This is a genomic window from Balneolaceae bacterium (assembly GCA_034521495.1).
GTDB lineage: Bacteria > Bacteroidota > Rhodothermia > Balneolales > Balneolaceae > Rhodohalobacter.
In genome coordinates this window covers 57,672-115,342 of record JAXHMK010000007.1, presented here as the reverse complement: position 1 = coordinate 115,342, position 57,671 = coordinate 57,672, and the positions used below count along the sequence as shown (strand labels likewise).

Genomic DNA, 57,671 nt, shown 5'->3' with positions numbered 1-57,671 from the left:
AATCTCTAACACCGTTTATTAAAGCGTTGATTCCCGCTAAGTCTCCTACCCCGTTTGAAACACTACTGTTCGCTTCTTGTGCTAAGTCCGGCATCGCAAATAGTCCGAATATAATTCCTACAATTGTTGCAGATAGTCCAAGGTAAAGTGGTATAGGAATAGCCTGTATAATTTCACTCTCCTTCTCAATCTATTCTCTCTTTCTATAATATCTTTAATAATACTATAGTTAACAGTTGCACCTCTGTTGTGACTTAAATAGTTATTGATGGATTCTTTTATCCGTTGATTGACTTCATTCCTACTCTTTGATTCTAATAGTATAACTTTTTCTGATGGCGGTGTATTCTTATTAATATTTAGAAGCCTTAAAGGTATTTCAAAAATATTTTTGAGGATTTTTGCAGATTGATAAGTTTTATAAAAGAAGAATACCTGTAAAGCAATAAAAATAAGAATTAAAAATAACTCTGCTTGCAGTAATGGATTGTTCATTACTTCTTGAAAGAATCCCATTATAAAATCTCTACCTCAATCTTATTTACAATTACCCATTCTTCCCCATCGCGTTTAACCTTACCTGGGTTGATTTGACTTACTGTAGTAGGATTGTTTTCATTCTCTTCTGTAATACTACAAGCCGGTTTTATCATTGAGTCTTTGAGATTAATTGCTACACCATCATATTTACTAGATACGAATTCAATTATTCCTTCAGATTCTCCACTCTGATAAGTTAATTTATAAAGTCTTTTCTCTTCACAAGTACTTATCCCATTTAAGTGCTTAAATTTTCCTTCTTCGTTAGGTACAGTAAAGAATAGTTCCTGATCTTTGACTGTCTGAATATACATTTTGATCTACTTTATTATCGTTGACTGTTTCTGATTCAACCTTAGAAACTTCATGGATAGTAGGATCAGCCTTATTACCAAAGGAGTCTGCTTGAAGTTTTGATTGTAATCCTTTAATTCTCGCTTATCAGTTTTTAAATTTGTTATTGTACTTCGCAGATTTTGATTTTCTTGTTGAAGCCTTTTAATATTCGATTTGCTTCTTCATATTTTGAAAAATACTTGTAGGCCATTTCCTTCTCCTGCTTAATCTCTTCCTTATACTGTCTTCTTTTGAAATAAATGAGTAAAAATAGACCGATTATCATGGCAGAATTAAGCCCCAATAGACCAACTTGCTTATAAATCCTTCATCAGGTACAATATACCGATTGTCTACATTTTCCTCGTTCTGAGGTTCAGTATCACTTTCAATCTCGTTATTCTGCGGATTAGGAATCTGTTCAGTTTGCTCTTGATTTTTATTATCAACTACTGAATTATTTCTATTTGAACAACTGGTAATTAGTAACAAGAAAATAAATAGGAGAACTCGACACATGATGATCCTACTATTCTTTTGACAATTTATAAGCAAGTCTGCTTAGCTCTCCAATCAGAGGGAAAAAGAATAGTGTTTCTTCAACAGGATCATTATCTCCGCTGTGCTGCTCTTTAATTGTTTGTCTAATTCCTTTTTTCAATTCTTTATCAAGAGCTTTACCGCGAGTCTCTTTAAACACTTTGTAAGCCTCCCGGCCTATGCCATAGTACTCTTCTAAATTATGGTCAAGTTTATACTCATCCAGTAACTGGTAAAACTCCTCAATTTCAGATTGAAAATATTTTGTTTTACCATCTAATATTTCATTGAACCTGACACTACTTGACAAATCGTCAAGGTTGATATTTTGATCAAATGTTCCCTGTCCGCCCAACCAGAACACCTTTTCATATTCCTGATCTGAAATATCAACACTCAGTAATCCACCTTTACAAGTCAGTTCTTTGGGAATATTTGATATTTCACAAGTAATATCACTCTTCTTTGAGTTTTCATAAACTTTATCAAAGAAATAACGATAGAGGTTTGATACCTGCTTTAACTCATCACTACTATCAAGTAAGTGAATAGTTTTTGCAGCAGTCCCACTAAATAGTAAGTTCACTGGAATACTTTCCCCTCTGTTTTTCATCATTTTAGCAACTGTAATAGGTTAATGATGCATGAAAGAACAATAACCTACTAACTTGATCTTTCTGTTATTCTTGATCAAAGTTGAGTAATCAAATTGACCATCTCCTTTACTTAATGCAAACAGGTAACTGCTAAAATCTTTTGATGACTCTCTGGCTAATATTCCGTCAAGTATCTCTTTAGCTGTATCATTATTCCCTTCTATATATTCTAAGGCTTTATCTTTAAACAAATTGACAAAACCATTTCTGGATGGATCTTTACCATATCCGTCACCAAATATTGCATCACCAGCAAACCTGAAAGATGATATATGATTTCACTTTGCCTTCATCATAAACGGATACATCCGTGGAGCCGCCCCCGACATCTACTGATAATGTCAGACCTGATATAGCTCTCTTTGTAATAATAATAATACGGCCCAACACTCTCCGGCAAACTTCTTACGTTCTCGTTTCCGAAGTGAGAGCCAAACACTTTTTCCATTTTCTCAGACCATATTTCACTCAGCCTACCTTTATGATATTTACTCATGCTTACAGGATAAAACCAAGTAAGTTTTATATTAGTGAGGGCTATATTATTGAATAATGACTTATACTTTATCAGTAGAATTAGATATTCAATATAAGCTTGTAATTTTTTTAAATTCTCCTCTTCGTGCAAATCCTCCCATTTCAAATTAGTAATCAACTTTAAACTAGTCCCCTCATTAACATGTTCGTAAAGCAAATAATTATTTACTTGCAGAAACACTTCATATTTTGATTTTTTATTGTTTAGAATATCGTTTTCAACAAGTGCCGTTCTCAACGGAAAGCTTATTTGTCCATCACTTTTGGGACCAATAGAATAAGGAGTTAATTCACGCTTCAAAAATAGTCTGTATATTTAATTCAAATTGTTCTTGATTTGTTTTTCTATCTAAAAGTGAAGTCCAAATTGGTTGAGTTTTTTCAACCGTGTAAGATTTTTCCGCATTGTTTCCAAGAATATATTCTATGTGAGTATTTGTAGTACCAAAATCGATAGAATAGGCACATGATTCACCGCTCGGATTATACTTCCGGCATTTTTGGAACTACAAAGCCACTGACATTTCTATTTAATTCAATTTTTACTGCATCAAAGTAATTATTAGTCTTTTGGTACACAGACTTTGTAGCACCGTATGACCTGATAACACCATTGCTAACATTAATTCTTATTCCATTTTGGTAGCAAGTTATTCCATAGCTATTCTTTTTGTTATTATTAATATCTGAATCAATAATTCCTATTGTATACTCAAGTGGAATTTCGTTCGTATCAACTTTTATGAATGGTAGTATTGCAAGATGAAGATCCAACTTTTTCTTCTCAGCCCCTTTATATTGCTTTTCAAACTTAACTAATCCTCCTCTTGTCTTAATGTTAAGTTTTACTATGACGGTCCCCTGTGAAAAGCTCTTCGATTTGAAGCATTTCAGAAACATTTGACGCCTCGAAGTATTTAAAAAATGTTTTCGTAAGCGGTAATAAATACTTTTTTCCTTCCTTGCTCTTGCCAGTGATAAATCTATTAGAATTTATATAGTAAGGCAGTTCAATAATATATTTTGACAAAAAATTGTCGACACTCAACCAGGGGTATTGATCTCCTACAACAGGCAGTTTAGATTCATTTAAATCTGAATCATTTTTATTAGGGATCTTACCATTGTATTCATTTGGAGTCCATTTTACATCTTTGGTCGTATATGACCACTCTTCCGAAAATGTGCTATTAGGTAGTACAAGGGGCTTTTTCTCCTTTATTTCATAATCGGGTTTGATAACAAAGTCACTTTCTTTTTCTATATCATTTACCTTTCTTTGGCTACGTGAAGTGAATAATCTATCACTTTACAATAGTTTGTAGATTCACCGGTAACATGACATTTCTCATATTCCGTTATCCGGCCTGGAGATAACTCATTGATCATTCTTCTTTTATCACTGTTCATCACCTCCTTAGCTTTTTCCAGATACTCAATAAATCTGCAAAGTGGTCTGGAATCTGTTGCTGGTTAGCTAGGATGTACAAGTATTCAACAAAATCCCATTCTCTTTTGTGAAGTGGAACAGCGCTGTTTCCGAAATACTTTCCAGTAGCTCTTTGGATAGTTATCTCATCTCTCAATCCGGATTTAAAGGGTGCAGAAAAGAACAATGATTTTGGTGATGTTGCACCTATAATCTCTTTGTTATATAAAACAAAATGAACTCTATTAGTCTTATTAAAATTGTAGACGCCCGCATCTTGCTTCCAATAAACCTCAAACGTATTCGCTAACTCTCTGTGCTTATTAATTACATCCCCAAAGTTATCTGAAATTCTTTGTTTCGGGTTGTAATCAATTATCTCAATATTATCTTTAAATTTTTTGGAATAAAATATCAATTGCCCAATGTCTAACGCATCAGATACAAGCTTGTGTTGAGCTTTATTGCCTTCCAGCTCCCTTTGTGCAACCCATCGAAATGCTTCATTAACCAAATCTATTCTCGCAAACGGACTAGGAATAGAGTTCGCAACCTCTTTCCCATCAGTCAAGATAGTTTCTAATTCTTCATCATTAAAAATTTTACTCGTAAACCATCCTGTACCCTCTGCTCCTTCATGTAATCGGTATACTTTTCCCATAACTATTAGATAAGCTTTTTAGATTCCAAAACTTCTTTTGTTGATCTTTCAAATAATTTTATTAACTGGGTAAACTCTTTTTCTTTTGACTCCACCCACCTTATCAATATTAAAACCATTCTGTCTATCCAACTCTTTAAAACCATCTTTAGATAACGGCTCTTCTGAATTATTGATTAAATCAAGTGAATTACCCGGAGACACATAAGGCTTAAAGGGTGAATGACGGATCATTCTTTTTAAGTTCTTCAATCCATTCATCAAAGTAATTGCAAAATTCAACTATGAGTCCACTCCGAAAAGTACATTTTCGATTTTACCTGTCAAAGCGGCTTTGGTTTAAGAAATATTTTTGAAAAGCTAAATTTTTGATCATTACATAGTTTAGCCTACTTCGATCAGGCTATTTGAACAGTTTTCGGGGTATTGTACCCGGTTTGTTCGCCTGATTCATCCAATTGGCTTATGTATCGCTGAATACGCCTCATATTCACCCATATGGCCCGACACCATGCCCATAATTTATGTTTGATTAATCCCCGATAGCACGTTTTATCGGTGCGTAAGGTATGGGTCAGGTGCCAGATACTCGCCTCCACATTATTACGTTTGTTGCGTTCGCTCGCCGGGCGCTCGGCTATTGCCTGCCGCCGGGCTGAGGCCCGAATGGCCGACGACCCGAAATACCGGTACTGTTGCCCCTCGTCCAGCCGGATCCTCCATCGCTGTTCGGTGGTGTTTTTCTGGCGGCGAGCCGGCTCCGCCTGATGGGTGGTGCCGGTTTTCGTGTCATGGACGGTCACTCCCTGCTCGGTTTCGGTAAGCTCAAAGCGTGAGGGAGCGCCCTGAATACCACTCAATACCATCTCCACATGCTCTTGGCCAGCCTGCTGGTCTTTGGCCAGGCTTCGGTTGTAGGCCCCATCGGCGTAGCAGGTGTCCACGTGGCGGCCGGTGCGCTGCTCGGTGGCCTCGATGGCCGGGCCCACCATGTCCGCATCGCTGCAATCGGCCGGGGCAAGGTGCACATCGGTAATCAACTGTAACTCCTGTTCCTCGTCAATCGTCTCGGTCAGGTTCACGGTGTAGCCTTTGACCGCCTGGCCGCCTTTACGCCGGTAGCTACACTCCGGATCATCAGGCGACTGGATGCTGTCGGCGGTGATCTGCTGGGTATCCCGTGCGCTCACCTGCCCTGAATCATCATCATCCTCATCGATCGTATATTGTTCGGTAAAAACCTGCTTCAAAAGATCGTATTTAGAACTGTCCTCGCAGCTGTACGTATCCAGAAGACTGGCCACCAGGCCTCCAAGGTCTTCCAGCCGCTGTTGAATCTCCTGGTGGGTGGAGCGGTAAACGGTGCTCTGAGCGTCCTCGGCGGCCAGCTCCTGCATCGCCTGGTACACCGATTGGGGGGCAATTTCCTGAGCCTGTTCGGAAAGACTTCGCCAAAACACCTTCAGCGTCCGGCAGACCAGCTCAAAGCGGGAAAAACTGGCGATATTGCTGCCGATCAGTTTGCTGTCCATACGAATCTGCTGCCCGCCAACATCAAACTCAAGAATCTGATCACTGGTCATGGCCCCAAACACCCGGCCAAGCAGGTCCGTGCCGTGCTCGCGGTCATACTCATAGATACGCTTTCGAAACAGATAATAGGTAGATTCGGTGGGAGGTGGGTCGTTGAGATTGACAAGTCCCAGGGCTTGGCGGAACAGCAGGTGGAACCGGCAGGCTTCAAAGAGCTGCTCGTCGCTGAATCCAAATCCGTCTTTAAGGATCATCATCCCCACCAGCTGCCGGGCCGGGGCGTTGGGTGCGCCCATCTGCTGGTCAAACAGAACATGGAAGATCGATTCATCGATTTGGCTGAATACGTGTTCGTAAAAGGAGTTATGCCATCGATGGGGATCGCGAAGCTGACGCTGGCGGCGCTCATCGAGATGCTGGCCAGCCGAGGATAACAGGTCAATCTGAGGGTGTTTTGGAGACTTTTTAAACATAGTATCTAACTGTTATTTATGAAGTTAGAATATACAAAATAGGCCTTGAAATATCTAAAAATACACTGCTTTAATTCTTGAATACTCACCTAATTTAAACGACTTTTCGGAGTAAGTCTCAACTATGGTAATTTTTATAGTTAGCACTGTTAAAAAACTCTCTATCAAGCATGGTTCTTTCATTTGTTAATAAACCATTCTTTGTCCATGCGGATACCCCCAGAAGATCTACTCAGCCCTTTTGATAGAAATCTTGAGAAGAATTTAAACCGTGTAAGTTTGCTTTTAAAAGATCAGCTTGTGACGCATGTAAATCGTCAAATGTTATCGCTCCATCTTCACGAATCACACCAAACTCTTTTATTTCCTAAAATCCGCAAGGCAATACATAAAAAGAGCCAAAAAAGCGGCTGAATGTTGTTGATTCAGGCTTTTTTGGCTCGAATAATTTCACTTATTTAGGTGAGACCAAACACCCTAAAGAAGTGAGACATGCATATTACAAAATCATCGGAAAAGATAACACCATTTGGCGGATTAGATTTTTGCTTGGAAAGTTTTCACAGTAGCGGGCTGGCGGGACTGATTGACCGGCACCTTGGCTCCGAGAGGTCAAACGGCCGGGTTTTCCTACAGCGACATTGTTGCCAACCTCATGAGCTGTATTGTTTACCGGCGGGGATTGCGCCGAGGATCTGGCCGAGCACCTGCGCGAGCCCGCTCCAGCCGCACGCGGGGCCTCATCGCCGTGCAGCCCCGACACGCTGCTTCGCGGGGTCAAGCAGCTGGCCTGCGACTCCGCGCCAGCTTACTCATCCAACCAGCGGTGTCGAACCACACGTTCAACGTCGAATGAGCCGCTAAACGAATTGTTGGTGAAAGCCTTGCGCGACCACCGGACAACTCAGCAACCGGGGTTGCTATACTCTGGACTATGACAACCAGGTTATTGAAACCGAGAAATGGGATGCGGCGCGAACCTATAAAAAGTGTCACGGCTACCAGCCGGGGGTTGCCAGCATTGACGGCATGCCGGTATACCATCGAAGGGCGCAACGGCAACAGCCAGGCGAGCTTTGCCCAGCACGAAACCCTCGACCGACTGTTCGAACGGCTGAATGCCCACGATGTGAGCATTGACCGCTTTCGGGCCGATTCAGCCTCTTACCAGCAGAAGGTTGTTGAGCTTGCAGGAGCCCATACCGACCGGTTCTATATTCGGGCCAAACGCTCGGCGGAGATGCTCCGGCAAATTTCGGCGATCGACCAGGACGACTGGACATCGGTGAAGCTGAACTGGCAGCCGATGGATGTGGCCGAGCTGGCCGACTGGCGGCCCTTTGACGGGCAAACCTCCTATCGGCTGATCGTCAGCCGCATCAAACGAGACGACCAGCAGGGCGATCTGTTCAGCGAGTCTGCCTACACCTACCGGGCCATTCTAACCAACGATCGTGAGAGCTCCCCGGAGGAAATTGTTGCCTTCTACAACAAACGCGGAGCCAGTGAGCGGGTCTTTGATATCATGGGCAACGATTTTAGCTGGTCACGGCTGCCCTGCTCGTTCCTCTCGCAGAACACGGCCTTTATGATTCTCACGGCCATCATCGCCAACTTCTATCGTTACATCCTCAGCCTCTACTCGAAGCGCATCCCTGGCTGAAGGCCACCTACCGGCTTAAAAAGTTTATCTTTCGATTCATTAGCGTTCCCGCCAAGTGGATTCGCTCAGGCAGGCAGAATATCCTTAAACTCTACACCGGTAAGGGCTACGAGCTGCTTTTGGAGTAGCAAACCGCCCCGTCACCTCCACTGCTGCAATCCGTTGATCCAACTCCGTGGAAAAGGTGTATCAACAGGTGAAAAAATACAGCAAAATGGTGATCATATAGCGGTCAACAGTGGTAAAAAAACAGCAAAGAATCACGGGAAATCTACAAATACGATAGTATTGTCAATCAAATTTTAGAAAATGAGTACTGTTATTGTACTATCTTATGCAAATGAAATCCTTGCGGATTTGAGGTATTTGTGTATCATTTACTATCTGACCATTTACTACTTTATGTTTATCCAATTCTGTCGAAAAATCAAAGATTGATAACGCTCCGGCTAATTCCAGAAAATGTGCTTTATTCTTTTGTTCTCTTTTCCTTCATGGTTTTCATAAACATTTGTGGCACCATCCAATCCAAGAAAGTATAGCGCGTTGATTTTCTTCTCTTTAATGATTGTCCGATTATAATAGCTAAGGGCTGACTGAGCTTTTTCTTCAAATGTTTCCGAATCAATTTCACTATCCTCGTCGCTTTCCACTCTGAAGTATGGCAAATAAGTAAGCCCGCCAATTGGTGCATTCCTAAATTGTACTGCATTCGGCAAATTTAAACCTTCATGTCTTAATGTATTCAAGAGCAGAGGAAACCCTGCTGCACCCGTACCTCCAAATATTGAATTAATGATGAATATTGAATCACCAGGAGCAAACACCTGTGCAAATCTCGTAAAGTCATCTGACTCGGTAAACTGGTTTAATACCACTGATCCCATATGTGGATTGCCTTTAAATCCTACATCAAGATCTGAATTAAGATTCCGATTAGAGTAAAACAGATCCAAGAACTTTTTATCTTTTTCAGATAAAGAATTATATCCTATATAATCTTTAAAGTTACTGTCATGAGCTCCCTTGAGTTTAAATTGAAAATATTCAGGATTTATATCTGTTGCGTCAAGAGACAGTTCATTGATTGTTTTTAACTCTTGCCCAAAAAAATCATCTGGCTTATCAATCTTTGCCCTAATGCTTTGATAAAGCCTTAATATATCTTTTGTACGATTTAAATCCCCATTAGCAGTATCAGGATCAATCAATATTGGAACCACAGCTTTAATACCACTACCCAACCTACAACCACTCGCCATCAACATTGCCAGTGATTTAATTACCCTTGCGCCCGTTCCGCCTATACCAAATACAAATAATCTGTTTGCCATATTTCTCTTGTTTAAATAGGTAGATGTGAATGAAGTTTACTAAAGCGTTTAAATAAAATACTATACAATAGCGATACAATGAAAGCAAGCAATACATTGTATAAACCATAGTAATATCTTAGAACAGAAGCGTGTTCGTAGTAACCAGAATCAGGATTAGCAATTGCAGCCGCAAGTTGCTGATCTCCTGTCCCTAATATAGTTAGGTTGAAAACCCCCACTGTACTGGCAAATACAATTATTAATCCAACCACAACGGCTATTACCCAATGCCAACCTCTTAGATAGGGGAACCATCTTTCAAAATAAAAAATAGCCATAATAGCTAATGGTATTAGTATAAACATTAAACCTATTGCAACATATCCTTGGTCATTATACATAGCATCATATATAAGCTGATACTTACCATCATAGAGTATCTGTTCGTAAATACTAGCAAAGAAATCTTTCATATTAATTTCTGCTCAAAGTCACTGTTTTAGTTGTTAAATATTTTTGATTAGAGACTTCTGAATAAGCATCAACTATCCCTTGAATCAGATACTTAAACCCAAACGTTTTAGTAGAATCACCTTCAATATTACGATCATCATCGGTATGAGTCTCCTGCACCCATGCCGGAAGTTCATTTAACAGCTTTATATCGATTATTCCTTGAGGTAAGCCGGTAGCTTTTAGAGTTATCAAATGGGTAGGTGTAAAACTTGTAATATTTGTAACCATTTCTGGAGTATACTTTTCAACTTTGATAACCTCAAAATAGCCAGTTACTTCATAGTGATCATTATCAGTGAGATAATCATCGGATAATGGAAGGTCTGAATAGTCAACTCCAACAGAAAATTCGAATTCACCGGCTTGGTTTTGTTCTACTTCAATTAAACGGTTTGAGTCCTCTCTATCCTGCCTGAAGTTTCCTTTTCTATTGTATGCTGTAGATGGCTCATAATCAACTTGATAATCAGTAGGCAAAAAGAATCTAGTATGATTTACATAGCCAGATAGGTTCTCTAAATATTGGTCATCAAAATAATTATTAAGTATCCCTGAGTTACCAAGAATAAAAACATAAAAAGGTCGATTCTGGTTAATTACAATGCCATCCGTTGTAACTCCATAATAATAAGCACCCGAAAAAGTGGATTCCAACTTTACAAGTAGAGTCTGGATATTTTCGGATTCTAATCGATCGATGAACTTATTTCTTGTCTCAAACCCTTCTGATATAATTGATGTGATTGGTTGTGATTTGTCTTGAATGTCATAAATACCATCAGAAACAAAAACAGAGATGTTGTTTAGACTTGCATGGTCTAATGCAATTTGAAACATTGCGAAACATTGCGTTTAGATCGTTGCCACTAACGTCTCCCTGGTTAAAACAGGTTGGATTTAAACAGTTTATGAACTCTTGAGCACTGTTCCCTAATGGTGTGGTTACAATATCTCTTGGTCCATTGATTAAGTTGTAATCAAGTTCTACATCATCTCTCCTAAAATTGGGATTTTGGGCAAGATTAGATACAGCCAGTATAAAATTATTGACACCTTCTTGAGATTCATCCCGGTTTACATACCCAACCATCCCCCCTGAGTTGTCCACAAAAAAAGAAACTTTATTTGCATTGATGTCATCTGTTGTATTTGAAGTACCTGATTCACTATTAGATACTTCTCCACTAACCTCACTGCTTCTTTGGTTAGGTCTCTCACAGCTTGATACAACTAAAATAAGAATTAGAATAATTCCAGCTGTAAGAAAGTAGAATAAATAACTTGTTCCTTGTTTCATTACCAATCTATTGCGTCCCGTATCTTTCTTTAAAATCGTAGCATCAACTAACAAAACATAAAAGATTAGAAAATTACAATTATCGAAGGATCTTTTTCGAATACAAAATGTTAATAGACTAAAAACCATCCTTCATAAGCCATATACCCCGTTTTGACCAAATCCCGCCTCTAAGCGCCTATCTCTTTTTAGCAAGGGCTTGGTATTCCTAATTTCCCAAATTAGTGTACATTCTGTGAAAATATTTCATTTCTGCCCTAAACTTTTGTATCTCCTGCAACTTTAGTGGTGATTTTAAACTTTCAGCTTTGCATTCGCTTTCATTTCTTATTATTTTACCCCAATATCATTTAGAAGAGAACCAACAAACGTTTTAAAAAACTGCGAATGAAGTTCGAGGCAAAAACAGTACGCAACACAATCAACAAAGCTTTTCTGAAGGAGCCGGTTGAGCGGGGTGCTTTTGAAAATTTTAGAGGGTACCACAGCAATTTTTGTATACCTGATGGAAAAAACCGGGACTTTGGCTTGTGTCGCTATATGGGTCCTTACTCTCGGTATTTTTCAAATTGCAATTTCTAATTATTAAGAATAATTAATGCGTTAAAAAGCCTTTAAGAATGGAAAAACAATTCGAATATCTCATCAATTTGGCCAAAGAGTATGAAATATATGAAAATGATGATAAGGCATTATTTGAGGCATTACATAATTTAAGTCAGGATAAGCTTCAAAGCGTGTTTGAAGACTATGGAGATCCTAAGCTACCATATCAACCTATTAATATGCTACGTGCTGAGGTTGCGGGTATGCTATTGAATGGAGAACAGGTAACTCCGACAACTGTAGAAGAGATTAAAAATAAAATAAGAAAAAAGAAGCGAGAGCAATTAAATTACGTTCCTGACAATCAGCTGGATAAAATGGATGCTTCAACCAAAGAGACCAAGCCCTTTTGGTCTTGGACAAGATTTTGGCCACTCTTTTACCCTTTTTTCTATCGAGATACAGTGAAGGAAACAGTTCGGCAATATCTTTAAACAAATCAGCAAGCAGTTAAAAAAGGATTTAGACTTATCTGATTACCAAGTTCATTTTGTTGATTTTCGAGGAGCTCAGAGTTTTGGTAGTAGCATATCCTGGTTGGCTTTATATCCTCCACAAAAAGAATCCCATAAAGATGCTTATCAATTTTTTGTTCGTTTTGGCAGTAAACCAAAAGCTGGTTTAATGGCAGGAGGGACATTAAAAGAAATCATTTAGACAAAGATTACCCAAAAGAAGAACTAACCAAAATAAAAACATATTCAGATGTAGTAGAAGTTCTTAAAGGACTAAAAGTTGAGATAATTAAGCTAAATCAAGGTCCTCGTAACTACTATAAATTTAGCCCCGGCTCCCAAGCTATAGACTGGGACAGGTTCAAGGAAGAGGGAAGAATTGGAATTGGATATAAAGATCTTGGAATGGGAGATATTTCTAATGCAAAAAGTAGAGAGGAACTAAATGAGAGAGCTGGGTTGCCAACGGATAGCTCTTCTAATCAAACATGGAATACCTGGTTATTTAAAACCGCAAAACTGGGCGATATTGTTTTTTCCAATCAAGGAGTCAATAAAGTACTTGGAATAGGTATTATAACTGGCGAATATGAGTATCATGAGGACGATAAGTATCCCCATCAAAGAGAGGTAAACTGGCTTACTACTAAAGTTTATGAATATAAATCTCATACATTCAAAGATTACGCGACTCTGTTTTGGCCCGATACATTTAGTCCGACAAAAACATGGCAATTTATATTTAGTGAGTATGTAAGACTGTACCCTGAATTAACCGGAGTATTTGATGAACACAATTTGGATTATAGCAGTGTGAATGCTTCTATAAAGGGTCCAGATCCTGAACCAAGCGAGATCAATTATTGGTGGCTCAATGCTAATCCTTCTATTTGGAGTCTGAGTGATCAAAAGGTGGGAGACCGACAAACCTATACCTCACGTAATGAAAAAGGTAACAAACGGAGGATTTACAAATATTTCGAGACGGTTAAATCAGGCGATATTATGGTTGGTTATGAGAGTAGTCCATCCAAACAGATTCGGGCTATTATGCAAATTACTGAGGAGCTTCACCAATCCGAAGATGAGGGAGAAGTCATAGAGTTTGAAATTATCGAAAAACTCGAAGTACCCGTAAGCTGGAATGAATTAAAAAGTGACCCAAGCCTCAATAATTGTGAAGTTTTTATCAATAACCAAGGGAGTCTTTTTTCCTTGAGCGAGGAAGAATATGATATTATCAGGGCGACTATTGACCAAAAGAATATTTCCGAAGAGCGTAAATTAGAAAGTAGTACAAGAAAACCATATGATTTTGATAACGACCCTGACAAACCATTTATATCAAGGCGAAAGTTTGAGGAAATTATATCAATCCTAAAGCGCAAAAAGAATATCATCTTACAGGGTCCTCCCGGAGTAGGGAAGACTTTTATCGCTCGGAAGTTGGCCTATCAGATTATGGGTTATGAAAATGACTCTCAAATCGAATTTGTTCAATTCCACCAGTCTTACAGTTATGAGGATTTCATTCAAGGCCTTCGGATTACTGAAAATGGAGCGACAAATTTAAGAAATGGGATTTTTTATGATTTTTGCCAAAAAGCCCATACACATAAAGAACGAGATTTTTTTCTCATTATAGATGAGATTAATCGTGGAAATTTAAGTAAGATTTTTGGTGAACTGCTAATGCTCATTGAAGCTGATAAACGAAATAGCAGTTACGCAGCCAAGCTTACCTATGCCGAGGATGAAGAAGATACTTTCTTTGTTCCAGAGAATCTCCACATTATAGGTACCATGAACACCGCTGATCGCTCACTATCGATCATTGACTATGCTCTGCGCCGGCGCTTTGCTTTTATAAGCTTAGAACCAATATTTGATGATAATTTTTCTGCCTTTCTTGAAACACAAGGGGTTTCAAAATCTCTGAGAGATCATATTCATACATCAGTCAGAAAGGTTAATGAGGTTATTAAAAAAGATTTGAATGAAGGATTTCGGATTGGTCATAGTTATTTCTGCACATTCAAGAATAATCAAAATGATGGAGATTGGTACCAGGAAACTATTGAATATGAGATCAAACCACTGCTCGAAGAGATCTGGTTCGATAATTCTGATCAGGTAAGAAAGATGTATGAAATTCTAAGCCTTTAATCTGATGCAGATTCCCGTTGAGAACATCTATTTTCTGCTATGCTATGCCTGGGACAAACTTGAAGAAAAGGATCGGGTAAATGTGTCAACCGATGGTAGACATGATCTGCTTGAATTATTATCCCAAGTATTGATTAATGGTTCGAGGATTCTTCTAAAACGTGGTTTGGAACACGACTATGTTTCTCATACACAAGAAAGTGTTGGTGTTAAGGGGAAATTAGAAGTTAGTAAATCTGTTAAACAGAACTCTTTTCAACGGTTGCATGCAGTCTGTAACTATGACGAATATTCTGCGGATATTCTTCATAATCAGATCCTCATAACTACCTTATTTCAACTGTTATATGCGGTGAGATTAGATGATGATTTAAAGCATGATATTCGAAGGATTCTCCGAAGATTTCCTCGAATTCAGATCATCGATTTAAATCCGGTTGTTTTTGACAAGATAAAAATACACAGGAATAATCGGTTTTATGAGTTTTTACTAAACGTTTGTCAGCTAATTTACGAAAATCAACTACCGAATGAAGATGAGGGAACATGGGCTTTTTCTGATGTGACAAGAGATGAGGATAAAATGGCTATTCTATTCGAGAAGTTTGTCCTGAACTATTACAAGAGAGAATATTCAGAATGGGATGTCAGAGGAGAATATATCTATTGGAATTTTGACGTCGATGATGATAAAAACCTTGAGTATCTACCAAGAATGGAAACAGATATTACTCTGCGTAAACCGCATGAAAAGATCATTATTGATACGAAGTACTATAAGGATACCATGCAAAGGAACTATGATACAGATAAAATCAAATCTGGAAATCTCTATCAATTATTTAGCTACCTAATGCATCAACAGGATGGAACTGAACGTAATTTTAGAACGAAAGGAATCTTATTATATCCTACTATTTCAGAAGAGTATGACTTGGAATATCAGTACAATCAGCATCCAGTTGAAATAAGGACGATTAATTTAAATCAGCACTGGTCGAGAGATAAAAAAAGGTTAAGTAGTATTGTTTGATAGTCGGTTATGTATATGGAGTATAGTTGGTTCTGTGTCAGACGACATTTTTAAAATGGATTTGTGTAAGTATGCGTGAATTATACACTATACTGCTTTCCATTTCCATTCCTATCTCATTTTCTTTACTATCCACTGTTGAGAAAAAATTCACTGAGTAGTAATCGGGATCACAACACCATTCATCTATGACATCAGACACCCTCAAAGACCTTGAAAACCGCCTTTGGGAAGCGGCCGACAACCTTCGCGCCAACTCCGCCCTCAGTTCCTACGAATATTCCACACCGGTACTCGGGCTTATTTTTCTTCGCTACGCCTGGCACCGGTTTCAGCCGGTGCATGAGGAGCTGCAAGAGAAAAGCAGCAGCCGGGTAACTATCGGGCCGGACCAGTTATAAGGCCAAAGGTGCCATTTACCTGCCGGAAGCATGCCCGGTACGACTACCTGCTGGAGCTTCCGGAGAAGGAGGATATCGGCCAGAAGATCAATGAGGCGATGGAGGCGATTGAAAAGGAAAATCCCGAGCTAAAGGATGTGCTGCCCCAGGCAGTACAAGAAATTTGGGGATCAGATTCTGAAAGACCTCCTGAAAAGTTTCTCCAACATTGGTGATGGAGTAAGCGGGGATGTGTTCGGACAGATCTATGAATACTTTCTCGGCAAGTTTGCCATGAGTGAGGGGCAGAAAGGGCGGAGAGTTTTTTACGCCGACTACCCTGGTACAGTTGATTGTTGAGATCATCGAACCCTTTAGTGGTAAAATTTTGGATACAGCTTGCGGATCGGGCGGTATGTTTGTGCAGAGTGCCAAGTTTCCGGGAGCGCCACCGGCAGAATAGCGGCGATGTGCTCTCCATCTACGGACAGGAGAAGGTGGAAAACACGGTTCGCCTCTGCAAGATGAACCTGGCGGTGCATGGATTGGAAGGAGATATCCGGTCAGGGAACAGCTACTATGAGAACATTCACGATGTGGTGGCGCAAGTTCGATTATGTGATGGCCAATCCGCCGTTTAACGTGAGCGGAGTGGATAAGGAAGCGATTGAAGGCGATCCCCGCTACCCGCTGGGCATACCGAGTACGGACAACGCCAACTACCTCTGGATACAGGAATTTTACAGTGCGCTGAACCCTGAAAACGGCCGCGCCGGGTTTGTAATGGCCAACTCTGCTGCCGATGCCCGCCACAGCGAGATGGAGATCCGCCGGAAACTGATTGAGGAGGGCGTGGTGGATGTGATTATTTCCATCGGCTCCAACTTCTTCTATACGGTGACGCTGCCCTGTACGCTCTGGTTCTTTGATAAGGGCAAGAGAGGCACCGACCGCGAGAACAAGGTGCTGTTTGTCGATGCCCGGAACATCTACCGGCAGATTGACCGCGCCCACCGCGACTTTACCCGCCGAGCAGATCGACTTCCTGGCCGGCGATTCGTGCGCCGGTACCGGGGTGAGGCGATGGAGGACACCCTGCCAATGGCTGCTGAACCGGAATGTAGAGTACAACGCCGACGGCAATACGATTACCCAGCCGGAAAACATGAACGAGCTCTTTCCGAATGGAGAGTACAAAGACATTCCCGGCCTCTGCAAAGTGGCTACCATTGAAGAGATTGAAGAACAGGGCTGGAGCCTGAACCCCGGACGCTATGTGGGCGTGGCCGAGCGGGAAGAGGATGATGTGGATTTTAAAGTGCGACTGGAGGAGCTGTATGAGGAGCTGGAATTGTTGAATGTAGAGGCTTCGACACTGGAAAATGAGATTTCTGAAAATATTCAGAGCTATATTAAATAAAGACATAATGCTTTTCAAAGATTCGTACAGTTATAAAGTGGACCTAGGTTTTGCAGAAATAAGGTAAGAAGTTCATCACTATTTGGGCATGGCTGAATGGTAAATCCATCCACGGGTTTATGTTCAAATACTCTTGAAACTTGTAGATGTGACAGAGATAGCAGAGCACGATTTAAAGACGGGATACGCTTTTAGACCAGGACTGCGCGTAGAAGATGCGGAAACTGCACATCTAATCAGATGGAATTAAATCGTTTTGGCATTATTAATGTTTTTGTTTTTGAGCTAAAGAAGAAGTTTGGATATAAATTACATGTATTACTACCTGGATATAAGTCAACTTATACGAGATACGCAAAACAGTGTTGCCAGGGGCTTCCAAGGCAAACAGCGTGCAGAAATGAACGTGCTATCGAGACATTAAATACCTCCACTTGAACATCTCAGCAAAAAATCGCCTCCATCTCTCTGCCTTTGATGACCTGATTGAAACAACACCCGGCGCATTGCCATCCTGGAGGAGATGGCCCGGCTCATCTACCGCGAGTGGTTGTGCATTATCGTTATCCCGGTTATGATGAGGATGAGTTGGTGGATCGGGGATGGATTTTGGTGAGGTTCCTGAGGGTGGCAGGTAAAACAGATAAAAGATATCGTAAACAAAAGCAATGAAGGGTTAAAACCTATTGATTACCCTGATGAAGGGTTTTATTACTACAGTTTTTCTGCATATGATGAGGGGCAACGACCGGAAGTTATTAAGGGTGAGAGTATTAGTACAAGGAAAATAATTTGAAGACAAACGATGCTGTTATTATTTCCAAGTTAATTCACGAATTCCTCGAATACGGTATGCCAAGCCAAAGACTGATCGACGCTGCTTGACTTCAACTGAGTTTTTGATCTTGAATGGAGTTGGCGGTATTTTGAAATGAACTTTTGTTTATGGTCTATTGAGTTCCAAAAAATTCTATGGAAGATTCAGGAGTTTGACCGGTGGCACCTTGACAAGTCACCAACGTGTTAAACCAAAAGATTTTCGAAAAATGAAAGTTGCATTGCCCAAGGAAAACAACTGCAGAATTCCAGGAAAGAACAGGAAAACTATCTGATTTAGCTCATAACCTGAGAGAAAGGAATGAGAAGCTAAAAAAGACCAGAGATTTACTTTTGCCTAAACTGATCTCTGGGGAAATAGAAGTTCAAAGATAGCAATGTTATGATTTTAAAAAAGAATTAGAAGCTGAAAAGAGGTTTAAATTCTCCAGGATTTTAAGTGGCCAAATCCTAGTCTTTCCAAGATTTCAAAAGTTATAATGTTATTTACCTATGGAATGGCTCGGGAAAAAGCACTTTGACAGAATTAATACAGGAATTAGAGCCTGAAGGAGAGATGCCTCAAAGATTCAGAGATAGTGAGTTTGAATTGATCTCTTTCTGATGACAATGGCAATGAAATAGTAATAAATAAGGACAATACTGATTCTGCCCCTTTGATAAGAGTTTTCAATGAAGATTTATTGATCAGCATATTAAATGGGAGAAAATTCAGGCTGATCTATTGCATTTTTGGGAAAAGATGATGCCAGCAAAAAGAAAGAAGCAGATAGGCTTAAAGAAAACCGTAAATCATTAAATGAGGAGCATGATGTAAATAAAAAGAAAGAGACGATATAAAAAGATATATCGAAATGAAAAAAGATAATGCGAAAATCATAAAAGACACTTTAACTACTGAGGGACTATCCGATAAGTATGCCAATTATGACAAATCTAACATAAACTCACGATTAAAGAGCACCTTCAGTTAAAAGAAGTGAGGACTATACTCATCTCATAAAATATGAAGATGAATCAGCTAAAATAAAAAAAGCTATCCATCAAACTCCGAAGAAAAATCGTCTATTGCTAAACTGAATATCACGGGTATATCAGAATTATATAAATCAATAAGAAGTTTTTTACAAGAGACAGTGGTTTCAAAGGCTATAACTGAACTGAAGGAAAAACCGGAAATTGAAATGGAAAGAAATGGATTTAATATCCATATAGAAAATGATCTTGGGATATGTCAATTTTGAATCAAGAAATCCCCAAAGAGAGAGTTACGAAATTAGAGGGACATTTTAGTGATACGTACAATGATTTCTTGCGGAAATTAGATTCACTTAAACGGGAGGTAAAAAATGCTAATATAAATCTAAAGATACCCCATGTATCAGAGATTGACAGCACACTCCAGCAATACTTTGAAATAAAATTCATGAAGTTTGAAGAACTTGAAAATAAATATAAAAGAATATTCCGAGAACTATTGAGTGAGATAGAAAGGAAGGAGAATAACCTTCATAAATCTTTAGAAATTGAAATAACGTTTAATCAGAAATTAGAATCTAGATATATGATATTGTAGAGCAAAATCAATTTGATTATCGAAGATCATAATGAAATTGTAGAAATTTTGAGGATGAAATTTTAAGAAAAAAAGAGTCTCGGAGAAATCTCATATAATATCAAATATAACTGAATTGATCAAGCTTGAAGAAAGATCAAGAAGAATCTGAAAAAACCTTAGAGGAACTACAAAAGAAGACAAGAAAATTGAGTGAGAAAATCGATGAACTTGAAAATGAAAATGTTGGCGAATTGACAGGCTGCAGAGACTTTAAGTCAGTACCTGACGCAATATTTAGGTAGAGATGAAATCCAAGTAACCTTTGAAGAAGAGACAAAAGGATTCCATTTCAAGAGAGGTGATAAAGAGGCTACAAATTTGAGTGAAGGTGAGAGAACTGGGATTGGCACTCATATACTTTCTTACAAGTCGGCAAGATTCTGATATCGATGATTGTATTGTTGTAATTGACGATCCTGTATCAGTTGATGCCAATTCCATTATCTCATGCCTTTTCTTTTATTAAAGAGCATTGTAAAAAGGCTGAAACAACTGATTTTATTAACCCACAATTTTGAATTGTTAAGACAATTAAACAAATGGTTTAAGCATGAGGGAAAAAAAGAATCGAGATTTATGATACAATGTTCCAATAATGAAAATGTTAGGTCTTCCAGTATTGTCAAGCTTGATTCGTTACTACAGGACTACGAATCTGAATATCACTACTTATTTAAGTTGCTATACATTAGAAATGAAAAATGATGACTCATATGAATCTGTTTATCATTTTCCCAATATAGCAAGACGTTACTTAGAGATGTTTTTTAGTTCGTGCTCCTGTCGAAAAAGGAATGCATAGTAAAATTGAAAAAGTAGTTAAGAAAGGTGCTATAACTCAAGAGGAAGGGACAGCTTTACGACACTATTTAAACGTCTATTTTATGGTGACAGCTCAACAAATCATTTACAAGATTTGATGTAACCCATTTAGCTAAATCAAAGGAAGCAATCGAATCTGTTTTAAATCTTGTGAAAAAATACGACGAGAGACATTATGAAGAAATGGTAGAATTAGTAAGCTAAAGAAGGTTACTATGTCTAAATACACCGAAGACAGCATCCGTCGAACAACCCGCCGTTGAACTATTTCCAGCGTTACTAAACTGGAAAACGTACAATGCCTATGATGAGGTTTTGGGAGCAGAGGGAGATCTGAGCAGGGAGACCACGGAAGAGGTAGTGCTGACGAATATTCTTCGGGAAAAGCTTCAGACGTTTAATCCGGATATCTCCGAATGAACAGATTGAAGAGGCGATCAAAGAGATTACACGAGACCGATCCTCGGTTCATCCGGTCAAAGCCAATCAGCAGGTGTATGACCTGATCCGCGATGGCGTGGATGTAGAGTACCGGAACGCCGAGGGAACGCAGGTTCAGCATACGGTAAAGGTAGTGGACTGGTCAAAACCCGAGAAGAACGACTATCTGCTGGTCAGTCAGCTATGGGTATCCGGCGAGATGCACCGGCGCCGGCCCGATCTGATCGGATTTGTCAACGGCCATCCCCATGATTTTGTTTGAACTCAAGAAACCGGCCCGACGCCTCTATGAAGCCTATCACGATAACCTGCACGATTATAAAGATACGATTCCTCAGCTTTTCTGGTATAACCAGGTGATTATCCTCTCCAACCGGATCGGATACCAAAGTAGGAACCATCACCTCACCCTGGGAGCATTTTAACGAGTGGAAGAAGATCAGCGATGAGGAGGAGCCCGGTAGAGTGAGCCTGGAGACAGCCATCCGGGGAATCTGTGAGAAAGAGCGCCTGATGGATCTTCTGGAACACTATGTGCTGTTCAAAACCTCCGGCGGGGAACCTCAAAAGCTGCTGGCCAAAAACCACCAGTACCTGGGAGTGAACAACGCGATTCAGGCCGTACGACACATCGAGAAGAACAAGGGAAAGCTTGGCGTATTCTGGCACACACAAGGGAGCGGTAAGAGTTTTTCGATGGTATTCTTCACCCGGAAGATCATGCGGGCCCTGCCGGGCAACTGGAAGTTTGTGATTGTGACCGACCGCATTGACCTGGACGATCAGATCTACAAGAATTTTGCCTCCGTAGGAGCTGTTACCGAACCGGAGAAAACCGTGCGGGCCGACAGCAAGGAACAGCTTCAGCAGCTTCTCCGGGAGAATCACCGCTATGTGTTTACGCTGATTCACAAATTCCACGCACGGGACGGCGAGGAGTTCCCGGTCCTCAGCGAAGATGAGGATATCATTGTGATGACCGATGAGGCGCACCGAACCCAGTACGATGTGCTGGCCATGAACATGCGGAAGGCTCTGCCCAATGCGGCATTTCTCGGCTTCACCGGAACCCCGCTGATCAAAGGAGAAGATGAAAAGACGAGGGAGGTATTCGGGGACTATGTGAGCGTGTATGACTTTAAGCAGTCCATTGAGGATGGTGCTACCGTACCGCTGTTTTACGAGAACCGCATTCCGGAGCTTCAGCTCACCAACGAAGATTTGAATGAAGAGCTGGCTGAGATTCTGGATGATGCCAACCTGAACGAGAAACAGGAGGAGAAGCTGGAGCGGGAGTTCCGGCAGGAGTATCACCTGCTTACCCGGAACGACCGGCTGGAGACCATTGCCGAAGATCTTGTGGAACACTTCCTGAACAGGGGATACATGGGCAAAGGACTGTTCATTGCCGTGGATCGGTTTACGGCGATCAAGATGTATGACCTGGTTGAAAAGATATTGGCAGAAGAAATTACAGGAGTATAAAGCGGAGCTGAAAACGGCTGTCGGTTCCCGGCGCAATGCAGCTACTGGAGAAAGTCCATTTTATGAACGAGACCGATATGGCCGTGATGATCTCCCAGTCCCAGAATGAGATCCGGGATTTTGAGGCAAAAGGGCTGGATATCAAAAAGCACCGGCTGCGAATTGAGAAAGAGCCGCTGGATGAGATGTTCAAGGATGAGGACAATCCGCTGCGCCTGGTGTTTGTCTGCGCGATGTGGATCACCGGCTTTGATGTGCCCAGTTTGTCCACTCTCTACCTCGACAAGCCGATGAAGAGCCACACCCTGATGCAGACCATCGCCACGGGCCAATCGCGTGTTTGAGGGCAAAAATAACGGCCTGATTGTGGATTATGTGGGAGTGTTCCGCAACCTTCAGAAAGCTCTGGCTATCTATGCGACCGGCAAGAAAGAGGATGAGGGCGGTGAAGCGCCGGTGAAGAATAAAGAGGAGCTGGTTCGTCAGCTCGAAGAGGCGATTGCGGAAGCGAAAGCATTCTGCGATGAACAGGGAGTGGACCTGGATAAGATCATTCAGGCAAAAGGATTTGATCAGACTGTCTACCTGGATGAGTTTGCCAAAGCAATTGTGGAGTATAGGGAGCTGGATGAGTCGGTAGATGATGCCGTTGAGGAAGTTCTGATGAACGATCAGAAGAAGAAAGAGTTCAACAAACATGCGCGGGTGGTGAACAAGCTCTACAAGGCGATCCTGCCCGATCCTGATGCGTATCAATATCTGCCGGTACGGTCTGCATTAAAAGCAATTGCCGACAAGATCAAAGTACTGGAGCCGTTTCAGCCGGATGATATCTCTGAAGTAGAATATAAAATTGAAAAGAAGCTGGACGAGTCGATTGTCAGTGAGGGTTACACGATTGATTACGATACCGAACTGATTGACATCGGGAAGATCGATTTTGAGAAGCTCAAAGAGCGCTTCAACAAGAAAGAAGCATAAGCGTATTGAGCTGGAGAAGATTAAAACCACACTGAAAGAACGCATCGAAGATATGGTGGAGCAGAACCGTACCCGGATGGACTTCAAAGAGCGGTTCGAGGAGATGATTGAGAAGTACAACAACTACAGCATCAATGTGGATCTGCAGCTGGAAGAGCTGTTCGATCTGGCCAAAGACTTGAGTGAGGAGGGAGAACGCGTCAGTTAAAGAGAACATGGATGAGGAGGAGCTGGCTATCTTCGATATCGTCACCCAGCGCGAGAAAATCGATCTGAAACCGGCCGAACGAAAAAAGATCAAGGAAGGAGTTCACGATCTGATTGAAAAGCTGAAGCAGGAGAAGCTGGTGCAGGACTGGAAAAAACAGCAGCGCTACATCTCCGATGTGAAAGTAACCATCGAGCAGGAGTTTGACGACATTCTCCCCGATGTGTACGACCGGCGCCTGTTCACCTCAACGGTGAATGAGGTGTTTGATCATGTGTATCAGAGGTATTGAGTGGAAATTATGAATAAAAGCATATTTAAAGATCAAGAAAGGATAATGAACCGTTTATGTTTACAGGTCAATAAAAGGTTGTATCAATTCAATGTAACTCCATTGGCTTTGCAATAGTGGAAAAAGGTGGCAATAGTTACAGTAGCTGCCCCTTTCCCCTTTGTGCGTAAACAGTGAGAATATTGCTGGTCTGTTTCTCTTTCATTGTAACCTGGGTAGAATTGTGAGACAGAGTGAAAGTACTCTCGGCCCGACTCGCCAAACTCATCGGCCAACGCAAATCCTATTTTTAACCAAATATCGTACGAATCAGTAATATCGATTCTCCTATCTTCGACCTGTTTTACAAGCCTCTGTACTTGAACATGGGAATCCGTTTGAAATCTATAGGTTTTCCTCTTCCCTGATTGATTTGAAGATTTGTTAGATTCATAAAGAAGTTCGAGAGGTTTTGCATTGTGACTGAAGTATGCATCAGGATCATAGCTGTAACCGCGCAGAGAGGCTACATGTGAAGGCTTATCATCCAGTTTGATTCCATAGTTCCCAAATGCATTTTTCATCGCCTTAAAATGGTTTTTATGCTTCTCTGGATATTTAATCGGAATGAGTCCCCAGTATCCCTTCCCGGACACAGACAGTCCGACATAAGCCACGTTTACTATTTTGGATATTTCTTCTTTGAGTGCTTTAAAGTTGGCAATATTTATATGGTCTTTTCCGTCAATGTCGAATTGTATCAAACCTGAATGCTCAATTAGCTTCTCTTTTGATCGATACGAAAACTGGCCAGATGGAGTGATAGCTGGCAGAGTTGCCTTTAAGTGCGTCACGCTCTTTTTTGTCTTTAATCTCCCTGATGCGTTGAACCTGCTTAGCGTATTTTGAAGATTGAAGCCACTGTAACAAATTCACCGGTTTCGGGTTGTCGGAAGTTCTGTAATTTTTGAAGCAGGATATCTTGACGTTTAATACAGATTTCATCGTTATCTATTCGCAACTTCTTGATTAATGAAATCAGTGAAGTCAGTGGTTTTACATTTCACTCACACAGATATATACACTGATTTAACTGATTGAAGAAAACACATGTGTGAGTTGAGTTAAGTAAAATATATAATCACCTACTTCACCGATTACATTGATTATTGATTCTAAAATGGTACCTCTGATTTGAGATTCTGTGCGGTTTCAATTCTTGCTCGTTTAGGAAGTTCCTTTTTTGCATAGATTGCAGAACGTTTGCCTCCAATTTTCCATAAACCATCTTTTGCAGCATCATTCTCTTCACCCTTATATACCCAGCCGTTTCAAAACGATGAGGTATTTGCCTGTTATTTCGGCGATCATTCAACCAATCATAGAAATCTCCACCTGCGGCTTCTGCTACCATGTTAATCGTCACGGCATCAGGGTTGTTTAATTTGTCGAGTGCATCAGCAAGCTCTGCATCTTCGGGAGCTCTGTTTGAATCTACAATCTCCCAAAACCCATCCGTTTTTGGTGGCGGGGCTTTTGGATCGAAATTGCTTAAATCATATTCCTTCAAGAAAGCAGCTACATGATTGGTACCGCCATTGCCATACCAATCCCATATAATCTGCCAGTAATCTTCACTCAAAATCTGGCTTTGTTATATTTCGCTCCATGCAACGTAATGGCGGCGATCATCTGCGGGTATATAGATCCCGCTTGTTTTGTGATTCGTTGTTATGACGACTCCGCACAAATTTGGCACGCTGTATTCCTGCCTGTTTTTCTCATCGCATCGTAGCGCCATCGGCGGAGAAGCTGTAAAGGTTTTTAAATGCTCATAAAGCTTATATCTATCTTTATCTCCAAGGTCTCGGGCTTCGCTGACATGCAGAATTACCGACTTGATAAATCCATTAAACCTCCCCAAAAGTTGATTTGGATTTACGTCTTCCATATTCCAGGGACCAATTGCATGTCTAACGGGTTCAAGTATCGTGTCTTTACCAATCCCCTGCTGCCCTCCCAAAACTAAAGCGTGATTAATCTTAACTTCTGGATATTGCACTCGTTGAGCCAACCAACAAAAGATATGATCGACATTTTCCGGATACACTTTTGTAACATGGTTAATCCATTTATGAGCCTTATCGGGATCTCCAAGATCGATTTTTGGGGGTTGATACAAATTGAAAGAAGTAGAACCATAAGCATCAACAATGCCTCCATTGACCACCGAATTTATTTTCTAACAGCATTGGGTGACCTGGCATCCATGTCATCTGCTCAACCGAACGGTTTTTGGCCAACCATTCTGTAGCTTCGATAGCTTTTATTCCGATTTAGTGTAGTTATTAGTACCAACCTTATTTATTCTTGAATTAACGCTTCTCGCAGGCCATAAATCTTTTGTAGGTATGTATATGAATTTATTTTCTGGAGCATAGGCATAAAAATCATCAACTGCAGCTCGGCTTTTACTGAATCATTATGTTTCTCCTTATCTTAATTTTAGTCGATAAGAGTATCATTCAAATCAGTTGATGCTGGTATTTGAACTACAGACCACCTTCTTACTTTTCACTCATACATCTTTACCTCTTCGTTGCCGGTTTCAATAATCGATCAATGACTTTCCGCTCGAAGTACTTCCGACGTCCTTTCCCGCTAATTTTTAGGCTGGGTATAAACCCATCATCACTCGGATGGAGGTTGCTGCGGTTCAGTACCGTTCTTTGATCGATACCATATTCGGCTTCAATATCCTGGGCTGTCAGATATTTGGAAGAGTTGCGCTTGTTTTGAAGGGCACTAACTACGAAGTCAAGCTTATCTTCGAGTTTGGTTATTTTGTTGGAGTAACGTTTTTTCTGATTGCATGACTCATATGTTTCGTTTGAATTAACAGATGAAACATATGGATTATGGGATATAAAGACATTTCATATCAGCAACTTAGAAGATGAGATTTTAATAGAAAAGTTCTAATTGAGAAGGGGTTTTTTATTAAAATCCTAAATAACCTGAAAATGCTTCCCATTGAGTGCTCAAAAGTGAATTTTATTTCAGAGTTTTAATAAGTCAAATCTCAAAATTTTAACTTAAAGTTGTTATAAATGGATTGGTAATAGCTTACTCTCGCTAAGTATGAAGTCAATTCGTCCTAAAACTTCGAAATTCGATTTAGCTTCATTTACATTTTCTGAGAGTGACCTTTCATTTGATTTGCCTTTGAACATTTTATCATATATTTCATCGACACTTCGTACAAGCTTTTTGTAAGTATACTTTTCGGAAAGATTTAAGTGCATTTCCACATGCTCAATAGCTTTTATCTGTGCTATATTTTTTGAAATATCATTGAGTCTCGCGATTAATGTTTCAATTAGGCTATTACTTAAATAGCGAAAATAAATCTTATCATCACTTTCATTTATCCGAGAAACTGCCAATGCTTTGAAGGGTGTATAGTGAATTTTGTCTAACTCTTTTTTCTTCGAGATCAATTTATTTCCCGGGCAAATGCTAAAGCACCTTTAATTGATTCATTTTTCTGCTTTTCATACTGCTTCAAAAGCTCATTTTTAAAAGTTTCGTTAAACTTTTCAGAATCAAACCCATTGAATGGTTTCAATGCCGTTTGAAGATGCTTTAAATCCCGATTTTTAAATTCGACGAAGTTCGTTGATAATTGTATCGGGATTGATTGTTCCTGCCCAACATAATGAGCTACTGAATGGCTTCTTAATTCATCTCCAATTAGCATTAAATACAGAATGGTCTTCTCGATTGATTCTGTCTTCCCATCTTTTTCTATGAATATTTTCTTATTCCCCATCAATTCTTGGTTATAAGTCCTAATTTAATCGCACGATCCTTTCGGTCTTTCACTACTAAATTGACATACCGCATGGTTACTTCAATGCTTTTATGGCCCAGCATCTCCTTCACCATCGTTACATCAAAACCCTGACGAATCATATACGTTGCGCATGAGTGCCGTAGACAGTGAAAGTGAATGGTGTCTTTAACCTTGGCCTCATTTACATACGATTTAAAAACCTTGGATACATTATTGCCCGTAAGCGCAATTTCCAATTTCTTTGTCGACCTGGGACTTGGAAATACCAGTCCCTTATTTGGGTAACCATTAAGCTTATGCCAGGCTCTTAATCGGTCATACGCCTGATCAAAAATGATAACCGTTCGTTCCTTCCCGTTCTTCGTATCCGTTACATGTATTTCTCTTTTGTTTAAATTCACATGCTCCCAACGAAGTTGAACCAACTCTTTCCTTCGCAATCCCGTGTAGTATGCAGTAGTGATTAAAGGTTTGAACCAATGCTGCTTCTGCGAATCGTGAGTTATCGCTCCCGATTTTTTATGCTTTAGTTGGTACTTCCGAAAGGCTGTTATGATATCATTCAGCGTCTCTTCATCGAAGATTTTCTCGACCAAATTATCCTTCTTCTTTGGCGGTTTTACATCATCGCAGGGGTTCTTGGAAATGATCTCTTTATTTTTCATCCAGTTGAAGAAAGCCTTGAGATGCCGCAGATAGTTTCGTTGTGTAGCATTGGCGTACCCAGGCTTGAAACAAAAGGTACGGATATCACTTGCTTTTATGAGCGGGGCTGTCATGGATCGACCCACATGTTCAATGAAAAGATTAATAACAGACCGGTATCCTTTTTTTGTTGGTTCAGAAACATGCGATTTGAATTTTAAAAATTGCTTCTTCAAATCTTCCAGATAGTAACTGTCTGCTACCGCTGGCTTAGAACTCTCTTGTTGAGATTTTTCGTATTCCCTTACACTCCATGAATCATCAAAGGGATTGATCTCTCCACGTTGATAGAGTTTTTCATATTCAACTTTTTTATGCTCGGCAATTTTTTTGTAGGAGGTGCCAAGTGCGTAGGTTTTAGTTATCTGCTTCCCATCTTCTCGAGTCTTGAATACGATGGAATAGGTTTTTCCTCTCTTTTTGAGGCTTGCCATGGTAGTACATTTGGCTATTAGAACTCTAATTTCTGTACTACCAATGTACCACCAAATGTACTACCATTTCAAGAAATATTGCCGATTATGTGAAAATCCTTCACAAGAAAAGCTGGTCAAAATGACGAAAAAACATAAAAAAACCCCGTTTAAAGCTAATTAAACGGGGTTTTCAGTAAGTACGCCCGGAAGGATTTGAACCCTCAACCTTCTGATCCGAAGTCAGACGCTCTATCCAGTTGAGCTACGGGCGCAATGAAGAATTCAGGTTTTCCTGAAAAATCAAAGAACAGAAAAATAAGTGTTTTTAATCTTTGATACAACTTCTCCATCCGAGTTTAAAAGCACTGTTTCCATTTCTCAGCTGTCAGAACGTTACATTGAAATTTTTTACTTAAAAATCTTTACAGTGATTCTATTTTGATTATAAATGACCCTGTTTCATTCTTTTTTATTTTTTTGTACTGTGAAGGTTAACTATGAATCAAATACAACCCATTCTTTAAAAATGTCTTTTTTCAACCGTTTTTGTGCAGTTTTCCTTGTCTTGATCTTCAGCTTCTCTTCATTTCTGCTCGCCCAGGAGAATGAAAAAGTTAAACTGGAACCGAATGATTATGAAGAATGGCAGCGTATCACGAATACAGCTTTTTCCAATGATGGCAGCTGGTTTGCCTATAATATTGAGTTGGTAGATGGTGACGGCTGGCTTATGATAAAAAAAGTTGCATCAGACTCAACAGGTGAACACAAATTCATGCATGGTATCAGCCCCGAATTTTCTGAAAATAATGAGTGGGCAGCGTTTCAAATTGGAGTTTCGGAAGAAGAAGAAAAGAATCTTGAGCAACAAAACGAGAGAGTTCAGTACAAGCTTGGCCTTATGAATCTGGCATCTGCCAATGTGGATACATTTGAAAATATCCAACAGTTTGAATTTTCTGAAACAGGGAATCACATTGTCATGAACAAGTACAAACCGGAGGATCAAAAAGGCGGAGGCGAGATTGTTGTTCGAAATCTCCAAACCGGGCAGAATCAGCTCATCGGGAACGTATCTGAATATACGTTTAATGAAGAAGGAACTCTCCTCGCCATAGCTATTGATGCATCAGAAAAACTGGGCAATGGAGTGCAGCTTTTAAATCTGAAGAACCAACATATGGCCGTTCTGGAAAGTGATACGGCGAATTTTAAAAATCTAACCTGGAGTGAAGAAGAAAATGCACTGGCATTTGTTAAAGCCATAACAAACGATCAATACAAAAATAAAACTCATGAGATATATGCCTACCGAAATTTACCATCCTCAACAGAAGCTAATGTATTCAGGCAAAATAGGTTTGAAGAATTTCCGGCTGATCACCGCATTGTTGAATTCCGGGACTTGATTTGGACAGATGACGGAAATACAATCTTCTTTGGCATACAAGAATGGGAGAAGAATGAAAAACCAACAAAACCGGATACACCCGGAGATTCTGAGGCAGAAACTGACAGCACTAAAAACGAGAAACAGGATGTAGATCCTGATGAAGACCTCGATCCAACAAATGTTGAAATCTGGCATTGGCAAGACGACCAGATTCAACCGCGCCAAGAGGTGTTACAAAATTCACTTAAAGAAGAGAATCATCTTTCTGCGTGGCATTTAGATAAAGACTCATTTGTGCAACTGGGTGACAGTTTAATGGAGAATGTTTCACTGACCGGCGATCATCAACATGCCGTTGGTTATGTAGAGAAGCCTTATGAGCCTACATTTGAAGAGGAATGGAGGGATATATACCTGATTGACGTGAATACCGGAGAGCGGGAAAAAATTCTTGAGCGAAGGGAAATTGTCAATACGTCACCGGGCGGCGACTATCTGCTCTATTTTTGGGATAATGAATGGCGGGCGTATGACATCGAAGAGAGAAAAGAGATTAATTTAACCGGGGATGTAAATACGCGGTTTGAAAACTACCACATAGTAACAGGAAGTGAGCAACAACCCCCTTTCGGTAATGGCAGATGGGCTAAAGATGATGCATGGATACTGCTCTACGACGAATATGATGTCTATCGTGCTACACCTGACGGCGATGTGATTGAAAAACTAACAAATGGATCACAGGATAGTATTCGCTATCGCCAGGTTTACCTCGATATGGAAGACGATTTTGTTGAACCAGACGAAGCGCTCTACTTCCACATGTATGGCGATTATACGAAAAAGAGAGGCTACGCCCGACTCGGTAATAACGACAGGTTACATACACTCTTGTATAAAGACCAGCAGATTAACAGACTCAACAAAGCCAAAGATGCCGAAAAGTTTATCTATTCAGCCGAAAGTTCAACCGACTCGCCTGACTTCTTTTATGTTGAGAGAGATTTTAACAATCCCATTGAGCTAACCAACACAAATCCTCAACAGGAGAATTACTACTGGGCTGATGACGAACTTATAACCTTCCATAATGAGCGGGGGAAAAAGCTTCAGGGACGGCTGCTCTATCCGGCAAATTATAATCCCGATAAAAAATATCCCATGATTGTTTATATCTATGAGCGGCGCTCCCAGGATATGCATTCCTACACCATTCCAACTCGCACGAATCCGTATAATTTCAGACGCTTTTCTTCTGAGGGATATTTTGTATTCCAGCCCGATATAACCTATGAGCTGCGGGATCCGGGCATGTCGGCTGTAAAATCTGTACTGCCGGCGGTAGAAAAGGTTTTAGAAACCGGGATGATAGATAAAGATAAGTTGGGATTGACGGGCCACTCTTGGGGAGCTTATCAAACCTCTTTTATTATTACACAAACCAATATGTTTAACTCTGCCGTGGCCGGTGCACCGCTTACCAATATGGTCAGCATGTATAATTCCATCTACTGGAACTCTGGTATGACGGATGCAAGAATATTTGAAATTTCACAGGGACGCTTCCCGGACCCGTGGTGGATGGACTGGGATAAATTCATCGACAATTCTCCCATTTTTAATATGAAGAATACAGAAACACCACTCTTGGTTGAATTTGGTACGGATGACGGTGCAGTTGATTTTAACCAGGGCGTGGAGCTTTATACAACCATGCGCCGCATGGAAAAACCTTTTGTGATGCTGGTGTATGAAGGCGAGAATCATGGGCTGGCCCGCGAGGAGAATCAGATTGACTACGCTACCAGAGCTTTTGAATGGCATGACCACTACCTGAATGGTAAGCCTGCCCCAAAATGGATTAAAGAGGGGCTTCCTTATTTACAGAGACCGGAAATAGTAGAAGAAGATAATGGTGAATAGCTGGAGGCTGGAATGTGGTTTGATGCTTTTAGGAATGTTGAGGACGATTAGTTGATTGTTCGCTCATCGATGTTTTTTTGGAAATTTGGAGTTTGGCAATTGCCTACTGTCAACTATTTGTGATTTTGTCTACTGGTTGATGATGAAACCTTCACTCTAATTAAAATTTTCAACAGAATCGTAAAGAAATGAAAACAATAAATACAATTTTATGATGGCTTCTCTATTTTATCTATCATAAATTTCTTGAATCGATATAGTGCAAATACCATCAACACACATTCGATTCATTTGCTCATTTTGAACTAACATAACATATACCTTATGAAATCAACACCAACTTTTTGCGATAAATATACGACTCTGATATTAAAAACCTTTCTTTCTTTAGCTCTGATATTGAGTCTCACATCCTTAGATTCAACAATTGCTCAACAAAATGATTGGGTGTCTCTTTTTAATGGAGAAGATCTCTCCGGCTGGATGATTCCTGAAGGCGACAATGGGCACTGGAAAGTAGTTGACGGCGTGATTGATTACGACGCCATGAGTGAAGCCGAGGGAGACAAAGCCCTGTGGTCTGAGCAGGAATATGAAGATTTTGTCCTAAAAGTAGACTGGCGTATTAAGGAAGTGCCTTATACCAATCCCAATGTACCTATTGTAATGCCCGATGGTTCTCATAAGTTAGATGAAAATGGCGAGGTGATTCGAATGGGCGTTCCCGATTCCGACTCCGGAATTTACGTGCGCGGGACATCCAAAGCCCAGATTAATATTTGGAACTGGCCAATTGGATCAGGTGAAGTGTATGGCTACCGAACCGATTCTTCCATGCCTGCCGATGTTCGCGCCGGAGTAACACCAGCCATCAATGCTGACAAAAATATTGGCGAGTGGAATACTTTTGTAATTACTGTTGAAGGCAGACACTTAACGGTTGAATTGAATGGCCATAAAGTTTTAGATCATGCTCATCTTCCGGGATTACCTGAATCGGGTCAAATTGCGCTTCAACATCACGGAAGCCAGAATGAAAATGGAGAATGGGTAAGTCCTCCATCATTAGTTCAGTTCAAGAATATCTCTATTAAAGAACTGTAAACGCCTTTATAATCGTAGGGGTAATTCATAATTGCCCCTACGTCTTGAAATTCCTCTTTGGAAATGAAGCGGCACAAGTGACGCCTCGCTTAACACTTGCGCCAGTAAGTGATGATCTGCTAAGCTCTAAATTGAATTCACTTTCCTCCTTGTTCCGAAGGTCTCCTTCGGAACATTTCCCTTGGAAGCTCTCATGTGAAACGTCTATAATGTTTGAGTCCTTTTGATTGGTGTGATGATTGACTGGAAGCGGAGCTTCGGGTTGGCGTGCCGAAGGAGGACCTTCGGCACGAGTAAAGTGCTCTATAATATCCATCAATAAAATTTATTTGTAGCAGAACTTCTACCAGCTTATTTTAGTTTAACATTAAACTAATTAATATTAAAACATAATTATAAAGCAATGGCTACAGAAACACTCATCAAATGGACAATCGATACTGCTCACTCTGAAATTAATTTTAAAGTGAAGCATCTTGTAATTTCAACTGTTACTGGAAAATTCAACAGTTTTGATGCCTCCGTTGAAACTGAAAATGAAGATTTTGAAGATGCAAAGATCTACTTCGAAGCAGATATCAACAGCATCGATACAAATAATGAAGACCGCAATGCACACCTGAAATCAGATGATTTCTTCAATGCAGAAGAGCATCCGAAGCTGACGTTTGAATCTACTTCTTTCAAAAAAATTGGCGACGGGCAGTACAAGCTGATTGGTAATCTGACGATTCGCGGCAACACAAAACCGGTTGCACTCGATGCTGTATACGGAGGCACAGTTCAGGATCCTTACGGAAATACCAAAGCCGGTTTTGAAGTAACGGGCACCATCAACCGAAAAGAGTTTGGGTTGAAATGGAACGGTGTCACCGAAGCTGGTAACCTGGTCGTTTCAGAAGAAGTAAAACTGGATTTGAATGTTCAGTTTACGGAAGAGGCGTAAAATATTAAAGACATGGTATTTTTCCTTTTTGGCACAAACTTTCAAGCTGCTTAAAAAAGGTTCAATTGAAAAAAGTTATTAGTTGGTACTAAAAATACCATGTCTCCAGATTGCTTTAAAGCAAAAAAGCCCGTCCTGAGAAATCAAGACGGGCTTTTTAATTCGTTCGAAAATCAGATCAAAGATCAATATCGATAGTGATCTGGTTTGTATGGTCCTTCTTTCGGTACTCCGATATATTCAGATTGCTCCTCAGAAAGCTCTTCTAACTCCACACCAATCTTTTGTAGATGCAGACGGGCCACTTTCTCGTCGAGATGTTTTGGCAGAACATGTACATCTACTTCAAACTCTTCATTCCAAAGTGCTATTTGGGCAAGAGTTTGATTGGTGAAACTGTTACTCATCACAAAACTTGGATGACCGGTTGCATTTCCGAGATTCATCAGGCGGCCTTGTGAGAGAAGAATCAGCTCTTTGCCATCTTCGAACCGGAACAGATCAACCTGGGGTTTGATATTCTCTTCCTCGGCATTGTCTTTCAACCATTTCACATCAATCTCATTATCAAAATGACCGATATTTCCGACAATAGCTTTGTCTTTCATCATTCTGAAATGCTCCTCTGTGAGAATATCTTTATTTCCTGTAGCTGTCACAAAAATATCACCTTCTTTAGCAGCGTTGGCCATTCGTTTCACTTCATAACCATCCATGGCAGCCTGAAGGGCACAGATTGGGTCAATTTCAGTTACAATTACACGCGCACCAGCTCCTCTCAATGAAGCTGCAGATCCTTTTCCAACATCACCATAACCGGCAATCACGGCAACTTTCCCGGCCATCATCACATCTGTGGCACGGCGAATGGCGTCGGCACAAGATTCTCGGCAACCATATTTGTTATCAAACTTAGACTTAGTTACGGAGTCGTTTACGTTGATTGCCGGAACTGTTAATGTTCCTTGTTTAACGCGATCATAGAGTCGCAAAACGCCGGTTGTTGTTTCTTCCGAAATACCTCGGATTCCGTCAGTCAATTCAGGATAGTTATCTAAAACCATATTGGTGAGATCACCGCCGTCGTCCAAGATCATATTGAGCGGTTTGCCATCCGGGAAGAAAAGGGTCTGCTCAATGCACCAGTTATACTCTTCTTCATTCATCCCTTTCCATGCGTATACAGGCACGCCCGATTTTGCAATTGCGGCGGCGGCATGATCTTGTGTGGAATAGATATTACAGGAAGACCACTGGACTTCAGCTCCCAATTCAATCAGTGTTTCAATCAAAACGGCTGTCTGAACCGTCATATGCAAACAACCGGCAATACGAGCACCTTCCAACGGTTTCGATTCACCAAATTCTTCGCGGGTTGCCATCAATCCGGGCATTTCAGCTTCAGCAAGAGCAATCTCCTGGCGTCCAAATCTGGCAAGCCCAATATCTTTTACTTTGTACGGTAATTTATCTACTTGTTGTTCCATCTAATTAGTATAGTATTGATTTAAATTTTGCTTAAGAATAAACGGAAAAGTTTATCATAAGGTTCAACTCCCGTTAATATTTTCTATTCTATCTCAAAGTATTTAGCAAGAAGCTCTTTAGTTTTTTCATAATCAGCTTCTCGTCCATATGATCCCATTTCAATGGTTATCAGGTTTCCTTCTGGATCTACAAAAACTTTGAACGGAATTCCCTGGCCTCCCAATCGTCTGAAAACCTCGTTTTCATCGTATAAAAATTCAAAATCATAATCATTTCGTTCGGCAAATATCCGGGCTTCTTCAGGCCCTTCGTTTAAACCTACCGTAACAGCCAGAACTTCGAATTTATCAGGATGTTCTTCCCGAAGATCCTGCATTGCAGGAAATACCTGGAGACAGGGACCACACCACGTTTCCCAAAAATCGATAAGTACGAGTTTTCCTTCATACTCATCTATACTCACTTCATTTCCATCCAGATCGGTAAATACGGCATTTTGAACAATACTCTCATCCGTCTGATTTTCCTGGTTTTGAGCCTGACCCTCTGACTGCGAGTCCGATTCACCTCCGCAACCGATCAAAAGAACTGAAAAGAAAAATATTCCGAGTATGCTTAATTTTTTCATGTGATTATTTCCTTAAAAATTGAATGTTAAAAATAACAGGATTTCAGCAAAAATGTTTAACGATTATCTAACGGTTTGATTTGCCATTCTTGAAGCTTTAAAAACATGTGAATGCCAACTACAATTCTTATATTTGATATGTTTGAATGTAAAATATAGTGCTAATGATTTATGATTTTCTGGTAGCCGGGGCCGGTATTGTAGGGTTATCAACCGCTTACAAACTTTCAAAAAAATACCCGGATGCCTCTATTCTTGTTCTCGAAAAAGAAGACAGAGTTGCTGCCCATCAAACCGGGCACAATTCCGGTGTAATCCATTCCGGTATCTACTATCAGCCGGGAAGCTACAAGGCAAAAAACTGTGTGGATGGACGTCACCAGATTGTTGAGTATTGCCAGGAAAATGGTGTTCAACATGAAATCTGCGGGAAGATAATAGTTGCATCAGAAGATAAAGATCTTCCTCGCCTTCACAGCCTTTACAAAAGAGGCTTGCAAAATGAAATTGAAGGCATCCGGCTGATTGATGAACAAGAGATGAAAGAGATTGAACCTTTTGTGACGGGTGTTCACGCCATTCATGTTCCCTGTTCCGGTATAGTTGATTTTACCGGGGTTTGTCAGTCTCTTCACAGCAAGCTTAAGGAGTTCGGGAATTCTGTTTTGTTTGATACTCCGGTTAAAGCCGTCCATCAAACCAATGGGTGTTTATCGGTGCAATCGAACAAGGAGACATTCAAAACTAAACATTTTATCAACTGCACGGGACTTCACAGCGATCGGGTTGCACAATCTTCCGGTATCAAGCCAAAAATTAAAATTGTGCCGTTTCGTGGAGAATATTTTGAGTTGACGGCCGGAGCAAAACATAAAGTTAAGGGCCTGATCTACCCGATGCCTAATCCTGAATTTCCATTCCTGGGCGTTCATTTTACAAAAATGGCTCTTGGTGGAGTAGAGTGCGGACCCAATGCGGTTTTTGCATTCAAACGCGAGGGCTACAAAAAAACCTCTTTTGACCTGAATGACACCATTGAAACATTTGATTTTCCCGGCTTCTGGAAACTTGCCGGAAAGCACTGGCAGATGGGACTCGATGAAATATATCGCTCCTTTTCCAAAAGTGGATTTTTAAAAAACCTTCAGAAATTAATCCCCTCTATTACGTTAGACGATCTGAAAAAGTCGCCCTCGGGAGTTCGTGCCATGGCTCTGAAACCAGATGGCGAACTGCTGGATGATTTTTATTTTGAAACAACCGACCGCGAAATTCATGTTTTAAATGCTCCAAGCCCGGCAGCTACAGCAGGCCTGTCCATCGGGGATGAGATCGTAAAAAAAGCTGAAATCTCTTTTTCTCTTTAGATTAACCAGCCCTTGTCGCAGTGCTCTGCCCTGCGACAAAACCACACCTGCTCTGCTGGGCACCGATTCTACTACATTAGCTATTTCTTTGTTCGGGAGCAGAGGGCCCTCACCAGAGTTCCTGGACGGAACACCTGAACGAGATTAACCTGACTCTAAAAATCAATCCATAGATAAAAATCATCATATTGTGATTTTTTTGTCGTTATTAGATACATTGAGTTGGAAAAATATTTCACATGAAAAAAATCATAGACATACAAGAAGCAGAATCTCATCTCTCTGAACTTTTGAAGGAGGTTTTAGAGGGGGGGGAAGTAATCATTTCTCAAAATGAAGAACCTGTTGCTGAGTTAAAAAAAATTAAAAAAGCGAATAAGAGAGAGCTCGGAACCTTAAAAGGAAAACTGGTAGTACATGGCGAATTTAGCGATGCAGATGAACAAATAGAAAAGATGTTTAATCATAGTAAACTTTTCCCAGATGAAAAGACTATTGATTGACAGCCATATTCTTATTTGGGCTTTAACAGAACCAAACAAGCTTGAATCCACTCATAAAGAACTTTTAGAAAATATTTCTAATGAAGTTTTAGTTAGTGTTGCAACGCTGTGGGAACTATAGATCAAAGCAAATCTAAACAAAATTAAACTGCCTAATAATTTACATGCAGAATTGGATAAAAGATCGATCTCTATATTGCCTATTCAAAAAGAACATTTAAATACTTTATTAAACCTTCCGCATCATCACAGAGATCCTTTTGATCGATTAATTATTGCTCAATCCATATCTGAAGATATTTCTCTGATTAGTTACGACTCGCAGTTTATGAATTATCAGGTTGAATTGATTTAGTTTTAAACTTACACTTCCTTTTCAATCATTATTCATAGAAAAACCAGTCATATTGTCTTCCATTTACACCGATTCTCTAACCCGCCGTTTATATGCCAACGATGCATCCATCTACGAGGAAGTGCCGAAGGGTGTGGCATTTCCAAAAACACTTGAGAACATACAGCAACTCGTAAAACAATCGAAAGAAAAGGGGTTTACAATTACTGCGAGAAGTGCAGGAACCAGCCTTGCAGGGCAGACCACAGGAGCCGGCGTTATTATGGATGTGTCCCGACACATGACCTCCATCAACCAGATCGATGTTGAGAACCATTTTGCACATGTACAGCCTGGCGTGATTCGTGACACGTTGAACCGGCAAGCCGCCAAGTATCAATTACAGTTTGGGCCCGATACAGCTACAACCAACCGCTGCATGTTGGGCGGAATGATAGGCAATAATTCCTGTGGATCGTTTTCCATTAAACATAAAACCACTCGCGAGCATATTCTGGAAATTGAGGCGGTTCTGAGTGACGGCTCACGAACAATCTTCAAGCCTCTCGCTTCAAAAGAGCTGGATAAAAAATGTAGGCTTGAAACGTTAGAAGGTGATATCTATCGCGAAATGCTGGATCTTTTGAAGAAGCATAAAGAAGAGATTTTTGAGCACTATCCCCATCCGGATATCATTCGAAGAAATACCGGATATGCACTGGATCGACTTTGTGAAATGGAGCCGATCACGCCAGGCGGGCGTCCGTTTAACCTGGCTGAACTTTTGTGCGGGAGTGAGGGTACGCTGGCAATGACAGCCTCGGCCAAGGTAAATCTTTCTCCACTTCCCAAAGAAAAAACGCTGCTAATTCCTCAGTTCAATTCACTCCACGAAGCGATGGTTGCAACTGTGGAAGCTGTAAAATGGGAGCCTGCGGCCGTGGAGCTTGTAGACGATATTATCCTGGATGCCACAAAGGGAAATATTGAACAGCGAAAGAACCGCTTCTTCCTGGATGACGATCCCAAATGTATTCTGATCATTCAATTTGAAGGGGATGATGCGAATGAGCTTGCTAAAAAAGCGGCCGGCCTGAAAGCAAGATTGCAGGATTTAAATTTTGGGTACGCTCACCCCGTTTTGACTGATCCCGATAAAATGCGGCGTGTTTGGGACTTACGGAAAGCCGGGCTCGGTTTGTTGATGGGACTCGGCAGCGATTCAAAATCGCCAACATTTGTGGAGGATACGGCCGTTCGGGTTGAGGATCTTCCTGAGTACGTCAAAGAGTTTCAAGAAATTTTGGACAAACACAATACAACTTGTGTCTTTTACGCTCATGCCTCGGTTGGGGAGTTACACCTTCGCCCCGTTGTGGATACAACCAAACCTGAAGGGCTTCAGAAATTAAAAGATATTGCGCAGGAAGTGGCCGATTTAGTGAAGAAATATAACGGCTCACTCTCGGGTGAGCATGGAGACGGGCGGGCACGGGCACCTTACATCAAAACAGTGTTGGGCAAAGAGATGATTCCGTTACTCCGGCAGGTAAAAGAGATTTGGGATCCGGAATATCGATTCAATCCAGGAAAAATCGTCAATCCAAAACCGCTTGATGCCAATTTGCGGTTTCCGCCCACCTATCAAAAACCGAAAAATGATACCGTGTTCAACTGGCGACAAGAAGACGGTTTTAGTTCCGCGATCGAATTGTGCAATGGCGCCGGTGTCTGCCGGAAAATGGCCGAAAGTGGCGGAACGATGTGTCCCTCGTATCATGCCACCCGAAATGAAAAAGAAACCACACGCGGACGCGCAAACCTGTTTCGCCAGCTATTTTCCGGGAAAGATCCTGAGGCGTTTGAATCGCAGGACCTGAAGAAAGCCTTGAACCTTTGCCTGAGCTGCAAAGCCTGCAAGAGCGAGTGTCCTGCCAATGTGGATATGGCCAAGATGAAAGCTGAGTTCATGAATGGATGGCATGAAAAAAAGGGAGCAACACTTGCCGAAAAATTCTTTGGGCAGCCTGAGAAATTGTATCCGCTGGCTTCAACTTTTGCGAAGGCAACGAATTTCATCAACCGACAAACACCTGTTAAAAAAGCCTTTGAAAAAATAGGTGGGATCGATTCCAGACGAAAATTGCCTGAATTTGCTCCTGAGACATTCGAAAAGTGGTTCAATAAAAATGGGTCGGACTTTAAGAATCCAGCTGGCCGGCAGGTTGTACTGCTTGTAGATATTTTCACAAACTACCATGAACCAAAAATTGCAAAAGCTGCTTTAAGGGTTTTGAGTTCACTTGGTTTCAATGTACTTATTCCCGGAATTTGGCCAACAGGACGACCTCAAATTTCCAAAGGATTTCTGAATGAAGCCAAATCAATTTGCGAGAGGAATATCAAACGATTCTCCTCATTCGCAGATATGAATATACCGATCATTGGCCTTGAACCCAGTGAGTTGCTTACCCTCCGTGATGAATACCTGGATCTGTGTGAAGAATCTGATATTAAAAAAGCAGAAGAGATCGCTGCAAAATCTTTCCTATTTGAGGAGTTTCTGCACACAGAGTTAGCCTCTGAAGAACCCAGAGAGTTAGGCGAGAATCGGAAGGTTTACCTCCACGGTCACTGCCACACGAAAGCTCTCGTAGGCAATGATCCGCTGATTCAAACCTTCAAACAGTTTGGTTTTGATCCCGTTGAGTTGCAAACCGGGTGCTGCGGAATGGCCGGAAGTTTTGGCTATGAGAAAGATAAATATGAAGTCTCCATGCAGGTAGGCGAACAGGTTCTGTTCCCTGCGCTCCGTGATTTACCGGATGAGTCCCTGGTCTGTGCACCGGGTTTTTCCTGCCGGCATCAAATTGCTGACGGAGTAGATCGAAAAGCTAAACATCCGGCGGAGATTTTGGCAGAGACATTGGAACGCACTTTGTAAATCGGCTCACTGAGCCGATCCCTGTTTAGCGGTTAAAGGAACATATAGACACAAGCGGACGCTTGCGTCAGTACTGTATAAATGGTACAAGAATTTGTGGAATTGGAAAATCAATACGGCGGCTCAGCCGGACCCGTATAGCCACAAACTCCCGACCGGGGTGAGTTCACAATCGGCAGACATTCATCTTCATACAGATCCGAATCACTATCCGCATGTTCCGTGCAAAGTACAACATACTCTCCGGTCTCGTACAGGCTTGGTAAGTCGATCCATTCGGCTGGCTTTTTACATTCGTCACAGGATATCTCGGGGAGATTATTTCGTGCCATCAAAAAAATGGGATTAGATGTAAGCGGCTTTCCCCGGCGTTGATCAACCATTGTTATCTTGAGTTCTGTTGAACTTCCAAAATCGTAGATATGCGTGATTTCCGTTCCGGGTCTGAACACACTGTAAACTTTTTCTGCCATTGCAATTTCGGTACCGTACCGCCTATCAGCATAAAATTGACTCAAATGGCCACAACACTCCAGCCAGATCGCTCTCAAATAGTCGTCAAGAGCTTCCAACCGGGCTGCACCACTCATTTCCAGGTTCAGCCAATAAGAAGCATCGTATGGATCATATACCTGCAGGTGATAGAGGTTTTGTATTGGATGTTCTCCATCCTTCATTTTTCCTATTGATTGTTGGCGTTCCTTACAAGAAGCCAAATGCATGCGCATTCCGCCTTTAGTCATTTCTCTTTCACAAAAAAAGCAAACACCTTTTGACTGTTTTTTTGCTGACATGTTTAATTCTCCGTTTTTTCTGTTAAAATCTCAAAAAGGGTATCGAACTCAATTTGTTCATTTCTGGAACGACCCCTTGAATCTGACATCCATTTTGATTCACAAAAGGGGAGTATATTTTGGAAAAATACATAGAGGTTTGAAAGTAATGCATAGAAATAATTCTCAGGGAGGAGCTTCATAACTCGATTCGTACTTTGTCTAAAGCATCCGATTAGAACCTGATTCGGCGAACGCCGTTCAGAAAGTTTGTTCAAGATAAACCGGTAAATGATCGGCTCAGGTGAACCGATCTACGTAATAAGCTTTGAGCCGTCTGACCGCTCGAAGCGGTCTGACGGCTGCTATAGATTAAACCTCATACCCTTCCCGATACTCCTTATCCAGATAACTATTCGCTTCATCATCATCAAAACGCTCGGCTTCGGGATCCCATTTCAAATCCCGGTTCACCCAGTAGGCAATGTTGGCGATATTGCAAATAGTGGCAGATCGGTGACCCACTTCGGCAGGGCAGATGGTTTGCTTATGCTCTCGAATTCCATCAATCCAATTCGCATAGTGATTGTCGCTGTGGTATAACCTCTCATCCGATGATTTAATCTCAGCAGTGGCAACCGAGGCGGGATTGGTATCCACAAACTGACGTGAAACCTGCATAGTGCCTTCCGTACCGTGAAATTCTACGCCGTGTCCTCTGCCGAATTCGTAATGGTACATCTCAATGCCGTTCGCGTAGATCATTTTCAGTCCGCGTTTGGGAACCGGAGTTTTAGGAGCAATCAGTTCAACAGGACCAGTATCATCCATTCCAAGTGCCCACTGGGCAATATCAAACATATGTGCGCCCCAATCACATAATGTGCCGCCACCATACTCTTTAAAATCTCTCCAGCGCGGCCAGCTTCCATCTTCAACCGGAGGTGCTACGAGAGAGTTAAACACGTTCATTGGAGCAGGTCCAACCCATCGATCCCAGTCCAGGTCTTCGGGCATCGGTTCCTTCTCAAGATCGTAGGGAATAGCCGGGTCGGTAACACTAACAATTACTTTTTGAATTTCTCCCAAATAACCATTCCGAACCAGTTCACAAGCATGACGGAACGATTCCCAGGAACGCTGCATGCTTCCCGTCTGCAGAATTACATCATTTTCCTCCACAGCGTTGACCAGTTTCCGCCCTTCCACAACTGTGTGTGTGAGTGGTTTTTCGCAGTAAATATGTTTTCCGGCATTCGCCGCATCAATCGATGCTTTAGCGTGCCAGTGATCGGGGGTGGCTACTACAATGGCATCAATATCATCTCGTGCCAGCATATCTTCGTAATTATGATAGCCGCGAAATCCAGTCCAATAGTTCTTGCCGGTTTTCTCTTTGTAGTGATCACTTACAAGATCTTCAAATGCATCAAGTTTCGCTTTATAAACATCCGAAGCAGCTACAATGTCAACATTATCCAATGCCAGCATACCATTTGCCAGTGTTGGGCTGAGCCGTCCCGTGCCGATAAATCCAAGTGAAAGCTTATCGCTGGGCGCAACTCTTTTGCCACCTAAAACTGAACTGGGTACAATGGAAAGACCGGCTGCCGCCATTAAAGAGGAGCCAATAAATTTTTTTCTTGAAATCTGATTACTCATGATATGGTATATGTTTTGGTTGGATGATTCAGCTCTTTTGATTTAAAGGAAATTCTCAACTTAATCAAATCAAAAACTGGTACTTTTAGCAAAATCTTATGAATAACTTAGCCGTTCCAGTTTCAATTCGCTTTTCTGTTCGTAAGCCTCTACAATAATTTTCATCATCTCCTGCAGGCTGAATATTCCGGAATTCAGTACAAGATCATAATCGGAAGCTTTTGATATCTCATTTTTAAAATAGTATCGAACAAATTCGGCTCTCTCCGCATCAGTTTTATTTATAATCGAAAAGGCTTCGGCTTTGGTAATGCCCTGCCTGGAGGAATATCCTTCTGCTCTTTTCTCTATTGGGGATACAATTCGAACATGAAAAGAATGTGGATCTCTACAGATATAATTAGCACCCCGGCCTACAATAATCGCATTTCCATGATACTCAATGGTACGTATTAACCTGGTTAGCGTACGAAGATAATTTACATTTGTGTTTACATTCTTCATAAGCCCTACAACCACATCTTCAATCAGTATCCTGCGGTTTTCATCCAGTGATTCCAGGTATTTCTCACTGCTGCCCAGCTTCTTGGCTATTGTTTGGAGTATATCACGATCCCAAACTTTAAATCCAATTCCTTCTCCCATCAGCAGAGCCAGTGCTGCACCCCGAGCCCCAAATTCCCTGGAAATAGTAATCACAGGAAATGGATCTCCTTTCGGAGTGATAATCTTGTTCTTAAAGGAACTTTCCAATTCCCAGGATTTAATCTGTTCATCAATAATTTTATGGAAAATTTTCGACATAACTTTCCTCCCTTTTTCTTCTCTATACTGAAAAGTACAATCTATTTTTAAATATTAGATGTGCTACATAAAAAAACTCAATTATTTTTTCCCTTAAGATCTGATGCAGTTGTTGCGACTCGTTGTCCAAGCAGACGTCCTTTTTCCAAAAACTGATTAGATATTTTATCGGGAGTATCGGTTTCGAAAGGGTTTTCGCCGGTAATTGCAGAGGCCCCGAATGGCTGCGTCCAGTCCGGTCCGCCAACTATTATCATCCCAAATAGCAGCATACTTTGAATCATATTCATTTGAACGATCTCTTCGCCAGCTGATATTCCACCACCTGTTACAAATACGGCTCCAATTTTATCTTTCAACGGCTGATTTTCAAACGGCCAGGAGGTGATGAACTCCTGGATTTTGGCAGATACATTCGCATTGTGAACCGGGCTACCGACAATAATGGCATCTGCCTGTAACAGATCGGATTCTTGAATTTGATCAACGGAGAGCAACTTTACCTGTATTCCCTCAACAGAATTGGCTCCTTCTGCAACAGCTTGCGCCATTCTCTCTGTATTTCCGGTTTCACTGTGGTAAGCTATAAGTACACTGGTTTGAGCGATGACTGCGGAGGTCATCAACAAAAAATTTAGCAGAAGCAGACAGGTTTTCATAGTGGAAAATCTGAAAAATATTTTAATCTTCAATTGGCAGGTTTTTCTCTGTCCATTCCCGCCAACCGCCCGCCATCGATTTCACATTTGTAAATCCCATTTTCTGAAGATTATCAGCAGCCAGGGCCGAACGATATCCACCACCACAATAGAGAACCAACTCTTTGTTGTAATCTTCGATTTCTTTTTCAATATCCCGCTCAATCACACCTTTACTCAGATGGATGGATGTAGGCAGATGCCCCTTTTCAAATTCATGAGTTTCACGCGTATCAATCAATTCAAAATCTTCTTTTCGAACCAGTTTTTGAGCCACTTCCTCTGCAGAAATTTCAGGGATTCTTTTGAGAGCATCATCAACCAATGCTACATATTTTTCGGAGTGTTTTTTACTCATCTTTTTTTATTTAGAGTGAAAAATTAAAAACGCACAAGCGAAAAAAATACATTGTCAATTGTTAACTGATTACTGTAATCTGAAATCAGTTTCTCATCCCACCGCGATCAATCAACTCTTTGGCACTTGTAAGAGCAGAGTCTGTAATCTGTTCTCCGCTCATTAAACTTGCCACCTCATGGATATGTTCTTCATCAGAAAGTGGCAGAATTCGGGTGACAGTTCTCTCATCCTCTTCCACTTTTTGAACTTTATAATGCTTGTGGGCCTGGCTGGCTATTTGAGGCTGATGAGTAATCGCCACAATCTGGCACATCTCTGAAAGCTTTCGCATCACCCGACCCACTTTCTCAGATATCTCACCACTGATTCCCGTATCAATCTCATCAAAAATCATAACCGGCAATTTCTGCTCCCGAGCCAAAATCGATTTCAGTGATAACATCACACGACTCACCTCACCTCCTGAGGCAATGGCGGCCAGCGGTTTGGGATCCTCGCCTTTATTGGTTGAAATAAAGAACCGCACATCATCACAACCATCTACGCTGCAATTCACTTTTTGGCCGTCAAGTTCAATCCATCCATTTTCGGAGAATCGCCAGGCTACATCTACTTTAAATTGTCCGTGTTGAATACCCAAATTTTTAAGTGAATCAACTATCTCTTCTGATAACTGATTCCCGATAACCTCTCTTTCTTCATGAAGATCAACCGCTTTTTCCTTCAGGATCTCCGCCTGTTCTCTGATTTTCTTTTCGATTCGTTCAATCTCTAAATCAAAATTTTCGGCAACATTCAGTTCCGCTTTAATCTCGTTTAAATAAGCGATCAGATCGGGAACAGAGCGCTGATATTTTTTCTGCAACCGGTTGAGCTCAGACTGACGCTGACGAATTTTTTCCAAACGCTGCGGATTAAACTCAATACGATCCCGGTACCGCTCGGCAAATTGAATCGTCTCCTGTATGCTGATTCTGGCCGTCGTTACTTCCTGGAGATATGTTTCAAACTCCGGCTCAATCCTTGCCATATCTTCCAGGTTCAGTTTGATGGTATTGAGCATATCCATCAGGCTCACATCATCACCGTTTCCAATCTCCGTAATCGCCGCCGCTTTTTGATCAAGATCTTCAGCATTGTCCAGCAGATTCATTTCAGCTTGGAGTTCTTCCTCCTCGTATTGATCAAGTTCTGCCGCCTCCAGCTCTTTCACCTGGAACTGGTAGAGCTCGGTTTTATCTTTCAACTCCCGCTCCTTTTTTTGGAGATCACGCAACTGCTTTTGCAAATCCTGCATTGCCCGGTACTCTTTTTGATAGGCTTCCAGTACCGGCTCAATCGAATCAAACTGGTCGATCACGCTTTGATGATGTTCCTCTTTTAACAAAAGCTGATGATCATATTGTCCATGCAGATCCACAAGCTGATCACCCACTTCTTTCAGTACAGAAATATTGACTGGTGTATCGTTAATAAACGCCCGGCTTCCATTCTGGCGGATTTCTCTTCTCAAAATTAACTCTTCGCTATAATCAATGGATTGTTCTTCGAGCAACTCTTTAAGAAACTCGTTTTTTCCCACATAGATAAAAGCTTCCGAAATCGCTTTGTCTGCTCCCTTTCTGATGACATCGGTATCGGCGCGCTCACCCAAAATCATATGCAGTGCCCCAATAATAATCGACTTACCCGCACCGGTCTGTCCCGTAAGCACATTCAGCCCCGGCTGGAATTGAACATCCAGTTCATCGATCAATGCAAAATCTTTGATGTAGAGGGATTTAATCATAGTTAGAATTTTTGAGTGGTGATTTTCGAATGATGATTTTCTACCGAATACTCAAACCGAAGTTGTGGAAAATACAGATCCATAAAACAACATTCACGAAACGTTCCTAACGGAACGAATATTTACATTTTTTGGCGTTTTCAAGTTACCGACCAGATGTTCCTATCGGAACATGTTTATGGATCATCATTTCCGGAACACAAACCAAGTTATCATTATGCCACAAGAGTCTCATCCCGTTAGGGATGTTTGGTCGGTAACCAAAAAGTCAGCCCTGAAACACCTTTCGTTCCGTAGGAACGTCTGGTATTCTGGTATTCAGTTGGCGTTCAGCTTCACAAGCTCTCCCTATCTATATGAACCAAAATCAGAAAATACCTTACAGAATTTTATTCAGTTTGGGACAGGAAAGCACAAAATACTCAGAAAATTATTTACCGATGCGTGCAAGCTTAAACAAGTACCCGCCAACCACAACCAATCCAGCAAAAAATAACATAATTTTCCCGCTAATCTCTCCTGTACCCAACCATTCTGTGATTGCCGGCTCTCCAAAAACAAGTGCGGCGAAAACCATCATCAGCCCCAAACTTTCCGGCAAGCGATAGGGTACATGCATGATTTTCTTGCTATAGATTCCAAGTGTGAGAGCCATTGCTCCATAACTCAAAAGAGTGGCGGCGGCTGAACCGATCATCCCTAAATATGGAATCAGGGCAAGGTTGGCTATGATCGTGATAACCGCTCCCATCAATGTAATTTTATATAAAATCCGTGTCTTTTCTTTGATGAATACTCCGGATGAAAAATTGATATACCAGCCGTGAAACCAGTATGCCAGCAGCAGATACGGTACAATTTCGAGTCCCAGCCAATAGTCACTGCCAATAAGTGTGGCATTAAGAACGGGAACTTCAATTGCAACAATCTGTTCTCTGAAGAGGGCAACAATCAAAAACAGAATTGCGGAAAACGCATTGTACCAGATAAACGCCTGGCCAAATACTTTCGGGGATTCTTCATCATCCGCATGACGCATAAAAAACGGCTGCCAGGCCATGCGATACATCTGAACCAGCAGCAACATAAAAACAGCCAGTTTATAGCACGCATTATAAATCCCAACAATATCCTCCGGAGTTGTACCTGCCCCGTAAAACTGTACGGCATTGGCTGGATCCATATTGTTGAGGAAAAACCGGTCTAATACCTCATTAACGGCAAATCCAATCCCGGCCGGAACAAATGGCCAGCCAAACTGAAAGGCTTTGGTCATCCATTCGCGGTTCCAGGTTCCTTTAAACAGATCGGATGTAATTGCCCAAACAATCATTGTGATAACCATCGACGCGGCAAGATTGGCGATGAATACGGCCTCAATACCATAATCGAGTCCTAAAATCAGGTAAAAATTCAGAGTAATATTAATACCAACATGTAGCAGTTTCAGAACTGCGAACGGAATGGTTTTTCGAACGAGACGCAATTCAGCCAAAGGAACAATTGCCAGCGTATCAAACCAAATAATTCCCAACATCATCAAAAAGATACCGGAGGTTTCCTGCCCGAGATTGAAAAGTGGCAGCAGCCAGGGCATCAACAGCCAGAGAAGCAGACAGAGAATTGTAGCTAAACCAAGCAGGCTGAGCTGAATTGTTTTAAAGATATTGGCAGCTTCCTTTCGATTTTCGGCGTATCGCAGGTAGGCTGACTCCATCCCAAATGTAAAAACCACATTCAGAAATGTAATCGCTGCATAAATCAGCCCAACGATTCCATAGCGCGCCGGAGAGAATACATCCGTGTAGAAAGGCACCAGTAAATAATTGATAAACCGCGCCAGCACATTGCTGATGCCATAAATCAATGTATCGGAAAAGAGTTCTCTGAGTTTTTGCACCGTTTCTTATTTCGAAATAAGCTGCAAGGCCGCCTGCACTCCCAGCATATAGCTGTTGATTCCAAATCCTGTGATGATTCCATCCATCGCTTTGCCGGTAACAGACCGCTCACGAAACTCCTCGCGGGCGTGAATATTGGAGATATGCACTTCCACTTTAGGAATGTTGACAAGTTCCAGTGCATCGTGAATGGCTACAGATGAGTGTGTAAAGCCGCCCCAGTTTGCAACGATTGCATCAATGGTTCCGGATCGCGCAGACTGAATGGCGTCGATCAGATCTCCTTCGTGATTGCTCTGAACAAAGATAAAATCATGATCTGAATAACTCTCCTTCAGAAGCATTTCTATATCTGAAAGTGTTTCCGTACCATACGTGGCTTCATCCCTCTGTCCAAGCAGATTTAAATTCGGCCCGTTTAGGATCAAAAATTTCATAATCGAACCTCATCTGCAATAGATTTCGCCAACACTTCCATCTTCTCTTTAGAAACATCTACCTTATTCCTTAGCGATACATTTTGGCTCTCCTTATAAATGGGAACCAAATGAACATGCGCATGGGGAACTTCCAAACCTTCTACTATCACCCCGGTTCGAATAGGGTTCAAAGCCTGATCGATTGCATGTGCTATTTTCTTAGCGATGATCATCGTCTGGCTTAGATCTTCATCCGAAAGATCAAACAGGTAATCTGTCTCTTCCTTGGGAACAACCAGGGTGTGACCTTCTGCAATCGGGTTAATATCCAAAAAGGCAAAATGCGTTTCTGTTTCTGCAACTTTATAGCAGGGAATATCTCCGCGAATAATTTTTGTAAAAATTGTAGCCATATCAGTTGTTTTATATAATTGAAATAGAAAATTATTTGTACCGTTAAGATAAAGAGAAAGATGTTGTTCTGCATGATTATAAGAGCTATGACTACTATCTACAAATCAGACAGTTGGCAAAAGAGTTGAGAAAATAAATATCAACGGTTGATTTTCAATCTGCAAAACCATTATCTTTAGAGTCTTTGACAAGAAGGAAGTAATTGTTGAATCGGTAGCTCAGTTGGTAGAGCAACGGCCTTTTAAGCCGTGGGTCGAGGGTTCGAACCCCTCCCGATTCACGCATTAATACAACTATTTTACGAAGAATCTCTCTTGATTAACCTCTATCGGCTGATACCCGGTAGGGGTTATTTTTTTGCCTTTCTGAATTGAAGCATTCGATTTTTAATCAGCAAGATCCATAATAGCGTGAAAAGCTGGCTTGGGCTGATAATCACGATCAAAAAGAAGAGGATAATTGGTACGCCCACTGATGGGGAAATTATTCAACCACGATTGGCTGTCATTAAGCCCCCAAAAAGTAACGCGGTCGATTTTATCACTGTGTTTTTGGAATAACCTGAAGAGCGCTTCGTAACGATCAGCGAGTTTTCCCTGCATGGAATCGGGGAGATTCCTGGTATAAGGGTTAAATACGTCAGGTATCTCTCCGTCATCCGGAAGTTCAGCATCCACCTGATCTTCACGCGGCAACAGGTCGATATCGAGCTCAGTGATCATCACCTTCAGTCCCAAATCAGAAAAGGCCAATAAACTTTCTTCTATCATTTCAACAGATGGAGTATCGATCTTCAGATGCGCCTGCATTCCAATTCCGTGAATCGGTACATCATTCTCCTGCAGATTCTTTATAAGCTCCACTGCTGCCCGGCGCTTTTCCGGGATCCAAAGGTTGTAATCGTTATAGTAAAGCTCGGCATCAGGATCGGCTTCACTTGCATACTGAAAAGCTTTTTGAACGTAATCTTCTCCCACCAATTCAAACCATTTCGATTGCCTCATTCCACCTTCATCCAGTACCGCTTCATTGACAACATCCCAGGCATCAATCCGGCCTTTGTACTTGCCGGCAACGGAATTGATATGATCTTCCATACGTTGCAGCAGGGTTTCCCGGTCAATCTCTTCCCCGTTATCGGCCTCAAACACCCAATCAGGAATCTGGGAATGCCAAACCAGTGTATGGCCAACTATGAACATCTCATTTTCCTCCCCAAACTCCACAAAAGTATTTGCCGGGCCAAAATTATATTGACCTGGCTCCGGGTGAACACGCTCCCATTTGAGCAGATTTTCAGGAGTAACAGAATTGAAATGTTGTTTGATTAATGGAGTGGCTTTGGGTATTTCACCGTTTACCTGGAACCGGTTCAGGGCTACACCAATTTTGAAATGATCCCGATAAGCGTTCGCCAACGATTCCGTTTTGGAGGAGTTCAGTTGCTGCTTTTGCTCCTTCACACATCCTGCCAGACTTAGAAAGAGAATTAAAATGAACAGTGATACTCCCCGGCTGCTATGTACTTTATCAATATTTAAAATCTTTGACTGCATTCAATTCTAACTTTTGGATTATAACTGCCTATGATAATAAATCTTTTGGTAGCAGCTAACGAAATCATGATTTAGCATTGCTTATTATGGATCTGAAAAACCTAATCATCTGATAGCTTCGAATACAACTTATCTAAAATTCATGCTGAGGACACAAGTAATCCAGCAGATGATAACTGCTATTCTATCGTTACGTACGGCCTTAATTTCTGCATAGTAACCGGGCCAATTCCACGAATATTAGTCAGTTCTTCAATATCGCTGAACAAACCATGCTCAAAGCGGTACTTTACAATTCGGGTAGCATAGGCCGGGCCGATACCGGTCAACGCCTGCAGAGTCGTTTCATCTGCAATATTAATGTTAATCGGAAATGTAACATCTCTTTTTTCCCCGTCGCTGCCCAATTCTACACGAGCAATTTTTTCTCCAATACGATCGGGGGCCTTCCACATTCCAATTCTCATACTTTTTGCCAATCGGGTGAGTCGCTGAAAAGTATCAATTGAATCCGGCTGCTGACGATAGTAGGGGGTCCACTCTCCAAACCCTTTTTTAATCATCTCTGAATTCACATTCATAACTTCTCCGCTCTCATCCCGTGCCTGAACATAAGCCCTGAACGAGCCATAGCGCGATTCCGGCACCCCGGCATCATATCCCTCCAATCGCACCTCTTTATCCTCTAATAAATTAGACAGAAAAACCGCAGCCTGGCCGGAATAATATTCAGATGAATCTTGTCCAACATAAATTCGCGGGGCATCTACACCGAGTAGCCGAACCGGGTATCCAAATCCCTCAGCGAGCTCTATTTCAAACAGGTTCCCGTCAATGACGTCCTTCACAGGATACCATTCATCTGTATAAATTTGCGGAACCGGAGGTGAAGATATTCCCATTGAACGGTTCATCGCGCCCATAAAGTCCTGGTAGTATTGGTTTGCGATCAGTGGAGAGTGAATAATCAGCAGATTCTCGTCGTTATTTTGCTCTGCATTGTTTGAATAATTATACGAACCGGTAATGGCAATTCCGCGATTATTCTCAAACGGTTGTGTCACATCTATCAGCATAATTTTACTGTGCAGGGTTCTCAGTTCGTTGGCCTGCCTGATATTTCGCGTTCCCAGTTGCGATTCGGGTGTGGCCCAGATCACACCGGCATTCCTGTACTGTGCATAAAATCGCGGATCGATTAATCCCTGTAATCTAATCCCATCAGAAAAAGAACGCCTCCACATCTCCTGACTCATCGGGATATCATGTGTGATGGCAAACGCCAGAAAGTTTACGTCGAGTTGCGCTTTTTCAATCAATTCATGAATTCTTTCAGCAGGAGAAGGCTTGGTATCGTCCCTGTTGATGGGTGCAAAATAGAGTTCCACTTTGGTTGAATCCACAAAAAACACACGTTCGCCAACATACCGTTTATCTTTATGATATCGTGCCTTTTCCGGGTTTGGAACTTCCCTGTTTCCACCCCACATCTGTCTGAATTCTTCATGATACGCTTCAGCAATATCACTGTCTTTAATCAGAATTGTGTTGTTGGTGTTGATGGGGCCTGTGTAGGTCAGGTTCATAGAACCGGTCCATACATAATAATCCTCGGGATTGTTACTGAGTATGTCTATAACAGCAAATTTATTGTGCATATCATAACTGGCTCCTGTCAAACGGTTTGAGGTGACCGACCCGTCCGGATGGAAAACCTCACCTCCGTCATCAATGCTGTAAATCCCCGCATTCCTCAACATCTCCCACATCTTTTCATCCAGTTCCCGATCATTAAACCGATTGTAGTAATCGGTCACTACCCGAACCTGTACTCCCCGTTCTGCAGCCCGGGTCAGAGCTTCTCCCACTCTTAGATTCTCAAGATCATAAGCTGCCAAGTCTACACTGTACTTTGCAGAATCAATAAGATCTATCAATGTTTGCAGGAGATCAGCTTCATCATTTGCCAGGTTACTCTCTTTCGCCACGGTATGATCGGCAGGCATATTAAAAAAGACTTTAACCCATTCAATCGAACTGGTATCAGCCTTTTGTGCAGCTAATGATTCCGTAAAAAAAATCAACAGAAATACAATAAAACACCCAACATTTAATCTTCTTTCACCCACAAATAGAGACATTCGGTTTTGTTTCTACGCTTAATTTGAATTAATTTCGTAAAAATATAGATACAGAACCATGAACTCCGAGTATTTAAATCCTTTACATTGGAATAAGTCACTGCTCATCAGCTTGCTTGCTGCCTGTATCGTTATTTGGTTTCTTTTTTTTGATACTTACAGCTTAATGACCAAAATTCAGTTGGAAAATCAAAAAGAAGATTTGATTGAACGAACAGCTGAGTATGAGCAGAAAGCGGCTGAACTTGACAAAAAAATTGAAGAACTTGAAAATAATCCTGATCTGATTGAGAAAATTGCCCGGGAAGACTACGGTATGAAAAAACCAAATGAGACGGTTTATAAAGTCGAAAAAACTGAATAATACCTTATGCTTTCCTTTAAATATTTTTCCTTTTTTACAGATCTGTTGTCACAAAATATTGAGATATGATTGCAATAGGTATTGATTTAGGCGGTACAAATATTAAAGCCGCACTGGTAGATAAAAAGAAAGGATTCATAACAACAAGTTGCATCCCCACCCACGCTGATATGGGTAAAGAACATGTGTACGACAGGATTGCAATGGCTGTATCAGATCTTTTGGATGGACACGGTGAAGAGCCGATTGGAATTGGAATGGGAATGCCGGGAATGGTAAGCATGGACCGAAAAACGGTAAAAAATCCACCAAACCTTCCGGGATTTAACGTCGAAAATGTTGCCGATGCTCTCAAAAAACGTACCGGTTATAATTGTGTAATTGGAAACGACGCCAATCTTGCCGCTTTTGGTTCTGCCCGTTTTGGAGTGGGTAAAGATTTTGATGATTTCATTATGATTACACTCGGCACGGGTGTTGGCGGAGGTATCATTTACAACAATAAAATTTACCGCGGTACAAACGGAATGGCGGCCGAACTGGGTCATGTAATCATCGATTACCATGGACCGCTTTCGAACAGCAATACGCGCGGCGGAATTGAAGCTTATCTTGGTCAGCGGTTTTTGAGCCGCTATGCTGCAGATACCATTCGCCAGCATGAAGACAACCCCCTGTACAAAACCTTTCACAAAGATTTCGAAAAACTGGAACCGGTAGATCTGTATCACGCTGCCAAGGAGAAGAATGAACTTGCTATTGAAATCCTCAGGAAAACCGGCGAAAAACTTGGCTATGCCATTGTAAATTATATACATACCCTCGATATCAGAAAAATTGTAGTGAGTGGTGGTGTAGCCAAGGCCGGTAAATTTATTCTTGATCCGGCTAAAACCACAGCCACAAAATACCTGATGCCCCCCTACCGCGAAGATTTTGATATTATTTATGAATCGCTGGGAAATGACGCCGCACTTCTTGGAGCAGCCAGCCTTGCGTTTGAAGAGCTGTGATGCTTAGCTTAAAGCATGCTGATTCATATTGCTGGAAACCATAAAATTTGGCTTTTTTTACTCGTCCTATTCCTTTTTTTGGGAAGCAGAAACGCGTATGGCCAGGTTGAAGCAGACAGTCTGCAGGTAAGCCCTTCAGATACAACTTCAACTCCCATTCCCGGAAATTTTCAACCAGGTGAACAACAACCACCTCCGGGACTCGATCCGGGCTCAGCTACCCAACAAACAGCACAAAACCGCAGTGCCGACCGACAAGCCACTGAAGGATCGGTCAACTTCCAGGCTCGCGATTCCCTCACATTTACCTTCGGTGAGCAACGAATTGCCATGCTCTACGGCGCCGCAACTGTGACCCATGAAAGCGGAAACTTGAAAGCCGGCACTATTGAATTAAATCTCGATAAAAGCCAGTTACAGGCTACTGCCAGTTCCGCACAGGATACGCTCTCCCACCCAGTTCTAACACGCGACGACCAGGAACTTCGTAGTACGCGTATTTTATTTAACTACGAAACAGAACGCGGTAAATTTGAGGTTGCCGAAATGAGTATGGCAGACGGCCACCTGATTGGTACAAAAGTTAAAAATGTTTCGCGGGATGAAGTTTTTATTGAGGATGGAATTTATTCCACCTGCCCTCCGGAACACATGTATTACTATATCCAGGCCCAACGGATGAAAGTCGTTGAAGAGGAGGAGATATTTTTTACCAATGCCCGTTTATTTATTCTTGATATTCCCTATCCGCTGGTTTTTCCCTTTGGATATGTTCCCGCTGGTTTTGAGCAGAGACAGTCTGGTTTATTGGAGCCTACGTATTCATTTCAAAACACCGGTGCCAGGGGTATTGGCCTGCAAAATCTGGGTTGGTTTCAATACTTTAGTGACTACTTTACCGCACAAACTTCATTCGATGTTTTTACATCCGGCACCATTTTTAACGAAACCCGCATGCAGTACAGGAAAACCGGTAATTTTAACGGGAGTGTGACCATTGGATATTCAAAAGAGAGAGGTCTTGAGCCGACTGATCCAGGTTTTACGGAAACAACCACCAAACGATTATCGGTTAATCACAGCCAGGAACTTTCACCGTACGCTTCACTTTCTGCAAATATAAATCTAAGAACTGCTGACTATTTTCGAAGAAATTCATTTGATCTGGATGAACGCGCCGAAACAAGTACAACATCTCGTGTATCCTACCGGTATAGTCATCCCGAAAATACATATAATTTTAGTGTGAGCTCGAACCTCAACCAGCAATTTTCTACAAATACCACTCGCCTTACAGGTCCCGAAATGAACTTTTCGCTTCGGCAATTTTCACCCTTCAAATCCGATAACCCGGGCATGGATGAACAGTGGTATGAACGAATTTCCATAAATTACCGAAACAACTTCAGCTCCCGTTACACCTTCCGACCGATTGCTGCAGACTCAGCCCAGGTAAATTGGTTGGAGGCTCTGTTAGATCCGCAAAAATATGAGGAGGCCACCGGCGAGGATGATCACCTCCAATACGGTTTTATCCAGAGAGCTCAGGTTAGTGCCGGTCAGCTTATCCCCAGCCGATTTCTGAATGTGAGCGCCGGGATCAACTATAACGAATATTGGTATCCTGCCACAATACGAAAAGAGTTCAACGAAGAAGATAATCGTGTCGAAACTTTTAAAGAACCTGGTTTTACAACAACCCGGGACTTTTCAACCAATTTAAGTTTTAACACTACTTTTTATGGAATTTCACAGATAAAGGCGGGAAGTTTTGAAGGGGTAAGACATACCGTTCGGCCGAATATAAGTTTTAGCTACAGGCCCGATTTTTCATCCGACCAGTGGGGAATTTACCGTGAAGTCCAGCGGGATACACTCGGAAACACGCAGGAATATTCTATTTTTGAGGATGCCATATTTGGCGGACCCGGAGCAGGAGAACAGAGAAC

Annotated in this window: 58 protein-coding genes and 2 tRNA genes (2 of these 60 cut by a window edge); 27 read left to right on the top strand and 33 right to left on the bottom strand. The window is 41.4% G+C overall.

The window, feature by feature from the left end; genetic code table 11:
* From U5K72_04415 to U5K72_04375, 9 genes are all read right to left on the bottom strand, one after another.
* Nucleotides 1-12, bottom strand: the beginning of a protein-coding gene (locus U5K72_04415; protein MDZ7718050.1) for a hypothetical protein. It extends 282 nt beyond the left edge of the window; the window shows 12 of its 294 coding nt (coding positions 1-12); the start codon lies at nucleotides 10-12; its stop codon lies off the left edge, out of view.
* 503 nt (nucleotides 13-515) lie between these two features.
* Complete coding sequence (locus U5K72_04410) at nucleotides 516-854, bottom strand: hypothetical protein (protein MDZ7718049.1); 339 nt, start codon at nucleotides 852-854, stop codon at nucleotides 516-518.
* Nucleotides 855-1,405: 551 nt separating this feature from the next.
* Nucleotides 1,406-2,032, bottom strand: a complete 627-nt coding sequence (locus U5K72_04405) for a hypothetical protein (GenBank protein ID MDZ7718048.1) — start codon at nucleotides 2,030-2,032, stop codon at nucleotides 1,406-1,408.
* Between the two features lie 18 nt (nucleotides 2,033-2,050).
* The gene (locus tag U5K72_04400; GenBank protein ID MDZ7718047.1) at nucleotides 2,051-2,263 is read right to left on the bottom strand and encodes a hypothetical protein; all 213 of its coding nucleotides are present in this window, start codon (nucleotides 2,261-2,263) and stop codon (nucleotides 2,051-2,053) included.
* A 101-nt stretch (nucleotides 2,264-2,364) separates the two neighbouring features.
* Nucleotides 2,365-2,910, bottom strand: a complete 546-nt coding sequence (locus tag U5K72_04395; GenBank protein MDZ7718046.1) for a hypothetical protein — start codon at nucleotides 2,908-2,910, stop codon at nucleotides 2,365-2,367.
* A gap of 182 nt (nucleotides 2,911-3,092) precedes the next feature.
* On the bottom strand, nucleotides 3,093-3,509 hold the full coding sequence (locus U5K72_04390) for a hypothetical protein (protein MDZ7718045.1): 417 nt from the start codon (nucleotides 3,507-3,509) through the stop codon (nucleotides 3,093-3,095).
* 509 nt (nucleotides 3,510-4,018) lie between these two features.
* The gene (locus U5K72_04385) at nucleotides 4,019-4,699 is read right to left on the bottom strand and encodes a hypothetical protein (GenBank protein MDZ7718044.1); all 681 of its coding nucleotides are present in this window, start codon (nucleotides 4,697-4,699) and stop codon (nucleotides 4,019-4,021) included.
* Between the two features lie 48 nt (nucleotides 4,700-4,747).
* Complete coding sequence (locus tag U5K72_04380) at nucleotides 4,748-4,981, bottom strand: hypothetical protein (protein ID MDZ7718043.1); 234 nt, start codon at nucleotides 4,979-4,981, stop codon at nucleotides 4,748-4,750.
* A 116-nt stretch (nucleotides 4,982-5,097) separates the two neighbouring features.
* Nucleotides 5,098-6,705 carry a transposase gene (locus U5K72_04375; protein MDZ7718042.1) on the bottom strand — a complete coding sequence of 536 codons (1,608 nt, stop codon included), beginning with the start codon at nucleotides 6,703-6,705 and terminating at the stop codon, nucleotides 5,098-5,100.
* A gap of 1,012 nt (nucleotides 6,706-7,717) precedes the next feature.
* Between U5K72_04375 and U5K72_04370 the strand changes: the two genes are divergently transcribed.
* A complete protein-coding gene (locus U5K72_04370) occupies nucleotides 7,718-8,368 on the top strand; it encodes a transposase (GenBank protein ID MDZ7718041.1) in 651 nt (216 codons plus the stop codon).
* A gap of 449 nt (nucleotides 8,369-8,817) precedes the next feature.
* On the opposite strand, the gene U5K72_04365 is transcribed toward U5K72_04370, so the two are convergent.
* The 4 genes from U5K72_04365 to U5K72_04350 are packed head-to-tail and all read right to left on the bottom strand — an operon-like array spanning nucleotide 8,818 to nucleotide 11,497.
* A complete protein-coding gene (locus U5K72_04365; protein ID MDZ7718040.1) occupies nucleotides 8,818-9,702 on the bottom strand; it encodes a hypothetical protein in 885 nt (294 codons plus the stop codon).
* An 11-nt stretch (nucleotides 9,703-9,713) separates the two neighbouring features.
* Entirely contained in the window at nucleotides 9,714-10,157 is a 444-nt protein-coding gene (locus U5K72_04360; protein MDZ7718039.1) for a hypothetical protein, read from the bottom strand.
* A 1-nt stretch (nucleotide 10,158) separates the two neighbouring features.
* A complete protein-coding gene (locus U5K72_04355) occupies nucleotides 10,159-11,037 on the bottom strand; it encodes a hypothetical protein (protein MDZ7718038.1) in 879 nt (292 codons plus the stop codon).
* Nucleotides 10,979-11,497 (bottom strand): hypothetical protein, encoded by a 519-nt coding sequence (locus U5K72_04350; GenBank protein ID MDZ7718037.1) that lies wholly within the window; start codon nucleotides 11,495-11,497, stop codon nucleotides 10,979-10,981. The genes U5K72_04355 and U5K72_04350 overlap by 59 nt, the downstream gene beginning before the upstream one ends.
* A gap of 620 nt (nucleotides 11,498-12,117) precedes the next feature.
* Between U5K72_04350 and U5K72_04345 the strand changes: the two genes are divergently transcribed.
* The 16 genes from U5K72_04345 to U5K72_04270 all read left to right on the top strand — a co-directional run bounded on the left by U5K72_04345 (nucleotide 12,118) and on the right by U5K72_04270 (nucleotide 24,241).
* On the top strand, nucleotides 12,118-12,537 hold the full coding sequence (locus tag U5K72_04345; protein ID MDZ7718036.1) for a hypothetical protein: 420 nt from the start codon (nucleotides 12,118-12,120) through the stop codon (nucleotides 12,535-12,537).
* Between the two features lie 426 nt (nucleotides 12,538-12,963).
* Nucleotides 12,964-14,724, top strand: coding sequence for an AAA family ATPase (locus U5K72_04340; GenBank protein MDZ7718035.1), 1,761 nt, complete (start codon nucleotides 12,964-12,966; stop codon nucleotides 14,722-14,724).
* 4 nt (nucleotides 14,725-14,728) lie between these two features.
* Complete coding sequence (gene mcrC / locus U5K72_04335) at nucleotides 14,729-15,757, top strand: 5-methylcytosine-specific restriction endonuclease system specificity protein McrC (GenBank protein MDZ7718034.1); 1,029 nt, start codon at nucleotides 14,729-14,731, stop codon at nucleotides 15,755-15,757.
* A gap of 188 nt (nucleotides 15,758-15,945) precedes the next feature.
* Complete coding sequence (locus tag U5K72_04330) at nucleotides 15,946-16,158, top strand: type I restriction-modification system subunit M N-terminal domain-containing protein (protein MDZ7718033.1); 213 nt, start codon at nucleotides 15,946-15,948, stop codon at nucleotides 16,156-16,158.
* An 8-nt stretch (nucleotides 16,159-16,166) separates the two neighbouring features.
* The gene (locus U5K72_04325; protein MDZ7718032.1) at nucleotides 16,167-16,373 is read left to right on the top strand and encodes a type I restriction-modification system subunit M N-terminal domain-containing protein; all 207 of its coding nucleotides are present in this window, start codon (nucleotides 16,167-16,169) and stop codon (nucleotides 16,371-16,373) included.
* A gap of 141 nt (nucleotides 16,374-16,514) precedes the next feature.
* On the top strand, nucleotides 16,515-16,778 hold the full coding sequence (locus U5K72_04320; protein MDZ7718031.1) for an N-6 DNA methylase: 264 nt from the start codon (nucleotides 16,515-16,517) through the stop codon (nucleotides 16,776-16,778).
* A complete protein-coding gene (locus tag U5K72_04315) occupies nucleotides 16,717-17,370 on the top strand; it encodes an N-6 DNA methylase (GenBank protein ID MDZ7718030.1) in 654 nt (217 codons plus the stop codon). Before U5K72_04320 ends, U5K72_04315 begins: the two co-directional genes overlap by 62 nt.
* The gene (locus U5K72_04310) at nucleotides 17,357-17,557 is read left to right on the top strand and encodes a hypothetical protein (GenBank protein MDZ7718029.1); all 201 of its coding nucleotides are present in this window, start codon (nucleotides 17,357-17,359) and stop codon (nucleotides 17,555-17,557) included. The genes U5K72_04315 and U5K72_04310 overlap by 14 nt, the downstream gene beginning before the upstream one ends.
* Before the next feature lie 2,538 nt (nucleotides 17,558-20,095).
* Nucleotides 20,096-20,254 carry a hypothetical protein gene (locus U5K72_04305; GenBank protein MDZ7718028.1) on the top strand — a complete coding sequence of 53 codons (159 nt, stop codon included), beginning with the start codon at nucleotides 20,096-20,098 and terminating at the stop codon, nucleotides 20,252-20,254.
* A 950-nt stretch (nucleotides 20,255-21,204) separates the two neighbouring features.
* Entirely contained in the window at nucleotides 21,205-21,537 is a 333-nt protein-coding gene (locus tag U5K72_04300) for a type I restriction endonuclease (protein ID MDZ7718027.1), read from the top strand.
* Nucleotides 21,524-21,700 (top strand): type I restriction endonuclease, encoded by a 177-nt coding sequence (locus U5K72_04295; GenBank protein MDZ7718026.1) that lies wholly within the window; start codon nucleotides 21,524-21,526, stop codon nucleotides 21,698-21,700. The genes U5K72_04300 and U5K72_04295 overlap by 14 nt, the downstream gene beginning before the upstream one ends.
* Nucleotides 21,701-21,740: 40 nt before the next feature.
* A complete protein-coding gene (locus U5K72_04290) occupies nucleotides 21,741-22,760 on the top strand; it encodes a DEAD/DEAH box helicase family protein (protein MDZ7718025.1) in 1,020 nt (339 codons plus the stop codon).
* Between the two features lie 62 nt (nucleotides 22,761-22,822).
* Entirely contained in the window at nucleotides 22,823-23,104 is a 282-nt protein-coding gene (locus U5K72_04285) for a hypothetical protein (GenBank protein ID MDZ7718024.1), read from the top strand.
* Nucleotides 23,097-23,741 carry a DUF3387 domain-containing protein gene (locus tag U5K72_04280; protein MDZ7718023.1) on the top strand — a complete coding sequence of 215 codons (645 nt, stop codon included), beginning with the start codon at nucleotides 23,097-23,099 and terminating at the stop codon, nucleotides 23,739-23,741. Before U5K72_04285 ends, U5K72_04280 begins: the two co-directional genes overlap by 8 nt.
* Nucleotides 23,701-23,949, top strand: a complete 249-nt coding sequence (locus tag U5K72_04275; GenBank protein MDZ7718022.1) for a DUF3387 domain-containing protein — start codon at nucleotides 23,701-23,703, stop codon at nucleotides 23,947-23,949. Before U5K72_04280 ends, U5K72_04275 begins: the two co-directional genes overlap by 41 nt.
* A gap of 7 nt (nucleotides 23,950-23,956) precedes the next feature.
* Nucleotides 23,957-24,241: a hypothetical protein gene (locus U5K72_04270; GenBank protein MDZ7718021.1), complete on the top strand. Its 285-nt coding sequence runs from the start codon at nucleotides 23,957-23,959 to the stop codon at nucleotides 24,239-24,241.
* Between the two features lie 83 nt (nucleotides 24,242-24,324).
* On the opposite strand, the gene U5K72_04265 is transcribed toward U5K72_04270, so the two are convergent.
* The 7 genes from U5K72_04265 to U5K72_04235 form a co-directional block, all read right to left on the bottom strand.
* A complete protein-coding gene (locus tag U5K72_04265) occupies nucleotides 24,325-25,074 on the bottom strand; it encodes a BT4734/BF3469 family protein (GenBank protein ID MDZ7718020.1) in 750 nt (249 codons plus the stop codon).
* Nucleotides 25,075-25,370: 296 nt separating this feature from the next.
* Nucleotides 25,371-25,862 (bottom strand): hypothetical protein, encoded by a 492-nt coding sequence (locus tag U5K72_04260; protein ID MDZ7718019.1) that lies wholly within the window; start codon nucleotides 25,860-25,862, stop codon nucleotides 25,371-25,373.
* A gap of 12 nt (nucleotides 25,863-25,874) precedes the next feature.
* On the bottom strand, nucleotides 25,875-26,450 hold the full coding sequence (locus U5K72_04255; protein ID MDZ7718018.1) for a DUF5906 domain-containing protein: 576 nt from the start codon (nucleotides 26,448-26,450) through the stop codon (nucleotides 25,875-25,877).
* 874 nt (nucleotides 26,451-27,324) lie between these two features.
* On the bottom strand, nucleotides 27,325-27,720 hold the full coding sequence (locus tag U5K72_04250; protein ID MDZ7718017.1) for a hypothetical protein: 396 nt from the start codon (nucleotides 27,718-27,720) through the stop codon (nucleotides 27,325-27,327).
* A complete protein-coding gene (locus tag U5K72_04245; protein ID MDZ7718016.1) occupies nucleotides 27,717-28,052 on the bottom strand; it encodes a hypothetical protein in 336 nt (111 codons plus the stop codon). Before U5K72_04245 ends, U5K72_04250 begins: the two co-directional genes overlap by 4 nt.
* Nucleotides 28,052-29,215, bottom strand: a complete 1,164-nt coding sequence (locus U5K72_04240; protein ID MDZ7718015.1) for a tyrosine-type recombinase/integrase — start codon at nucleotides 29,213-29,215, stop codon at nucleotides 28,052-28,054. The genes U5K72_04245 and U5K72_04240 overlap by 1 nt, the downstream gene beginning before the upstream one ends.
* Nucleotides 29,216-29,395: 180 nt before the next feature.
* A tRNA-Arg gene (locus U5K72_04235) sits at nucleotides 29,396-29,469 on the bottom strand.
* A gap of 254 nt (nucleotides 29,470-29,723) precedes the next feature.
* Between U5K72_04235 and U5K72_04230 the strand changes: the two genes are divergently transcribed.
* The 3 genes from U5K72_04230 (at nucleotide 29,724) to U5K72_04220 (ending at nucleotide 34,563) form a co-directional block, all read left to right on the top strand.
* Complete coding sequence (locus tag U5K72_04230; protein ID MDZ7718014.1) at nucleotides 29,724-32,513, top strand: prolyl oligopeptidase family serine peptidase; 2,790 nt, start codon at nucleotides 29,724-29,726, stop codon at nucleotides 32,511-32,513.
* A gap of 324 nt (nucleotides 32,514-32,837) precedes the next feature.
* Complete coding sequence (locus tag U5K72_04225; GenBank protein MDZ7718013.1) at nucleotides 32,838-33,617, top strand: DUF1080 domain-containing protein; 780 nt, start codon at nucleotides 32,838-32,840, stop codon at nucleotides 33,615-33,617.
* A 403-nt stretch (nucleotides 33,618-34,020) separates the two neighbouring features.
* Nucleotides 34,021-34,563 carry a YceI family protein gene (locus tag U5K72_04220; GenBank protein ID MDZ7718012.1) on the top strand — a complete coding sequence of 181 codons (543 nt, stop codon included), beginning with the start codon at nucleotides 34,021-34,023 and terminating at the stop codon, nucleotides 34,561-34,563.
* A gap of 185 nt (nucleotides 34,564-34,748) precedes the next feature.
* Here U5K72_04220 and ahcY read toward each other — a convergent pair whose 3' ends face one another.
* On the bottom strand, nucleotides 34,749-36,050 hold the full coding sequence (gene ahcY / locus U5K72_04215) for an adenosylhomocysteinase (protein MDZ7718011.1): 1,302 nt from the start codon (nucleotides 36,048-36,050) through the stop codon (nucleotides 34,749-34,751).
* 83 nt (nucleotides 36,051-36,133) lie between these two features.
* Nucleotides 36,134-36,679, bottom strand: coding sequence for a TlpA disulfide reductase family protein (locus U5K72_04210; GenBank protein ID MDZ7718010.1), 546 nt, complete (start codon nucleotides 36,677-36,679; stop codon nucleotides 36,134-36,136).
* Nucleotides 36,680-36,843: 164 nt separating this feature from the next.
* Between U5K72_04210 and lhgO the strand changes: the two genes are divergently transcribed.
* From lhgO to U5K72_04195, 3 genes are all read left to right on the top strand, one after another.
* Nucleotides 36,844-38,046 (top strand): L-2-hydroxyglutarate oxidase, encoded by a 1,203-nt coding sequence (gene lhgO, locus U5K72_04205; protein MDZ7718009.1) that lies wholly within the window; start codon nucleotides 36,844-36,846, stop codon nucleotides 38,044-38,046.
* A gap of 239 nt (nucleotides 38,047-38,285) precedes the next feature.
* Nucleotides 38,286-38,549, top strand: coding sequence for a type II toxin-antitoxin system prevent-host-death family antitoxin (locus U5K72_04200; protein MDZ7718008.1), 264 nt, complete (start codon nucleotides 38,286-38,288; stop codon nucleotides 38,547-38,549).
* A gap of 407 nt (nucleotides 38,550-38,956) precedes the next feature.
* Nucleotides 38,957-41,827 (top strand): FAD-linked oxidase C-terminal domain-containing protein, encoded by a 2,871-nt coding sequence (locus tag U5K72_04195; GenBank protein ID MDZ7718007.1) that lies wholly within the window; start codon nucleotides 38,957-38,959, stop codon nucleotides 41,825-41,827.
* Nucleotides 41,828-41,937: 110 nt separating this feature from the next.
* Here U5K72_04195 and U5K72_04190 read toward each other — a convergent pair whose 3' ends face one another.
* The 9 genes from U5K72_04190 to U5K72_04150 all read right to left on the bottom strand — a co-directional run bounded on the left by U5K72_04190 (nucleotide 41,938) and on the right by U5K72_04150 (nucleotide 50,647).
* Nucleotides 41,938-42,621 (bottom strand): hypothetical protein, encoded by a 684-nt coding sequence (locus U5K72_04190; GenBank protein ID MDZ7718006.1) that lies wholly within the window; start codon nucleotides 42,619-42,621, stop codon nucleotides 41,938-41,940.
* Nucleotides 42,622-42,972: 351 nt separating this feature from the next.
* The gene (locus U5K72_04185; GenBank protein ID MDZ7718005.1) at nucleotides 42,973-44,262 is read right to left on the bottom strand and encodes a Gfo/Idh/MocA family oxidoreductase; all 1,290 of its coding nucleotides are present in this window, start codon (nucleotides 44,260-44,262) and stop codon (nucleotides 42,973-42,975) included.
* A 96-nt stretch (nucleotides 44,263-44,358) separates the two neighbouring features.
* Nucleotides 44,359-45,066: a cytidylate kinase-like family protein gene (locus U5K72_04180; protein ID MDZ7718004.1), complete on the bottom strand. Its 708-nt coding sequence runs from the start codon at nucleotides 45,064-45,066 to the stop codon at nucleotides 44,359-44,361.
* Nucleotides 45,067-45,143: 77 nt separating this feature from the next.
* Nucleotides 45,144-45,689, bottom strand: coding sequence for a flavodoxin family protein (locus U5K72_04175; GenBank protein ID MDZ7718003.1), 546 nt, complete (start codon nucleotides 45,687-45,689; stop codon nucleotides 45,144-45,146).
* Nucleotides 45,690-45,747: 58 nt separating this feature from the next.
* Nucleotides 45,748-46,122 carry a rhodanese-like domain-containing protein gene (locus U5K72_04170; protein MDZ7718002.1) on the bottom strand — a complete coding sequence of 125 codons (375 nt, stop codon included), beginning with the start codon at nucleotides 46,120-46,122 and terminating at the stop codon, nucleotides 45,748-45,750.
* An 85-nt stretch (nucleotides 46,123-46,207) separates the two neighbouring features.
* Nucleotides 46,208-47,914, bottom strand: a complete 1,707-nt coding sequence (gene recN / locus U5K72_04165; protein MDZ7718001.1) for a DNA repair protein RecN — start codon at nucleotides 47,912-47,914, stop codon at nucleotides 46,208-46,210.
* 430 nt (nucleotides 47,915-48,344) lie between these two features.
* A complete protein-coding gene (locus U5K72_04160) occupies nucleotides 48,345-49,814 on the bottom strand; it encodes an oligosaccharide flippase family protein (protein MDZ7718000.1) in 1,470 nt (489 codons plus the stop codon).
* 6 nt (nucleotides 49,815-49,820) lie between these two features.
* Nucleotides 49,821-50,252: a type II 3-dehydroquinate dehydratase gene (locus U5K72_04155; protein MDZ7717999.1), complete on the bottom strand. Its 432-nt coding sequence runs from the start codon at nucleotides 50,250-50,252 to the stop codon at nucleotides 49,821-49,823.
* A complete protein-coding gene (locus tag U5K72_04150; GenBank protein MDZ7717998.1) occupies nucleotides 50,249-50,647 on the bottom strand; it encodes an HIT family protein in 399 nt (132 codons plus the stop codon). Before U5K72_04150 ends, U5K72_04155 begins: the two co-directional genes overlap by 4 nt.
* 208 nt (nucleotides 50,648-50,855) lie before the next feature.
* Between U5K72_04150 and U5K72_04145 the strand changes: the two genes are divergently transcribed.
* Nucleotides 50,856-50,928, top strand: a tRNA-Lys gene (locus U5K72_04145).
* 106 nt (nucleotides 50,929-51,034) lie between these two features.
* Here the strand turns inward: U5K72_04145 and U5K72_04140 are convergent.
* Both U5K72_04140 and U5K72_04135 read right to left on the bottom strand, forming a co-directional pair.
* On the bottom strand, nucleotides 51,035-52,204 hold the full coding sequence (locus U5K72_04140; protein ID MDZ7717997.1) for an endo-1,4-beta-xylanase: 1,170 nt from the start codon (nucleotides 52,202-52,204) through the stop codon (nucleotides 51,035-51,037).
* Between the two features lie 179 nt (nucleotides 52,205-52,383).
* Nucleotides 52,384-54,345: a phospholipase D-like domain-containing protein gene (locus tag U5K72_04135; GenBank protein MDZ7717996.1), complete on the bottom strand. Its 1,962-nt coding sequence runs from the start codon at nucleotides 54,343-54,345 to the stop codon at nucleotides 52,384-52,386.
* Nucleotides 54,346-54,403: 58 nt separating this feature from the next.
* Between U5K72_04135 and U5K72_04130 the strand changes: the two genes are divergently transcribed.
* The 3 genes from U5K72_04130 to U5K72_04120 all read left to right on the top strand — a co-directional run.
* Nucleotides 54,404-54,709, top strand: a complete 306-nt coding sequence (locus U5K72_04130) for a septum formation initiator family protein (protein ID MDZ7717995.1) — start codon at nucleotides 54,404-54,406, stop codon at nucleotides 54,707-54,709.
* Nucleotides 54,710-54,774: 65 nt separating this feature from the next.
* Nucleotides 54,775-55,722, top strand: a complete 948-nt coding sequence (locus U5K72_04125) for an ROK family protein (protein ID MDZ7717994.1) — start codon at nucleotides 54,775-54,777, stop codon at nucleotides 55,720-55,722.
* A 78-nt stretch (nucleotides 55,723-55,800) separates the two neighbouring features.
* On the top strand, nucleotides 55,801-57,671 hold the 5' portion of the coding sequence (locus U5K72_04120) for a putative LPS assembly protein LptD (GenBank protein ID MDZ7717993.1). 823 nt of this gene lie beyond the right edge of the window; only the first 1,871 of its 2,694 coding nucleotides appear in the window; it begins with the start codon at nucleotides 55,801-55,803; its stop codon lies off the right edge, out of view.

Coding starts and splice junctions, on each gene's coding strand:
- U5K72_04185 (MDZ7718005.1), bottom strand. CDS start 44,262: ATGAGTAATCAGATTTCAAGAAAAAAATTTATTGGCTCCTCTTTAATG.
- U5K72_04375 (MDZ7718042.1), bottom strand. CDS start 6,705: ATGTTTAAAAAGTCTCCAAAACACCCTCAGATTGACCTGTTATCCTCG.
- ahcY (MDZ7718011.1), bottom strand. CDS start 36,050: ATGGAACAACAAGTAGATAAATTACCGTACAAAGTAAAAGATATTGGG.
- U5K72_04175 (MDZ7718003.1), bottom strand. CDS start 45,689: ATGACCTCCGCAGTCATCGCTCAAACCAGTGTACTTATAGCTTACCAC.
- U5K72_04190 (MDZ7718006.1), bottom strand. CDS start 42,621: ATGTCAGCAAAAAAACAGTCAAAAGGTGTTTGCTTTTTTTGTGAAAGA.
- U5K72_04130 (MDZ7717995.1), top strand. CDS start 54,404: ATGAACTCCGAGTATTTAAATCCTTTACATTGGAATAAGTCACTGCTC.
- lhgO (MDZ7718009.1), top strand. CDS start 36,844: ATGATTTATGATTTTCTGGTAGCCGGGGCCGGTATTGTAGGGTTATCA.
- U5K72_04155 (MDZ7717999.1), bottom strand. CDS start 50,252: ATGAAATTTTTGATCCTAAACGGGCCGAATTTAAATCTGCTTGGACAG.
- U5K72_04330 (MDZ7718033.1), top strand. CDS start 15,946: ATGACATCAGACACCCTCAAAGACCTTGAAAACCGCCTTTGGGAAGCG.
- U5K72_04210 (MDZ7718010.1), bottom strand. CDS start 36,679: ATGAAAAAATTAAGCATACTCGGAATATTTTTCTTTTCAGTTCTTTTG.
- U5K72_04200 (MDZ7718008.1), top strand. CDS start 38,286: ATGAAAAAAATCATAGACATACAAGAAGCAGAATCTCATCTCTCTGAA.
- U5K72_04390 (MDZ7718045.1), bottom strand. CDS start 3,509: ATGTTTCTGAAATGCTTCAAATCGAAGAGCTTTTCACAGGGGACCGTC.
- U5K72_04245 (MDZ7718016.1), bottom strand. CDS start 28,052: ATGGGGAATAAGAAAATATTCATAGAAAAAGATGGGAAGACAGAATCA.
- U5K72_04170 (MDZ7718002.1), bottom strand. CDS start 46,122: ATGAGTAAAAAACACTCCGAAAAATATGTAGCATTGGTTGATGATGCT.
- U5K72_04180 (MDZ7718004.1), bottom strand. CDS start 45,066: ATGTCGAAAATTTTCCATAAAATTATTGATGAACAGATTAAATCCTGG.
- U5K72_04150 (MDZ7717998.1), bottom strand. CDS start 50,647: ATGGCTACAATTTTTACAAAAATTATTCGCGGAGATATTCCCTGCTAT.
- U5K72_04295 (MDZ7718026.1), top strand. CDS start 21,524: ATGATTTTGTTTGAACTCAAGAAACCGGCCCGACGCCTCTATGAAGCC.
- U5K72_04225 (MDZ7718013.1), top strand. CDS start 32,838: ATGAAATCAACACCAACTTTTTGCGATAAATATACGACTCTGATATTA.
- U5K72_04365 (MDZ7718040.1), bottom strand. CDS start 9,702: ATGGCAAACAGATTATTTGTATTTGGTATAGGCGGAACGGGCGCAAGG.
- U5K72_04385 (MDZ7718044.1), bottom strand. CDS start 4,699: ATGGGAAAAGTATACCGATTACATGAAGGAGCAGAGGGTACAGGATGG.
- U5K72_04220 (MDZ7718012.1), top strand. CDS start 34,021: ATGGCTACAGAAACACTCATCAAATGGACAATCGATACTGCTCACTCT.
- U5K72_04410 (MDZ7718049.1), bottom strand. CDS start 854: ATGTATATTCAGACAGTCAAAGATCAGGAACTATTCTTTACTGTACCT.
- U5K72_04270 (MDZ7718021.1), top strand. CDS start 23,957: ATGGATGAGGAGGAGCTGGCTATCTTCGATATCGTCACCCAGCGCGAG.
- U5K72_04140 (MDZ7717997.1), bottom strand. CDS start 52,204: ATGCAGTCAAAGATTTTAAATATTGATAAAGTACATAGCAGCCGGGGA.
- U5K72_04285 (MDZ7718024.1), top strand. CDS start 22,823: ATGAACGAGACCGATATGGCCGTGATGATCTCCCAGTCCCAGAATGAG.
- U5K72_04360 (MDZ7718039.1), bottom strand. CDS start 10,157: ATGAAAGATTTCTTTGCTAGTATTTACGAACAGATACTCTATGATGGT.
- recN (MDZ7718001.1), bottom strand. CDS start 47,914: ATGATTAAATCCCTCTACATCAAAGATTTTGCATTGATCGATGAACTG.
- U5K72_04355 (MDZ7718038.1), bottom strand. CDS start 11,037: ATGTTTCAAATTGCATTAGACCATGCAAGTCTAAACAACATCTCTGTT.
- U5K72_04125 (MDZ7717994.1), top strand. CDS start 54,775: ATGATTGCAATAGGTATTGATTTAGGCGGTACAAATATTAAAGCCGCA.
- U5K72_04240 (MDZ7718015.1), bottom strand. CDS start 29,215: ATGGCAAGCCTCAAAAAGAGAGGAAAAACCTATTCCATCGTATTCAAG.
- U5K72_04350 (MDZ7718037.1), bottom strand. CDS start 11,497: ATGAAACAAGGAACAAGTTATTTATTCTACTTTCTTACAGCTGGAATT.
- U5K72_04345 (MDZ7718036.1), top strand. CDS start 12,118: ATGGAAAAACAATTCGAATATCTCATCAATTTGGCCAAAGAGTATGAA.
- U5K72_04340 (MDZ7718035.1), top strand. CDS start 12,964: ATGGGAGATATTTCTAATGCAAAAAGTAGAGAGGAACTAAATGAGAGA.
- U5K72_04405 (MDZ7718048.1), bottom strand. CDS start 2,032: ATGATGAAAAACAGAGGGGAAAGTATTCCAGTGAACTTACTATTTAGT.
- U5K72_04135 (MDZ7717996.1), bottom strand. CDS start 54,345: ATGTCTCTATTTGTGGGTGAAAGAAGATTAAATGTTGGGTGTTTTATT.
- U5K72_04230 (MDZ7718014.1), top strand. CDS start 29,724: ATGTCTTTTTTCAACCGTTTTTGTGCAGTTTTCCTTGTCTTGATCTTC.
- U5K72_04315 (MDZ7718030.1), top strand. CDS start 16,717: ATGAGAACATTCACGATGTGGTGGCGCAAGTTCGATTATGTGATGGCC.
- mcrC (MDZ7718034.1), top strand. CDS start 14,729: ATGCAGATTCCCGTTGAGAACATCTATTTTCTGCTATGCTATGCCTGG.